The organism is Gracilibacillus caseinilyticus, assembly GCF_022919115.1.
In the GTDB taxonomy this organism is placed as follows: domain Bacteria; phylum Bacillota; class Bacilli; order Bacillales; family Amphibacillaceae; genus Gracilibacillus; species Gracilibacillus caseinilyticus.
On the sequence record NZ_CP095072.1, the window covers coordinates 980413 to 1036670 of the forward strand.

Annotated in this window: 70 protein-coding genes, 2 pseudogenes and 2 other annotated features (1 of these 74 running past the window's edge); of the genes and pseudogenes, 5 read left to right on the forward strand and 67 right to left on the reverse strand. The window is 40.2% G+C overall.

Annotated elements, in window-relative coordinates:
• The first annotated feature begins 152 nt into the window (after positions 1–152).
• Positions 153–710 carry a site-specific integrase gene (locus tag MUN88_RS04750; RefSeq protein ID WP_244721480.1) on the forward strand — a complete coding sequence of 186 codons (558 nt, stop codon included), beginning with the start codon at positions 153–155 and terminating at the stop codon, positions 708–710.
• Positions 711–853: 143 nt separating this feature from the next.
• Positions 854–952 carry a putative holin-like toxin gene (locus MUN88_RS04755; protein WP_244721482.1) on the forward strand — a complete coding sequence of 33 codons (99 nt, stop codon included), beginning with the start codon at positions 854–856 and terminating at the stop codon, positions 950–952.
• A gap of 168 nt (positions 953–1120) precedes the next feature.
• Here MUN88_RS04755 and MUN88_RS04760 read toward each other — a convergent pair whose 3' ends face one another.
• Together MUN88_RS04760 and MUN88_RS21795 are read right to left on the reverse strand one after the other, a co-directional pair.
• Positions 1121–1447 carry a leucine-rich repeat domain-containing protein gene (locus MUN88_RS04760; protein ID WP_244721484.1) on the reverse strand — a complete coding sequence of 109 codons (327 nt, stop codon included), beginning with the start codon at positions 1445–1447 and terminating at the stop codon, positions 1121–1123.
• Positions 1423–1563 (reverse strand): leucine-rich repeat domain-containing protein, encoded by a 141-nt coding sequence (locus MUN88_RS21795; RefSeq protein WP_369809977.1) that lies wholly within the window; start codon positions 1561–1563, stop codon positions 1423–1425. The genes MUN88_RS04760 and MUN88_RS21795 overlap by 25 nt, the downstream gene beginning before the upstream one ends.
• 298 nt (positions 1564–1861) lie before the next feature.
• On the opposite strand from MUN88_RS21795, the pseudogene MUN88_RS04765 reads away from it, so the two are divergent.
• The 3 genes and pseudogenes from MUN88_RS04765 to MUN88_RS04775 form a co-directional block, all read left to right on the forward strand.
• Positions 1862–1975, forward strand: a pseudogene (locus tag MUN88_RS04765) (helix-turn-helix domain-containing protein); the annotation flags it as partial.
• Positions 1976–2020: 45 nt separating this feature from the next.
• A complete protein-coding gene (locus tag MUN88_RS04770) occupies positions 2021–2344 on the forward strand; it encodes a hypothetical protein (protein WP_244721486.1) in 324 nt (107 codons plus the stop codon).
• A 100-nt stretch (positions 2345–2444) separates the two neighbouring features.
• Positions 2445–3575, forward strand: a pseudogene (locus MUN88_RS04775) (site-specific integrase).
• Between the two features lie 102 nt (positions 3576–3677).
• Here the strand turns inward: MUN88_RS04775 and rpsI are convergent.
• The 65 genes from rpsI to mcsB form a co-directional block, all read right to left on the reverse strand.
• Positions 3678–4070: a 30S ribosomal protein S9 gene (rpsI, locus tag MUN88_RS04780; RefSeq protein ID WP_244721488.1), complete on the reverse strand. Its 393-nt coding sequence runs from the start codon at positions 4068–4070 to the stop codon at positions 3678–3680.
• Between the two features lie 19 nt (positions 4071–4089).
• Complete coding sequence (gene rplM / locus MUN88_RS04785; protein ID WP_244721489.1) at positions 4090–4527, reverse strand: 50S ribosomal protein L13; 438 nt, start codon at positions 4525–4527, stop codon at positions 4090–4092.
• Between the two features lie 182 nt (positions 4528–4709).
• Positions 4710–5453, reverse strand: a complete 744-nt coding sequence (truA, locus tag MUN88_RS04790; RefSeq protein WP_244721490.1) for a tRNA pseudouridine(38-40) synthase TruA — start codon at positions 5451–5453, stop codon at positions 4710–4712.
• An 11-nt stretch (positions 5454–5464) separates the two neighbouring features.
• On the reverse strand, positions 5465–6262 hold the full coding sequence (locus tag MUN88_RS04795; protein ID WP_244721493.1) for an energy-coupling factor transporter transmembrane component T family protein: 798 nt from the start codon (positions 6260–6262) through the stop codon (positions 5465–5467).
• Positions 6259–7125 (reverse strand): energy-coupling factor ABC transporter ATP-binding protein, encoded by an 867-nt coding sequence (locus MUN88_RS04800; protein ID WP_244721495.1) that lies wholly within the window; start codon positions 7123–7125, stop codon positions 6259–6261. The genes MUN88_RS04795 and MUN88_RS04800 overlap by 4 nt, the downstream gene beginning before the upstream one ends.
• A complete protein-coding gene (locus MUN88_RS04805) occupies positions 7101–7934 on the reverse strand; it encodes an energy-coupling factor transporter ATPase (protein ID WP_244721497.1) in 834 nt (277 codons plus the stop codon). The genes MUN88_RS04800 and MUN88_RS04805 overlap by 25 nt, the downstream gene beginning before the upstream one ends.
• 164 nt (positions 7935–8098) lie before the next feature.
• Positions 8099–9514 (reverse strand): vWA domain-containing protein, encoded by a 1416-nt coding sequence (locus MUN88_RS04810; RefSeq protein ID WP_244721499.1) that lies wholly within the window; start codon positions 9512–9514, stop codon positions 8099–8101.
• A gap of 788 nt (positions 9515–10302) precedes the next feature.
• The gene (rplQ, locus tag MUN88_RS04815; protein WP_244721500.1) at positions 10303–10656 is read right to left on the reverse strand and encodes a 50S ribosomal protein L17; all 354 of its coding nucleotides are present in this window, start codon (positions 10654–10656) and stop codon (positions 10303–10305) included.
• 43 nt (positions 10657–10699) lie between these two features.
• Positions 10700–11644, reverse strand: a complete 945-nt coding sequence (locus tag MUN88_RS04820; protein ID WP_244721502.1) for a DNA-directed RNA polymerase subunit alpha — start codon at positions 11642–11644, stop codon at positions 10700–10702.
• A 204-nt stretch (positions 11645–11848) separates the two neighbouring features.
• Complete coding sequence (gene rpsK, locus MUN88_RS04825; protein ID WP_244721504.1) at positions 11849–12238, reverse strand: 30S ribosomal protein S11; 390 nt, start codon at positions 12236–12238, stop codon at positions 11849–11851.
• 22 nt (positions 12239–12260) lie between these two features.
• The gene (gene rpsM / locus MUN88_RS04830) at positions 12261–12626 is read right to left on the reverse strand and encodes a 30S ribosomal protein S13 (RefSeq protein ID WP_244721506.1); all 366 of its coding nucleotides are present in this window, start codon (positions 12624–12626) and stop codon (positions 12261–12263) included.
• 17 nt (positions 12627–12643) lie between these two features.
• Positions 12644–12757, reverse strand: coding sequence for a 50S ribosomal protein L36 (rpmJ, locus tag MUN88_RS04835; RefSeq protein WP_003156543.1), 114 nt, complete (start codon positions 12755–12757; stop codon positions 12644–12646).
• 30 nt (positions 12758–12787) lie between these two features.
• Positions 12788–13006, reverse strand: a complete 219-nt coding sequence (gene infA, locus MUN88_RS04840) for a translation initiation factor IF-1 (RefSeq protein WP_018934234.1) — start codon at positions 13004–13006, stop codon at positions 12788–12790.
• Complete coding sequence (locus MUN88_RS04845) at positions 12984–13319, reverse strand: KOW domain-containing RNA-binding protein (protein ID WP_244721508.1); 336 nt, start codon at positions 13317–13319, stop codon at positions 12984–12986. The genes infA and MUN88_RS04845 overlap by 23 nt, the downstream gene beginning before the upstream one ends.
• 89 nt (positions 13320–13408) lie before the next feature.
• The gene (locus MUN88_RS04850) at positions 13409–14059 is read right to left on the reverse strand and encodes an adenylate kinase (RefSeq protein WP_244721511.1); all 651 of its coding nucleotides are present in this window, start codon (positions 14057–14059) and stop codon (positions 13409–13411) included.
• A 43-nt stretch (positions 14060–14102) separates the two neighbouring features.
• Complete coding sequence (gene secY / locus MUN88_RS04855) at positions 14103–15398, reverse strand: preprotein translocase subunit SecY (protein WP_244721513.1); 1296 nt, start codon at positions 15396–15398, stop codon at positions 14103–14105.
• Positions 15398–15835: a 50S ribosomal protein L15 gene (gene rplO, locus MUN88_RS04860; protein WP_244721516.1), complete on the reverse strand. Its 438-nt coding sequence runs from the start codon at positions 15833–15835 to the stop codon at positions 15398–15400. Before rplO ends, secY begins: the two co-directional genes overlap by 1 nt.
• 32 nt (positions 15836–15867) lie before the next feature.
• Positions 15868–16050 (reverse strand): 50S ribosomal protein L30, encoded by a 183-nt coding sequence (gene rpmD / locus MUN88_RS04865; protein ID WP_244721525.1) that lies wholly within the window; start codon positions 16048–16050, stop codon positions 15868–15870.
• Positions 16051–16063: 13 nt separating this feature from the next.
• The gene (gene rpsE / locus MUN88_RS04870; protein WP_018934228.1) at positions 16064–16570 is read right to left on the reverse strand and encodes a 30S ribosomal protein S5; all 507 of its coding nucleotides are present in this window, start codon (positions 16568–16570) and stop codon (positions 16064–16066) included.
• Between the two features lie 18 nt (positions 16571–16588).
• A complete protein-coding gene (gene rplR, locus MUN88_RS04875; RefSeq protein ID WP_244721528.1) occupies positions 16589–16951 on the reverse strand; it encodes a 50S ribosomal protein L18 in 363 nt (120 codons plus the stop codon).
• A 32-nt stretch (positions 16952–16983) separates the two neighbouring features.
• The gene (gene rplF, locus MUN88_RS04880; RefSeq protein WP_244721531.1) at positions 16984–17520 is read right to left on the reverse strand and encodes a 50S ribosomal protein L6; all 537 of its coding nucleotides are present in this window, start codon (positions 17518–17520) and stop codon (positions 16984–16986) included.
• A 31-nt stretch (positions 17521–17551) separates the two neighbouring features.
• Positions 17552–17950 carry a 30S ribosomal protein S8 gene (gene rpsH / locus MUN88_RS04885; RefSeq protein WP_244721540.1) on the reverse strand — a complete coding sequence of 133 codons (399 nt, stop codon included), beginning with the start codon at positions 17948–17950 and terminating at the stop codon, positions 17552–17554.
• A gap of 29 nt (positions 17951–17979) precedes the next feature.
• Entirely contained in the window at positions 17980–18165 is a 186-nt protein-coding gene (gene rpsN / locus MUN88_RS04890) for a 30S ribosomal protein S14 (protein ID WP_244721542.1), read from the reverse strand.
• 29 nt (positions 18166–18194) lie between these two features.
• Complete coding sequence (gene rplE / locus MUN88_RS04895; protein ID WP_244721544.1) at positions 18195–18734, reverse strand: 50S ribosomal protein L5; 540 nt, start codon at positions 18732–18734, stop codon at positions 18195–18197.
• Between the two features lie 27 nt (positions 18735–18761).
• Positions 18762–19073 carry a 50S ribosomal protein L24 gene (gene rplX / locus MUN88_RS04900; protein ID WP_244721558.1) on the reverse strand — a complete coding sequence of 104 codons (312 nt, stop codon included), beginning with the start codon at positions 19071–19073 and terminating at the stop codon, positions 18762–18764.
• A 38-nt stretch (positions 19074–19111) separates the two neighbouring features.
• Positions 19112–19480: a 50S ribosomal protein L14 gene (rplN, locus tag MUN88_RS04905; protein WP_244721560.1), complete on the reverse strand. Its 369-nt coding sequence runs from the start codon at positions 19478–19480 to the stop codon at positions 19112–19114.
• Between the two features lie 43 nt (positions 19481–19523).
• The gene (rpsQ, locus tag MUN88_RS04910; RefSeq protein WP_244721561.1) at positions 19524–19787 is read right to left on the reverse strand and encodes a 30S ribosomal protein S17; all 264 of its coding nucleotides are present in this window, start codon (positions 19785–19787) and stop codon (positions 19524–19526) included.
• 19 nt (positions 19788–19806) lie between these two features.
• The gene (rpmC, locus tag MUN88_RS04915; protein WP_035724125.1) at positions 19807–20010 is read right to left on the reverse strand and encodes a 50S ribosomal protein L29; all 204 of its coding nucleotides are present in this window, start codon (positions 20008–20010) and stop codon (positions 19807–19809) included.
• Entirely contained in the window at positions 20000–20434 is a 435-nt protein-coding gene (gene rplP, locus MUN88_RS04920; RefSeq protein WP_244721562.1) for a 50S ribosomal protein L16, read from the reverse strand. Before rplP ends, rpmC begins: the two co-directional genes overlap by 11 nt.
• Before the next feature lie 17 nt (positions 20435–20451).
• Positions 20452–21093 (reverse strand): 30S ribosomal protein S3, encoded by a 642-nt coding sequence (rpsC, locus tag MUN88_RS04925; RefSeq protein WP_244721563.1) that lies wholly within the window; start codon positions 21091–21093, stop codon positions 20452–20454.
• Between the two features lie 3 nt (positions 21094–21096).
• Entirely contained in the window at positions 21097–21438 is a 342-nt protein-coding gene (rplV, locus tag MUN88_RS04930) for a 50S ribosomal protein L22 (protein ID WP_244721564.1), read from the reverse strand.
• Positions 21439–21457: 19 nt separating this feature from the next.
• Positions 21458–21736: a 30S ribosomal protein S19 gene (gene rpsS, locus MUN88_RS04935; RefSeq protein ID WP_244721565.1), complete on the reverse strand. Its 279-nt coding sequence runs from the start codon at positions 21734–21736 to the stop codon at positions 21458–21460.
• Positions 21737–21793: 57 nt separating this feature from the next.
• Positions 21794–22624: a 50S ribosomal protein L2 gene (gene rplB / locus MUN88_RS04940; protein WP_244721566.1), complete on the reverse strand. Its 831-nt coding sequence runs from the start codon at positions 22622–22624 to the stop codon at positions 21794–21796.
• 26 nt (positions 22625–22650) lie between these two features.
• On the reverse strand, positions 22651–22941 hold the full coding sequence (gene rplW / locus MUN88_RS04945; RefSeq protein ID WP_244721588.1) for a 50S ribosomal protein L23: 291 nt from the start codon (positions 22939–22941) through the stop codon (positions 22651–22653).
• Complete coding sequence (gene rplD, locus MUN88_RS04950) at positions 22941–23564, reverse strand: 50S ribosomal protein L4 (RefSeq protein WP_244721591.1); 624 nt, start codon at positions 23562–23564, stop codon at positions 22941–22943. Before rplD ends, rplW begins: the two co-directional genes overlap by 1 nt.
• Before the next feature lie 25 nt (positions 23565–23589).
• The gene (gene rplC / locus MUN88_RS04955; protein WP_244721594.1) at positions 23590–24219 is read right to left on the reverse strand and encodes a 50S ribosomal protein L3; all 630 of its coding nucleotides are present in this window, start codon (positions 24217–24219) and stop codon (positions 23590–23592) included.
• A 31-nt stretch (positions 24220–24250) separates the two neighbouring features.
• The gene (gene rpsJ / locus MUN88_RS04960) at positions 24251–24559 is read right to left on the reverse strand and encodes a 30S ribosomal protein S10 (RefSeq protein WP_244721597.1); all 309 of its coding nucleotides are present in this window, start codon (positions 24557–24559) and stop codon (positions 24251–24253) included.
• 573 nt (positions 24560–25132) lie between these two features.
• Positions 25133–26323 (reverse strand): elongation factor Tu, encoded by a 1191-nt coding sequence (gene tuf / locus MUN88_RS04965; protein ID WP_244721600.1) that lies wholly within the window; start codon positions 26321–26323, stop codon positions 25133–25135.
• Positions 26324–26442: 119 nt separating this feature from the next.
• Complete coding sequence (fusA, locus tag MUN88_RS04970) at positions 26443–28521, reverse strand: elongation factor G (RefSeq protein WP_244721605.1); 2079 nt, start codon at positions 28519–28521, stop codon at positions 26443–26445.
• A gap of 42 nt (positions 28522–28563) precedes the next feature.
• Positions 28564–29034 carry a 30S ribosomal protein S7 gene (gene rpsG / locus MUN88_RS04975; RefSeq protein WP_244721607.1) on the reverse strand — a complete coding sequence of 157 codons (471 nt, stop codon included), beginning with the start codon at positions 29032–29034 and terminating at the stop codon, positions 28564–28566.
• 40 nt (positions 29035–29074) lie between these two features.
• On the reverse strand, positions 29075–29494 hold the full coding sequence (gene rpsL, locus MUN88_RS04980; protein WP_244721610.1) for a 30S ribosomal protein S12: 420 nt from the start codon (positions 29492–29494) through the stop codon (positions 29075–29077).
• A gap of 100 nt (positions 29495–29594) precedes the next feature.
• A complete protein-coding gene (locus MUN88_RS04985) occupies positions 29595–29846 on the reverse strand; it encodes a 50S ribosomal protein L7ae-like protein (RefSeq protein WP_244721613.1) in 252 nt (83 codons plus the stop codon).
• Positions 29847–30035: 189 nt separating this feature from the next.
• Entirely contained in the window at positions 30036–33647 is a 3612-nt protein-coding gene (rpoC, locus tag MUN88_RS04990; protein ID WP_244721616.1) for a DNA-directed RNA polymerase subunit beta', read from the reverse strand.
• A gap of 125 nt (positions 33648–33772) precedes the next feature.
• The gene (gene rpoB, locus MUN88_RS04995) at positions 33773–37315 is read right to left on the reverse strand and encodes a DNA-directed RNA polymerase subunit beta (RefSeq protein WP_244721619.1); all 3543 of its coding nucleotides are present in this window, start codon (positions 37313–37315) and stop codon (positions 33773–33775) included.
• 468 nt (positions 37316–37783) lie between these two features.
• Positions 37784–38380 (reverse strand): class I SAM-dependent methyltransferase, encoded by a 597-nt coding sequence (locus tag MUN88_RS05000; protein WP_369809942.1) that lies wholly within the window; start codon positions 38378–38380, stop codon positions 37784–37786.
• Between the two features lie 136 nt (positions 38381–38516).
• Positions 38517–38879, reverse strand: a complete 363-nt coding sequence (gene rplL / locus MUN88_RS05005; protein WP_244721625.1) for a 50S ribosomal protein L7/L12 — start codon at positions 38877–38879, stop codon at positions 38517–38519.
• Between the two features lie 62 nt (positions 38880–38941).
• Positions 38942–39442: a 50S ribosomal protein L10 gene (gene rplJ, locus MUN88_RS05010; RefSeq protein WP_244721628.1), complete on the reverse strand. Its 501-nt coding sequence runs from the start codon at positions 39440–39442 to the stop codon at positions 38942–38944.
• 32 nt (positions 39443–39474) lie between these two features.
• Positions 39475–39634, reverse strand: a sequence feature (ribosomal protein L10 leader region).
• Between the two features lie 60 nt (positions 39635–39694).
• Entirely contained in the window at positions 39695–40390 is a 696-nt protein-coding gene (rplA, locus tag MUN88_RS05015; RefSeq protein WP_244721648.1) for a 50S ribosomal protein L1, read from the reverse strand.
• A 158-nt stretch (positions 40391–40548) separates the two neighbouring features.
• The gene (gene rplK, locus MUN88_RS05020) at positions 40549–40974 is read right to left on the reverse strand and encodes a 50S ribosomal protein L11 (protein WP_244721649.1); all 426 of its coding nucleotides are present in this window, start codon (positions 40972–40974) and stop codon (positions 40549–40551) included.
• Between the two features lie 170 nt (positions 40975–41144).
• Positions 41145–41681 carry a transcription termination/antitermination protein NusG gene (gene nusG / locus MUN88_RS05025; RefSeq protein WP_244721661.1) on the reverse strand — a complete coding sequence of 179 codons (537 nt, stop codon included), beginning with the start codon at positions 41679–41681 and terminating at the stop codon, positions 41145–41147.
• Positions 41682–41819: 138 nt separating this feature from the next.
• Positions 41820–41981, reverse strand: a complete 162-nt coding sequence (secE, locus tag MUN88_RS05030) for a preprotein translocase subunit SecE (protein WP_369809978.1) — start codon at positions 41979–41981, stop codon at positions 41820–41822.
• A gap of 56 nt (positions 41982–42037) precedes the next feature.
• Positions 42038–42184, reverse strand: coding sequence for a 50S ribosomal protein L33 (rpmG, locus tag MUN88_RS05035; protein WP_244721666.1), 147 nt, complete (start codon positions 42182–42184; stop codon positions 42038–42040).
• Between the two features lie 82 nt (positions 42185–42266).
• Positions 42267–42911 (reverse strand): RNA polymerase sporulation sigma factor SigH, encoded by a 645-nt coding sequence (gene sigH / locus MUN88_RS05040; RefSeq protein ID WP_244724329.1) that lies wholly within the window; start codon positions 42909–42911, stop codon positions 42267–42269.
• Positions 42912–43020: 109 nt separating this feature from the next.
• The gene (locus MUN88_RS05045) at positions 43021–43527 is read right to left on the reverse strand and encodes an NYN domain-containing protein (RefSeq protein WP_244724332.1); all 507 of its coding nucleotides are present in this window, start codon (positions 43525–43527) and stop codon (positions 43021–43023) included.
• Positions 43527–44273: a 23S rRNA (guanosine(2251)-2'-O)-methyltransferase RlmB gene (gene rlmB, locus MUN88_RS05050; protein WP_244721668.1), complete on the reverse strand. Its 747-nt coding sequence runs from the start codon at positions 44271–44273 to the stop codon at positions 43527–43529. The genes MUN88_RS05045 and rlmB overlap by 1 nt, the downstream gene beginning before the upstream one ends.
• Positions 44270–44677: a Mini-ribonuclease 3 gene (locus tag MUN88_RS05055; protein WP_244721671.1), complete on the reverse strand. Its 408-nt coding sequence runs from the start codon at positions 44675–44677 to the stop codon at positions 44270–44272. The genes rlmB and MUN88_RS05055 overlap by 4 nt, the downstream gene beginning before the upstream one ends.
• Before the next feature lie 2 nt (positions 44678–44679).
• Entirely contained in the window at positions 44680–46080 is a 1401-nt protein-coding gene (cysS, locus tag MUN88_RS05060) for a cysteine--tRNA ligase (protein ID WP_244721674.1), read from the reverse strand.
• Complete coding sequence (gene cysE / locus MUN88_RS05065; RefSeq protein WP_244721676.1) at positions 46070–46729, reverse strand: serine O-acetyltransferase; 660 nt, start codon at positions 46727–46729, stop codon at positions 46070–46072. The genes cysS and cysE overlap by 11 nt, the downstream gene beginning before the upstream one ends.
• Positions 46730–46946: 217 nt before the next feature.
• Positions 46947–47157, reverse strand: a binding site (T-box leader).
• A gap of 41 nt (positions 47158–47198) precedes the next feature.
• On the reverse strand, positions 47199–48665 hold the full coding sequence (gene gltX / locus MUN88_RS05070) for a glutamate--tRNA ligase (RefSeq protein ID WP_244721679.1): 1467 nt from the start codon (positions 48663–48665) through the stop codon (positions 47199–47201).
• Positions 48666–48814: 149 nt separating this feature from the next.
• Positions 48815–49291, reverse strand: a complete 477-nt coding sequence (gene ispF, locus MUN88_RS05075; RefSeq protein ID WP_244721682.1) for a 2-C-methyl-D-erythritol 2,4-cyclodiphosphate synthase — start codon at positions 49289–49291, stop codon at positions 48815–48817.
• On the reverse strand, positions 49291–49983 hold the full coding sequence (gene ispD / locus MUN88_RS05080) for a 2-C-methyl-D-erythritol 4-phosphate cytidylyltransferase (protein ID WP_244724333.1): 693 nt from the start codon (positions 49981–49983) through the stop codon (positions 49291–49293). Before ispD ends, ispF begins: the two co-directional genes overlap by 1 nt.
• Before the next feature lie 105 nt (positions 49984–50088).
• Positions 50089–51192, reverse strand: coding sequence for a PIN/TRAM domain-containing protein (locus MUN88_RS05085; RefSeq protein ID WP_244721685.1), 1104 nt, complete (start codon positions 51190–51192; stop codon positions 50089–50091).
• Between the two features lie 108 nt (positions 51193–51300).
• Positions 51301–52671, reverse strand: coding sequence for a DNA repair protein RadA (radA, locus tag MUN88_RS05090; RefSeq protein WP_244721689.1), 1371 nt, complete (start codon positions 52669–52671; stop codon positions 51301–51303).
• A 373-nt stretch (positions 52672–53044) separates the two neighbouring features.
• Positions 53045–55471, reverse strand: a complete 2427-nt coding sequence (gene clpC, locus MUN88_RS05095) for an ATP-dependent protease ATP-binding subunit ClpC (RefSeq protein WP_244721692.1) — start codon at positions 55469–55471, stop codon at positions 53045–53047.
• A 1-nt stretch (position 55472) separates the two neighbouring features.
• Positions 55473–56258, reverse strand: the 3' portion of a protein-coding gene (gene mcsB / locus MUN88_RS05100) for a protein-arginine kinase McsB (protein WP_244721695.1). The gene runs 291 nt beyond the window's last position; only the last 786 of its 1077 coding nucleotides appear in the window; its start codon lies beyond the right edge, outside the window — the gene reads right to left on this strand; its stop codon occupies positions 55473–55475.

The window sequence follows — 56258 nt, forward strand, 5'->3', positions numbered from 1 at the left end:
CAATCAAGCGTCACATTTCATCCGTGCGTCGGTTCCTGGCATTTTATCACATAAAAATCGACGCAAGTCAGCATGAGAAAGCCTACCGTGCGGACCCTTTGCAATCCCGTGACTTTATCTCAAGCGAAGGAATGAACCAGCTGCTCCGATCCATGCAGCGACCTATTTCATCGGTTGCACGAGACACACTCATTCCTCGCAATGTAGCCATCGTGTATCTTGTGCGATATGTAGGAGTTCGACCAAAAGAAATCGCTATGCTAAACATGAACAACGTGAACCTGGCTCAATCCCTCATCGAAATAAAAGGAGAGGGTTATCGTAGAACCTATAGGTTACCCAAGGCACACATGACCTATATCCGTGACTATTTACAAACGATCGATCCCCTCAAAAAACCAACATGGAAATCCGATCAACCATTGTTTGTTGCATTTAACAATCGGAGTAAGGATTATCAGTATGATTATAGAAGGGATCAACCAAAGCGCCTATCGGCAAGAAGCATACAAGAAATGATTAAAGACGAAGTGCAACTGGCGACGCTTCGGAAACTGTCAGCCAAACATTTACGAAATAGCTGTATCCTCGACTATATTGAAAGAGGTCGATCAGAGGAAGAAATCCTGGCACATTTTCATTTGACGCACCGGTATTCGTTGCGTCGTTATAAGCAGCACGCCTTATCATCAGATGGTTTTAAACAATAATAAAACGTTCCCAAATCTTGTTATCACAGGAATTCATTAAGAAAAACAAAAGAAATAGACTGGAATATATGGGACAGGTACTCATTCGACATCTGTACCAAAAGGATAGGGTGGTTGGTGTTATCCCCAAAGGTGGTGATGCCATGAGGACTTTCCAGGCTTTAACACTCATGATCTCGTTTTCGACGATGATCATTGCGCTAATTGCTGTCGTTGTCGCTATTGTGAACGCAAAAAAATAGCCCCCTATTCTAGTCAAATGGGTAAGGGCTATTTTCTGGTTTGAACTAGATATCGCCAATCCCCTATTCAAAGGATGAGTATCTAGGGACCGCAGTTACCGCTACGGTCTTTTTTAGTATGTCTTTTGTTATACTTAGTATACCACATTTTTACGAAAAAGAAACCCGTTATTTATCACGCGCAGATAACGCCCGGTATTCATTGATGTGTTTTGCATGATGTTGTAATAATGTCTTAAGGTCTTTTGCTAAATGTCCCCGAATCGCCACATGGGCCATCTCCGGCGTGCCGAGATGAAAAGCATGTCGGTGGATAAACGCCGGCGCCCCTTCAAAGATAATTTCTGTGATCGGATTATCACTAAGTGCTTCAGCTTGCAATTCTTGTGTATTTTCCGGAAGAATTAATCGTGTGAGATTATTGTGACAAAATCCCGCATGTGGAATTGAAAACAGATTCTTGCCGATTCTTAATACTTCCAACTTGTTGTGCATGAACGGAACGCCCCGTCCTCGATTAAGGCGACACCCTCTTGGATGCGTACGTCTTTTAAATGATTAAACGCAAACGCGTAAAACCCAATCACGGTTAATGTTGGTGGTAGCACCACGGATATTAACCCTTTATTCCAGAACGCGTCCGACCCGATAGACAAAACTTACATCCCGTCGATTTCGGGCGGGATGACCACGTTCCGGTCCTCTCAATTATAATCAATAATTTCTCTACGAAACTCATCAAAACGAAAATAACGCGCATTCGTCGTTTTAAAATTAATCATTACAGACTCACTCTCCGCTCTACTTATTGGTGTTTTTTATTGTACTATAAAACATAAGCGAAATAGAAATACACCTCTTCCAAATGATGTTATAAAATTGTAGCGTACTTGAGCGAAACTCAAGGAGATTCGGAAGGAAAAAAAATTAACTTTACTCGACTTAAAAGCTCGAACTGGTTACTCAGATTCATATTTATCTCAAATCGAAAACGGTTATAAAGATTTACCTAAACCATCATTATTAAGAACACTTGCTGTAGGGTTAGACATTTCACCTATTTATCTAATGAATTTAGCCGGCTACTCTTATTCTTATATAGACGTTGAGAATGGTACAGTTAAACTTGAAAAGAATGAGCATCAATTTAAAGATGAAAAGTTTATAAATAAAGAAAAAAAAATAGAAGTAAATCTTCCGTGTACAGAGAAGATGGAAGTAGGAAACGGAGAGCAAACTATTAAAGAATTATCAGACGACGAATTAAGAAGAAGATTATTTGACCTTCATGACCTTCTTGATATGAAAATTGATTTGTACTATAAAAATGCATTTCTAACAGAAGAAAAACGTAAAAAAGTTAGAAATATACTAGAACTCTTTTTTGAATAACTATTTATCTTTCCTATATATAGCCTGCCAGCGTATTGGAAAGGAAACGATTTTGACAACCATCAAAAAGTACACAAAGAAAAATGGTACCACCGCCTATATGTTTAATGCTTATTTAGGCATAAATCCTCTCACTGGAGAGCCGAAGAGAACGACACGCCGAGGATTTAAAACAAAAAAGGATGCAAAAGTTGCCCTGTCTAAACTAATGGTAGAAGTCAATGACTTCGGTCACCGTCAAAATGAACAGATGACCTTCCAACAAGTGTTTGAGGAATGGTTTAAGCAGCATCGTAAAGAAGTAAAGCCCTATACGGTGTATGTAATGGAATGCAAATTCAGAAAAAGGATACTTCCGATCTTCGGACCATACAAAATAAAGGACATTTCGCGATTGCATTGTCAAAAAGTTATCAATGCTTGGGCACAAGAACTTAAAACGTTTAATGACTATAAGATACAAGCAAACTTGGTCTTTCGATATGCAATGAAAATGGATATTATTAAGCGCAACCCGATGGAATATGTCACATTGCCGAAACTTAAACATGAGATAGAGTATAACGCTGAATTGGAAGAGAAAAAGTATTATTACACGAAAGATGAGCTCAAACGATTTTTAGACTCGATTCAAGACGACGACATGACTTATACCATGTTTCGGCTACTCGCCTTCACAGGAGCACGCAAAGGGGAACTGTATGCTTTGCATTGGTCTGACGTGAATTTCCGCCAAAGGACAATCAGTTTGAAAAAGACATTAATTCACATAAACGGCAAAAAGCAGCTTCAGACTACTAAAACAAAAGCCTCTCGTCGTGTGGTTAGCGTGGATGATGAAACGTTGACAATCTTAAAGAAATGGCGTAGCAAACAAATGCAACGCTATTTGAAGTTAGAACTTGACGTGCCTTTTCAAACGGAAGATCAATAGCCCATCTTTACGGTCTTTAATCAGTTAAAACATGAAATGAGTTATTGTCGAAAAGTTTATTTAAATGAAAGGTTGAAACGAATTTATCAAAAGAACTCAGATCTACCTCAAGTAAATGTTCACGCCTTTCGGCATACACATGCCAGTTTGTTATTTGCTGCCGGGGCTTCGATCAAAGATGTACAAGCCCGACTTGGTCATACAGATATTAAAACCACGATGGATATCTACACTCATGTGACCGATGAAGCGAAGGAGAAAACAGCTGAGATGTTTCAGAAGTACATGAATTTTTAACTTTGGATATTATTCAAATGGTATTCAATTCCACATTCAGATATAAAAAACCCTCTCTGCTGTATAAGAGCAAAGAGGGTAAACCCTTGATATATAAGGTTTTTAACGTTTTGAGAACTGTGGTGCACGACGAGCTTTTTTAAGACCGTATTTTTTACGCTCTTTAGCACGCGCGTCACGAGTTAAGAATCCAGCACGTTTAAGTGTTGTGCGGTATTCTGGATCAGCTTCTAATAATGCACGAGCAACGCCGTGACGGATTGCACCAGCTTGACCAGTGAAACCTCCACCATCAACGTTTACTAATACATCATAGCTACCTTCAGTTTCCGTTGCAACTAAAGGTTGCTTAATGATTGTACGAAGAGTTTCGTATGGGAAGAAATCTTCCGCATCGCGATTATTTACAACGATACGTCCAGTACCTGGAACTAAACGTACACGTGCAGTTGAAGTTTTACGGCGTCCGGTACCGTAGTATTGTACTTGTGCCACTGTAGTAACCTCCTTCTAATTATCCGCGAAGTTCTAAAACTTCTGGTTTTTGTGCTTCATGCTTATGGTCTGTTCCACGATAAACGTGAAGTTTTTTACCCATTTTACGTCCTAATTTACCCTTAGGTAACATACCCTTGATTGTAAGTTCAAGCATTTGCTCAGGGTATTTTTCACGCATTTCTTCAGCAGTACGTGATTTTAAACCACCAGGGTGATTAGAGTGACGGTAGTATAACTTATCGCTAAGTTTCTTACCTGTAAGTTCAATTTTGTTCGCATTGATAATGATCACATGATCTCCAGTATCAACATGCGGTGTATATGTTGGTTTATGCTTACCGCGAAGGATTGAAGCAACTTCACTTGCTAAACGACCAAGCGTCTGTCCTTCTGCGTCTACAACAAACCATTTGCGTTCAATGTTATTTTCATTTGCCATGAAAGTTGTGCGCATGATCAGTAACCTCCTAAATCATTGTTTCTTAATCTTCGTTTGTCCGAATTTATATTCTAACACGAGTAACTTTCCGGGGCTATTCGTGGTTTAGAAAATAAAATGCCATAGACCATAATATAATATTATAGGCCAAATGTCAATAGATTGCACGCAAGGAATCGTTGTTTTTGTCAACTTTTTTAATAGTAGTCTACTTCCCAAAGGTATAACCCTTGTGGTGGAGCGGTTTTGCCCGCTTTTGACCGGTCACAGGCGGTGATTATTTCTTCCACTTTTTCAGGCTTTCGCAGCCCAAATCCAACCTCCAGTAATGTGCCGGTAATAATGCGCACCATGTTATATAAAAATCCGGTCCCCCGAACCTTGATTATGATCTGTTGCGCTGAATCCTCTTCAATCGATATTTCCGTTATCGTCCTGATTTTATCACCTTTGACGTTACTGTTTGCTGCACAAAAGGAAGAAAAATCGTGTGTCCCGACCAGAAACTTACCAGCCTGTTGCATACGTTCCAGCTGTAAAGGCACTTGAACATGATAGCAATAATGACGTTTAAACAAATCTCTTTCCTTTGTATTTAGAATAAAATAACGATATTCCTTCTCCTTCACATCAAAACGGGCGTGGAAGTCAGGTGGTGCTTCAGAAATGTCCTTTACTACTATATCATCAGGAAGCATCGTGTTTAATGCTTTTAACCAGTTAGCAACTGGAATAGTAAGCGATGTATCAAAATGGATGGTCTGTCCTACTGCATGCACCCCTTGATCGGTTCTTCCTGATGCTGTCACCCGAATATGTTCACCCTTGTGCATTTTAGCTAAGACGGCTTCTAATTTGCCCTGTACCGTTCTGCCATTTGGTTGAATCTGATAACCAGAGAAGTTTGTCCCATCATATTGAATAATTGCTTTTAATCTCATAAATAGTCCCCTTAACTACGAATATAGAAAAAGATGAACAACACGACCAGATAGAAAAACAGACACATATAATCTACCTTCGTCCACTTCAATTGCCTCAGCTTCGTCCTTCCTTCACTGCCGCGATACCCTCTGGCTTCCATCGCCATTGCTAATTCTTCCGCTCGTTTAAATGCACTGATAAACAAAGGAACCAAGAGAGGAACTATCGCATACATTCGCTCTTTGATTGAGCCCGTTCGCAAATCAACACCTCGTGAAGCTTGTGCCTTTGAAATTTTTTCTGTTTCATCCAGCAATGTCGGAATAAATCGCAACGAGATCGACATCATTAACGCCAGCTCATGCACCGGTACTTTAATTTTGTTGAGAGGGGCGAATAGTACTTCGATGGCATCAGTAATCTCCATCGGCGCAGTCGTTAATGTTAATAGTGACGTAACCAGTACTAGTAACAAAAAACGTAGAGATATTGTTAATCCTTGTATGACGCCACCTTGGTAAACTGTAAAACCAGCTACATCAAAAAGAGCTGGACCTTCTTTCGTAATAATCAGGTGCAAGATAAAGGTGAATAGAATTAAAAACCAGACAGGCGTTATCCCTTTTAAAATATACCGAATATCGATTTTAGTCATGACCACTAACAGAACAGCGAATAACGTTAACCATCCATAGCTTAACGCATTATTGGCAAAAAACACGACAATCACAAACGTAAAAATAACGAGCAATTTGGAACGCGGATCTAAACGATGCAACAAGGAGTTACCTGGTAAAAACTGACCGATTATCATATAAGATTTCATTGTTTGGTCTCCCTTAGACGCGCTGCTATCTCTGTCGCTAATTGTGAAATAGATTGTCTGTTGTATTGCAGGTCGATTTGCAATCTGTCTTTTAACTTGCCCATTAAATCCAAAATATCCGGAACATCCAAATTCGCTTCTTCAAGCAAATTTGCATTAGAGAAAATTTCTTCAGGACTTCCTTCCATCAGCATACTGCCCTTTGCCAATACGTAAATACGGTCTGCATATTGTAGAGCATGCTGCATTTGGTGTGTCACAAGAATCGTTGTCATATTTTTTGCATCATGCAGTTGTGCAAACATATCCATCATATCACGTTGGCCTTTGGGATCTAGGCCCGCTGTTGGTTCATCAAGTATTAATACATCTGGATTCATGGCAAGCACACCTGCAATGGCAACTCTTCTCATTTGACCACCGCTTATCTCAAAAGGAGACTTCTCTAGAATGTCCTCCGACAAACCGACCTTCTCAATCGCATCCAAAACTCTCACTTCCCGTTCACTCTCTGGCACATGGAAGTTTTTTAATGCAAATTGAATATCTCGATCCACGGTCTCTTCAAACAATTGATGCTCTGGATATTGAAAAACAACACCGACTTTCTCACGGAGCTTCTTCAGATTCTGCCTTTTATTCTCTTTTGATAGAACAAAATCACCAACAACCACTTTTCCCTCTGAAGGAAGCAGCAACCCATTAATATGCTGTAATAGTGTCGATTTCCCCGAACCCGTATGGCCGACAATAGCAATATATTCACCGGATTGGATGCTAAGGTTAATATCGGCAAGCGCCTGATAAGAAAAAGGAGTATTCTGTTGGTACGTATAATTTACTTGTTCAAATCTGATGTCCATAATGCGTCTACTAACTCCTCATTATTTAATGGATATTTAGCAAAGTGATAATCGTGTTTTTCAAGTTCAATAGCAAGCTGAACGGTTAATGGCAAAGTTAATCCAATCGATTGCAGCCCTTTGTAATCAGTAAAAAGTTGATCCACTACTGTATCCTTGTATATTTTTCCCTGATTCATAATGATAACACGATCAGCCTGGTAAATTTCATGTAAATCGTGTGTAATCATAACCATTGTAATAGAAAGCTGTTGCTTCAAGACATTAATCGTTGTCAAGATTTCTTTTCTTCCTTTTGGATCAAGCATGGAAGTAGCTTCATCCAATAATAGAATGTCTGGTTGTGTCGCCATGACGCTTGCTATCGCAACTCGTTGCTTTTGTCCACCGGAGAGATGATGTGGCTCATGGTCTTGATAATCTTCCATTTCTACCTGAATAAGGCTTTGCTCAATGCGCTTCAACATTTCTTCACGATGGATACCTCTATTTTCGAGGCCAAAAGCAACATCATCTCTAACGGTAGTACCAACGAATTGGTTCTCAGGGTTTTGGAATACAAGACCTATTTGTTTCCGGATCTCCCAAATTGTTTCTTCCGTTACCAATGTGTTATTTATGTAGATTTCTCCTGACTGAGGAACTAATAGACCATTGGCAAGCTTGGCTATCGTTGATTTGCCAGATCCATTGTGACCTAAAATAGCAATCGTCTGATTTCTATCTATTTTTAAGTTAAAGTCCTCCAAAACCCATGGAGATGATTCTTTATATCGAAAATATACGTGACGAAACTCTATTGCAGCCATCGCTCTGCTCCTTTTTCATATTTCCCGGGTAATAGCTATATTTTATCAAAATATTTCATATATTGTGTTAGTATATGTCATCTCTTCACATGATACAAATAGTTGAGCATGTTATTGGATTATGTCAAAGGCCTTCTCGTTCCAGTCTGAGAAAAACATATTTGCTAGGATGAAGCCTGCTCTCTCAATTGACGCATTTCTTCCATCCATGCTTCTACTTCCGCTTTTATTTCATTTGCCTCTTTGTCCACCATTGCTTTCTTTTCATCACGTAAAGTACTATTTATATCATCCAGTCCTTGCTTACGTTCTTCCAGTAAGTCCTTCAGCTGACTTGCTTTATCTTCAGCCAACCAACCTTCGTCTTCTAGCGAATCGACTACAGAACGAAAACGGTGATCCTCTCGTGAAATAACAGCTTTCCAATTACTGCTGATGTCACTGATATCCTCTTTTTTGTGAAGAATCTCCCAACCAACAGGAGCAAGGTTTACAGGTGCATAAGCTAAATCTATTAGCGATGGAAGCCATTCGTATTCAATGGCTGATTCTAATTCCTCACCATTGTTAGCAGCAAAGTATTCTCCATTCCCTGCTTCTGCTACTGCTATCAACTGCTCTTCGGCCTCCTGATCAACCTGAAAGCCGATAATATTCACAGTACGATCCTCATTACTATTGTTTACAAAGCTTTCTGCTGCCTCAATAGGATTACTATCACATGTTTCTACTCCATCACTAACAATATAAACCGTAACATTTCCTTCTTGTTCAGCACTTAATTGCATGATTTTATCGATACCCGCAGCTAGTGGTGTCCAACCCTTTGCATCAATAGATGAAACCGCCTCATGGAATTTCTCGCCTTCATAATTTCCTAAAGGGGAAACTTCCTCTATTCCCGAACACGACTTTTCTTTCCCGGCATCACTATCGTCCCCTTTATGTCCAAAGGCTACTAAAGATACCTCAGTCGATTCACCGATTGTTTTTGCGAAGCTTTCGACTGCATCTTTGGCAGTAGCCATTCGCTGACCAGACCCATCTTCTGCCTCCATTAGCATACTTGAACTCGCATCTAATAAAAGATATGCATATTCACTTGCCTTATTTTCCTCTTCCTCAACCTTGTCTGGCCGAGGTAATAGGGGCTCCTGAAAGTTAGGTTGATAGCCTTCTAATTCAGATAGTAACTCACTGTGATAAGGGGATCCTGCATAATAAATCAGCCCCTTTAAAAGGGTTTCTGGTTCATCGGTGTCCGTTAGGTTAGATTGCATTGCTTCTACTAAGTCATTTAGAAAAGCTGGGTCAAGTTCTTCCATTCCCCATTCCGTACGTTCTGTTTCTTTTTCAAAACTGAGGTTACCCGTTAACTCTCCAGCTGCTAATTGTTTAATTACACCCTCGTCAATTTTGATAGATATCTCTGATAATCTTGAGTCTATTTCGTTATCCTGTTGTGCTGCGTTCTCTTCCTCTTTATTTGTATCAACTACGTCATCTGTTTGCTTTGTTTCTTCATCACTACATCCAATCGTAATAAACGTGAGAAGAAAGATCATCATATATTTCCTCAATTAGCCCACTCCCTTAGTCCTGTTATAACTCTATAACGACCCAAGGAACTAAAACGTTTCAATAGACCACCAAAATAAGTAAATAGTAACAAAGCTAAAACCAGCCAAAGATAACTTAAGCTACCTATAATACGGATTATGTCAACTAACTGCTTAGTGTTTATTTTGAAATAATTCATGTGCTAGGAGATCGCTTTAGCCAACCACTCCGCGTCCTGCGGGGCACGGCTGAAGCTAACTTTGTGAAGAAAGGCACTTCACAAAGTTAGCTTCAGCACCTGCACATCCCGCGGGAGTCTACGTGGTTGGCCTACGCTAGGATTAGTACTCTACAACTTTTGAAAGAGGTAGCATTTTGAGCTGAATAGCATTCGAATTTTACATAACAATATGCCTAGCACCACTGCTAATAACTGTGGCTAACGTTGTAGAACTTCCTTTAAGCTCCGGAAATATGCGGAGACTCCCGTGGAATCAGCGCGAGCTGAAGATCCACTTTGGAAAGAAAAGAATTTTCTTTCCAAAGTTAGCTGAAGCCGTGCCCACAGGACGCGGAGCATATTTCCGGAGCTTTGCTAAGCATATTCAACCTATCAAGATGACAGACATTGTCATACAGTTCCACTTTACATAATCCGTATTATAAGAACCCAATGTTTAATTCAGCCATAGATTCATACCTGAATTGCAGCAAATAAACGCTTTCCTAATGAACAAAAAAAGGGCTTGGATGCACCTCATAGAGAGATTAGCTCCTGCCCCTTGCTTTGTTAATCTTACGTATGGAATTATACTAATTCAATAACTGCCATGTTAGCACCATCACCGCGACGAGGTCCTAATTTAAGCACTCTAGTATATCCACCTTGGCGTTCTTCATAACGGCTTGCAATGTCGCTGAATAGCTTCTGTACTGCATCTTCGTTTTCGTTCGCTTCTGCCTTGTACAAGAAAGCTGCTGCTTGACGACGTGCATGAATGTCACCGCGTTTACCAAGTGTAATCATTTTATCCACAACTGAACGTAATTCTTTTGCTTTCGCTTCTGTTGTTTCAATACGTTCATGGATAATTAAATCCGTAGCTAAACCACGAAGTAACGCCATACGTTGATCCGTTGTACGTCCTAATTTTCTAGCCATGGAATATCCCTCCTTCGTTCGAAATCTCTATAAGATGTCACCATTAATCTTCGTTACGTAATCCAAGACCTAGATCTTCTAATTTATGCTTCACTTCTTCAAGTGATTTACGACCTAGGTTTCGAACTTTCATCATATCTTCTTCTGATTTATGAGCTAACTCCTGTACGGTATTAATACCTGCACGCTTAAGGCAGTTATAAGACCTTACAGATAAGTCAAGTTCTTCGATCGTCATTTCCAGAACTTTTTCTTTTTGATCTTCTTCTTTTTCGATCATGATCTCAGCATTTTTCGCTTCATCAGTCAAACCAACAAAAATATTCATGTGCTCCGTAAAGATTTTAGCTCCTAAAGAAACTGCTTCTTCTGGGCGAATACTTCCGTCTGTTTGGATATCAAAAGTAAGCTTATCATAATTGGCATCTTCACCAATACGGGTATTTTCAACTTGATAGGTTACTTTAGATACTGGAGTGAAGATAGAATCAACCGGGATCACACCAATTGGACGATCTTCATGGTTATTAGAATCAGCTGGACGATAACCTCGGCCACCCTGTGCTGAAATCTTCATTTTTAAATGGCCATTACTACCAACAGTAGCAATGTGAAGATCAGGATTTAAAATTTCGACATCACTATCAAAAATGATATCCGCAGCCGTAACTTCCCCTTCTCCCTGTACATCTACTTCAAGCGTTTTTTCTTCATCTGAATAGATTTTTAACGCTAGCTTCTTAAGGTTAAGGATAATAGTTGTCACATCTTCGACAACTCCCTCAACGGTAGAGAATTCATGTAGCGCTCCATCCATTTGTACAGATGTAACAGCAGCGCCAGGAAGTGAAGATAATAGGATACGACGCAAGGAGTTACCAAGTGTAGTACCATATCCACGCTCTAGTGGTTCTACAACGAATTTCCCATAAGTAGCATCATCGCTGATTTCTACTGTTTCTATTTTTGGCTTTTCAATTTCGATCATCTATTAAACCCTCCTCTAAAACGTCGAAACCCCGGTTAGACCTCAGTCTAACCGAAATTCCCCAGGTAGGCAGTTCCCGTTTCTGCACTATGCAATTGTGATGTTGTGTCTGTCGAAAGCATGGTGTCATTTAAACAATCTATATAAAACTTTATTAAGTTATCATAAACCATTATTGACAGATTAACAAATAATATACTGTGATTATACTCGACGACGTTTTGGCGGGCGACAACCATTGTGAGGAACTGGTGTTACATCACGAATGGCAGTTACTTCTAAACCTGCTGCTTGAAGTGAACGGATTGCTGCTTCACGTCCAGCACCAGGTCCTTTCACTGTAACCTCAAGTGTTTTTAAGCCATGATCCTGAGCTGCTTTAGCCGCAGCTTCTGCAGCCATTTGTGCTGCGAATGGAGTGGATTTTTTTGAACCTTTGAATCCTAATGCTCCAGCGCTGCTCCAGCTAACCGCATTTCCTTGTACATCAGTAATCGTAACAATTGTGTTGTTGAATGTAGAACGAATGTGTGCAACACCCGTGTCTATATTCTTTTTGACACGACGTTTACGTGTATTAGTTTTACGAGCCATAGGTTAGCAAACCTCCTTTATCTTATTTCTTTTTGTTAGCCATTGTTTTTCTTGGTCCTTTACGAGTACGAGAGTTGTTTTTCGTTTTTTGACCTCGAACAGGTAATCCACGACGGTGACGAATACCACGGTATGAACCAATTTCAATTAGACGTTTAATGTTTAGGGATACTTCACGACGAAGATCACCTTCTACATTATAGTTATCGATCTTTTGACGGATTTGACCTAATTCTTCTTCCGTTAAGTCACGCACACGAGTATTTTGATCAACGCCAGCTTCTTTTAAAACTTCCTGAGCAGTTGTTTTTCCAATTCCATAAATATAAGTTAAAGCGATCACCACGCGCTTGTCACGCGGCACATCTACACCAGCTATACGAGCCATAGAATGACTACACCTCCTTATCCTTGTTTTTGTTTATGCTTAGGGTTTTCGCAGATTACCATTACTTTTCCTTTACGGCGAATAACCTTACATTTTTCACAAATTGGTTTTACAGATGGTCTTACCTTCATCTTCCATACCTCCTCTAGTATCGGAGCATTTTATTTATAACGGTACGTAATTCGACCTCTTGTTAAATCATATGGAGAAAGTTCAACCGTAACTTTATCTCCTGGTAAGATTCGAATAAAGTGCATTCTGATTTTACCAGAAACATGCGCTAGCACGGTGTGACCATTCTCAAGTTCTACTTTAAACATTGCATTAGGTAATGTATCTATTACAGTACCTTCGACTTCAATTGCATCGTCTTTCGCCATCGAGTTGATCTCCCTTCTTCAAATCTGCCTGATACTCATCGACAAATTTATTAATAGCATAACGCAACTTACCATTGGTTACGCGCCCAGTTTCGAGAAGGCTTCTTTGCACTTCAGGAGAAATAAAAATTGTGGGCGCAATATGACTGACATTCTTCTTCTTAGGACGGTCATATTTACGCTTATCTCCATCAGCCAACAAGACAAAACGACTGTCTACTTTACCAATTACAATTGCAAACTGACCTGCTTCGCGTCCTTGTAGGATTTGAACAACCTGACCTAATTCGGGATAACTCTCCGTTTCGCTCAACCATCATCACCTTCATTTAGGTTTTACGTCATACCTATTAACATCATGTACATCGCTAGTATCATTATACCAACAAACATGACATTTCATTAAGAAATTGTTTTTAATTTCTCGTCAATATCGCTAAATACTTTGTCGATTTCTTGAGAGCCATTGATCGTAACCAAATCACCTTTGTCAGCATAGAAATCTAACATCGGTTGAGTTTGTTCAAGATTCACCTCTAAACGATTCGATACTGTACTCGGTTGATCATCTTCACGCTGAATCAATGTCTCGCCATCTTTATCACAAACTCCTTCAACCTCTGGTGGGTTAAAGACTACATGATAAGTGGTCCCACATTTCGGACATATGCGTCGGCCAGTAAGACGTTCCACTAGTTTTTCCTTCGCTACGTCCACGTGCAGAACAAAATCAATCGAACGATTCATGTTAGAAAGCAAGTCATCTAACGCTTCAGCCTGTGCTAAAGTACGTGGAAAGCCATCTAACAAGAAGCCTTTTTGACAGTCATCTTTGTTCAATCGCTCTTGGACAATACCAATGGTTACTTCATCTGGAACTAGAGCACCTTCATCCATATAGCTCTTCGCTTTCTGTCCAAGCTCCGTTCCTTCTTTAATAGCTAATCGAAACATATCTCCAGTTGAAATATGAGGGATTTCATATTTTTCTACTATTTTTTCTGCCTGTGTACCTTTACCGGCACCAGGTAGTCCCATAAGGATTAGATTCAACGATTTTCCCCTCGCTCTCTTTCTAGTACGAACTATAAAAGCTTTATTTAATAAAGCCTTTATAATTACGTTTGACTAGCTGTCCTTCTAACTGTTTCATTGTCTGTAATGCTACGCCGACAACAATTAGAAGACCTGTTCCTCCGATTTGCACGGACTGTGGTAAACCTGCAACGCCACCTAGGATTAGAGGGAGTACAGCTACCGCAGCTAAGAATAAAGATCCAACAAATGTTAGTCGATACATAACACGTGTTAAATAAGTCTCCGTAGTTTTTCCTGGACGAATACCAGGGATATAGCCACCTTGCTTTTTCAAGTTGTCAGCCATTTGCTCTGGATTAACCTGAACAAATGTATAGAAATACGTAAATGCGATGATTAGCACAACGTAGATAATCATACCACTTACGGTTGTATAATCAAAAAAGTTTGAAATAGCTATCGCAATCTCATTGTTTTCAAAGAAACTCGCGATCGTACGCGGTGCAATGATAAATGATATTGCAAAGATTACCGGAATTACCCCTGCAGCATTTACTTTTAACGGTAAATGTGTAGAGTGTCCACCTACCGGCGAACGATTCACTAAACGTTTTGCATATTGTACCGGAATTTTACGTAATGCTTGCTGAATAAAAATAACACCTACGACTACAGCAAGTACAAGCAGTAAAATTAATAATACAATAACGATATTTAGGAACAGTTCATCTCCTGTGCCAGATCCAAAATACTGTGCATAAATTTGATTCACACCATTTGGAATGGCAGCAGCGATACCTGCAAAAATTAGAATAGAGATACCATTACCTACACCGTGTGTAGTAATTTGCTCTCCTAACCATAACAGAAAAGCAGTACCAGCTGTTAACACGATAGCAATCACTAAGAATTTACCAACGCCAGGGTCTTTAATTAACATTCCTCCTGACATCGCGTTAAATCCTACAGACATCGCACAAGCTTGGATAAATGCTAACGCGATCGCTGCGTAACGTGTGACTTGCGCTAATTTCTTGCGTCCCATCTCACCTTGTTTCTTCCATTCAGAGAATTTCTGAACAACATCCATTTGCAATAACTGCATGATGATGGATGCAGTGATGTATGGCATGATTCCCATCGCAAAGATAGAGAAATTCTGTAATGCCCCACCACCAAATGTGTTTAATAAGCCGAACACATTTTGTTCATTCATAAAGTCAATGGCACTTCTGTCAGTAAAAGGAACTGGAATGAAAGTACCAATTCGAAATACTACTAGCATAAGAAGTGTAAAGATAATTTTGTTTCTGATGTCAGCCACACGCACAAAATTGGAGATTGTACGGAACATTAAATCACCTCAGTTTGACCGCCCGCTGCTTCAATTGCTTCTTTAGCTGAAGCAGAAAACTTATGAGCTTTTACGGTTAATTTCTTTTCTATTTTACCATTTCCAAGAATCTTAACGCCAGACTTTACCTTGCTGATGGTACCATTTTCTAGTAAAAGCTCAGGTGTCACTTCAGTACCTTCGTCAAAGCTGTTTAATGTTTCCAAGTTAACAATTGCGAAATCTTTACGGTTGATGTTAGTAAAACCACGTTTAGGTAAACGTTGGAATAAAGGCATTTGTCCACCTTCAAATCCTGGACGTACGCCTCCACCGGAACGTGCTTTTTGACCTTTATGACCACGTCCAGATGTTTTTCCGTTACCTGATGACATACCACGACCAACGCGGTTGCGTTCTTTCTTCGCTTGAGCTGGTTTTAATTCATGCAGTTTCATGCGAGCACCTCCTCTTATATCTATTTTGTTTATTAAACTTCTTTCACGTCTACTAAATGTGATACTTTGGTAATCATGCCTCGCACGACAGGAGTATCTTCACGAACTACTGATTGATGAATTTTTTTCAGTCCAAGAGTTTGAACAGTAGCTTTTTGTACTTCTGATCTACCGATGACACTGCGTTTGAGGGTAATTTCTAATTTATTAGACATTTGTTTTCCCTCCCTATCCTAACAATTCTTCTACAGACTTACCACGAAGTTTCGCTACCTCTTCAGCGCGTTTTAATTCGCTTAGTCCATTGATTGTTGCACGAACCATGTTGATTGGAGTATTTGAACCTAGTGATTTAGATAGAATATCGCCAACACCAGCAAGTTCTAATACGGCACGCACAGGTCCACCTGCGATTACCCCGGTACCTTCTACTGCTGGTTTCATTAAGATGTTACCAGCACCGAATTGCCCGTGGATTTCGTGTGGAATAGTAGTACCAACGATAGGTACATTTACTAAGTTTTTCTTAGCATCGTCGATTGCTTTTTTAATAGCATCTGGTACCTCTTGTGCTTTACCAGTACCAAATCCTACATGACCATTTTTATCTCCGACTACTACCAATGCAGCAAAGCGAAAACGACGTCCACCTTTTACAACCTTTGCTACACGGTTAATTGTTACAACGCGTTCTTCTAAATCTAATTTGTTTGGGTCGATGTTAGTACGCAACATATGTCCCTCCTTTTTTAATTAAAATTCAAGACCTGCTTCACGAGCAGCATCTGCTAGAGATTTAACTCGACCATGATATAAATATCCACCACGATCAAAAACAACATTTTTGAAGCCATTGTCGATTGCGCGCTTAGCAAGTAGTTCTCCAACTTGTTTCGCTGCATCAACATTCCCTGTTGTATCTAAGTTTAACTCATTATCTACTGTAGATGCACTAGCTACCGTCACGTTATTTACGTCATCGATAAGTTGTGCATAGATGTGTTTATTCGAACGGAATACATTTAGACGTGGGCGCTCCTGAGTACCGAAAAGGTTCTTACGGATACGCATATGTCTTTTCTTACGTACACTATTTTTATCAGGTTTTGTGATCATCTAGGTCACTCCTTTCTGTTCCCTAACTAACCTTACTTAGCAGTTTTACCTTCTTTTCGACGTACATATTCGCCTTCATAACGGATACCTTTACCTTTATATGGTTCAGGTGGGCGGATGGAACGAATGTTAGCCGCAACAGCGCCTACTAATTCTTTATCGATACCTTTTACAACAACTTTTGTATTCGCTGGAACATCAATTTCAATTCCTTCGATCGGTTCGATTTCAACTGGGTGAGAATAACCAGCATTAACAACAAGTTTATCACCTTGTTTTTGTGCACGGTACCCTACACCTTGAATTTCAAGTGCTTTTTCGAATCCTTTATGGACACCTTCAACCATATTACCGATAAGGCTTCGAGTTGTACCATGTAATGCTTTATGCAGTTTAGAGTCGCTTGGACGTTCAACTGTCAGGATATTATCCTCAATCTTAACATTCATGTCACTGTTAAAAGAACGGCTTAATTCACCTTTTGGTCCTTTAACTGTAACAGTATCTCCATCTAATTTCACTTCCACGTCTTGTGGAATTTCCAATAGTCTTAAACCTATACGTGACATACTAAGGCACCTCCTATCTTCTAAGAATCTCTTACCAAATATATGCTAGCACTTCGCCACCGATAGCCTGTGAACGTGCTTCTTTATCAGACAATACACCTTTTGAAGTAGAAACGATCGCAATACCTAAACCGTTTAGTACTTTCGGTAATTCATCAGCTTTTGCATAAACGCGTAAACCTGGTTTACTAATACGTTTCAAACCTGAAATTACACGTTCGTCGTTACTTCCATACTTCAAAAAGATACGAAGGATTCCTTGTTTGTCATCCTCTACAAATTCGTAGTCACGGATGAATCCTTCACGTTTTAAAATATCTGCAATTTCTTTTTTAAGATTCGACGCTGGGAACTCCAATTTTTCATGGCGAACTGTGTTAGCGTTACGAATACGAGTAAGCATATCTGCAATTGGATCTGTCATAACCATTCCTATTACCTCCTTCCCTAATCGGGGATTTACCAGCTTGCTTTTTTAACACCAGGAATTTGACCTTTATATGCAAGTTCACGGAAACAAATACGGCAAAGTTTAAATTTACGGATTACTGAGTGTGGACGTCCGCAACGTTCACAACGAGTATATTCCTGAACCGGGAATTTCGCTTTGCGCTGTTGTTTAGCGATCATTGATTTTTTAGCCACTCTTTTCCCTCCTTATATTAGCTTTTCGCTTATTTTTGGAAAGGCATGCCAAGTTGAGTTAGAAGTTCTGCAGCTTCTTCGTCAGAGTTAGCTGTAGTGACGATAACAACGTCCATTCCTCTTACTTTGTTTACTTGGTCATAATTAATTTCCGGGAAAATTAATTGTTCTTTTACACCTAAAGTGTAGTTACCACGGCCATCAAAAGCTTTTTTAGAAATACCACGGAAGTCACGTACACGTGGAAGTGATACATCGATAAGCTTTTGTAGAAAGTCAAACATACGCTCTCCACGTAATGTTACTTTCGCACCGATTGGCATTCCTTCACGTAAACGGAAGCCTGCAATAGATTTTTTCGCTTTTGTTACTACAGGTTTTTGACCAGTGATTTGTGTCAATTCCTCTACCGCAGCATCAAGTGCTTTAGAGTTTTGAACCGCATCACCAACACCCATGTTTAATACGATTTTTTCGATTTTAGGTACTTCCATCACTGAGTTATAGTTGAATTTCTCTACTAAAGAAGAAACAATTTCGTCATTGTATTTTTGCTTTAAAGCGTTCATCACGTAAACCTCCTTTCATCGCTAAGACTATTTATCTAACGCTTCACCAGATTTTTTAGCGACACGAACTTTCTTTCCGTCACGTACTTCATATCCAACACGAGTTGGTTCGCCAGATTTAGGATCTACTGGCATTACGTTCGAAACATGAATCGCTGCTTCTTGATTCAAAATACCACCTTGTGGATTTTCCTGAGAAGGTTTCGCGTGTTTTTTCACAACATTAACACCTTCTACAAGCACACGATCTTTTTTAGGAAATGCAGCTAAAACTTCTCCCTGCTTTCCTTTATCTTTACCTGAAATTACAAGTACTTTATCACCTTTTTTGACATGCATGCTATCCGCACCTCCTTACACGGTTTTTCCTAACGTGCTTATAATACTTCTGGAGCTAGAGATACGATTTTCATGAATTTCGCATCACGCAATTCACGTGCAACTGGTCCAAAAATACGAGTACCTCTTGGACTTTGGTCATCACGAATGATGACTGCTGCGTTCTCATCAAATCGAATATAAGAACCGTCTTTACGTCTTACTCCGCTCTTAGAACGTACAATTACAGCTTTAACTACTTCACCTTTTTTAACAACGCCCCCTGGTGTTGCTTGTTTTACCGAACAAACAATTACATCACCAATGTTGGCTGTCTTACGACCTGAACCACCTAAAACTTTAATCGCCTGTACTTCACGAGCACCAGAGTTATCTGCTACTTTTAAACGAGATTCTTGTTGGATCATATTCGTGTACCCTCCCTTCGGAACTTATCCGAGCGAACTTTAATTAAATAATTACTGCTTCTTCCACAACTTCAACTAAACGGAAACGTTTTGTTTTAGATTGTGGTTTTGTTTCCATGATACGTACAACATCGCCGATTTTAGCTTGGTTGTTTTCATCATGAGTTTTGAATTTTTTAGAGTATTTAACGCGCTTGCCATATAAAGTATGAAATTTATATGTTTCAACTAAGACAGTAATAGTTTTATCCATCTTGTCAGATACGACACGTCCAGTATAGACTTTACGATTATTACGCTCACTCATCTGAGGCTAACCTCCTTTATTATCCGTTATTTACGCTTAGCTCTCTTTCGCGAACAACAGTCTTCATACGTGCAATTGACTTACGCACTTCACGTAGACGTGCTGTGTTTTCCAATTGGCCGGTAGCTAGTTGGAAACGCAAATTGAAAAGCTCTTCTTTTAATGACTTGATCTTTTGTTCAATTTCGGCAGTGGTTAGTTCTCTAATTTCATTAGCCTTCATTGATTTCACCACCAATTTCTTCTCGTTTTACGAATTTCGTTTTAATTGGTAATTTGTGAGCTGCAAGACGAAGTGCTTCACGTGCTACCTCTTCCGATACACCTGCAATCTCAAACATTATCTTACCAGGTTTAACTACTGCTACCCATCCTTCAGGAGCACCTTTACCAGAACCCATACGAACCTCTAGAGGCTTTGCAGTATAAGGTTTGTCAGGGAAGATCTTAATCCAAACTTTACCACCACGCTTCATATAACGAGTCATCGCTATACGAGCTGCTTCGATTTGACGACTAGTAATCCAGGAAGCATCAACAGCCTGTAAGCCGTATTCACCAAATGCTACTGATGTACCACCTTTTGCTTTACCTTTCATATTACCACGATGTTGCTTACGATGTTTTACACGTTTTGGCATTAACATAATGCTTGCCCCCTTCCTTAGTTATTGTTTTTAGTTGGAAGGACTTCTCCACGATAGATCCATACTTTAACACCTAACTTACCGTAAGTGGTGTCTGCTTCTGCAGTTCCGTAATCGATATCTGCACGTAAAGTATGAAGTGGAACAGTTCCTTCGCTATAGCTCTCAGCTCTCGCCATATCTGCACCGCCAAGACGACCAGATACCTGCGTACGGATACCTTTAGCACCTGCGCGCATAGCACGTTGAATCGTTTGTTTCTGTGCACGACGGAAAGACACACGATTTTCTAATTGACGAGCGATGTTTTCAGCTACTAACTTAGCATCTAGATCTGCTTTTTTCACTTCTACGATGTTGATGTGTACTCTTTTACCAGTTAGTTGGTTAAGTGATTTACGTAGTGCTTCTACTTCAGAACCACCTTTACCAATTACCATACCTGGTTTTGCTGTAGAGATTGAAATGTTAACACGGTTTGCCGCTCTTTCGATTTCTACTTTGGATACAGCACCATCTTTTAGACGTTGTTCGATATATTCACGAATTTTGATATCCTCATGTAAAAGGTCCGCATAATCTTTTCCTGCATACCATTTAGATTCCCAATCACGGATAACTCCGACACGAAGACCAGTTGGATTTACTTTTTGACCCACAGATTATCCCTCCTTTTTCTCAGATAGAACCACTGTAATGTGGCTAGTTCGTTTATTGATTTGTGTTGCACGACCTTGTGCACGTGGGCGGAAACGTTTCAAAGTAACACCTTCGTTAACAAACGCTTCTGACACTACTAAATTATCTGTGTTCATTTCATAATTATGTTCTGCATTTGCGATAGCAGAATTTAATAATTTCTCAACAACTGGTGATGCACCGCGTTGTGTGTGTTTTAAAATCGCAATTGCCTCTCCTACTTCTTTGCCACGGATTAAATCGATCACTAGGCGAACTTTACGAGGAGCAATTCGGATTGATTTTGCAACAGCTTTTGCTTGCATTAGGAGTACCTCCTCTCAATTAACGTTTTGTTTTCTTGTCATCTCCAGCATGCCCTCTATACGTACGTGTTGGAGCAAATTCACCTAATTTATGTCCAACCATATCTTCCGTTACGAATACTGGCACGTGTTTGCGACCATCATATACCGCAATCGTATGACCGACGAAGTTCGGAAAAATTGTAGAACGACGAGACCACGTTTTTACAACTGTCTTCTTGTCTTCATCGTTTAATTTGTCGATCTTTTTCATTAAATGGTCATCTGCGAAAGGTCCTTTTTTTAAGCTACGACCCATGGATAAGCCTCCCTTCGCGATTGTCGGACGGGTTTTGTCGCCCGTCGTTCAACCCCGTTATTTTTTACGTTTACGTACGATAAATTTATCTGATTGCTTGTTACGCTGACGTGTTTTGTAACCAAGTGTTGGTTTACCCCAAGGTGACATTGGTGATTTACGACCGATTGGTGCGCGTCCTTCACCACCACCGTGTGGGTGATCATTAGGGTTCATAACAGAACCACGAACAGTTGGGCGCTTGCCTTTCCAACGAGAACGTCCAGCTTTACCCACGTTGACTAATTCGTGCTCTAGGTTACCAACTTGACCGATTGTAGCACGGCAAGAAGCTAGAACTAAACGAACTTCACCAGATGATAAACGCACTAATACGTATTTACCTTCACGTCCTAGGATTTGTGCTTGTGCTCCAGCAGACCTAACTAACTGTGCACCGCGTCCTGGTTTTAATTCGATGTTATGAATTACTGTACCTACTGGAATATCACTTAGCGGTAATGCGTTACCTAATTTGATATCTGCATCAGAACCAGATACGATTTCCTGACCTACTTGAATTCCTTTTGGTGCTAGAATATAACGTTTTTCTCCATCAACATAATGGATAAGAGCGATGTTTGCTGAACGGTTTGGATCGTATTCGATTGTAGCAACTTTGCCTGGTATTCCATCTTTGTCGCGTTTGAAATCAATGATACGATACTTACGCTTGTGTCCACCGCCTTGATGACGAACGGTTAATTTCCCTTGGTTATTACGACCTCCACGCTTGCTTAATGGTGCAAGAAGAGATTTTTCCGGTTGATCTGTTGTGATTTCAGCAAAATCAGAAACCGTCATAAATCTACGACCATTGGAAGTTGGTTTGTACTTTTTAATCGCCATCTTTTTTCCCTCCTTTTTTATTCAAATTATAACGTTTCAAAGAAATCTAATTCTTTGCTGTCTTCAGACAACTGAACAATTGCTCTTTTACTGTCAGAGCGAAATCCGCCATAACGGCCCATACGCTTAAATTTACCTTTTCTGTTTAACGTGTTCACACTCACTACGCTCACACCAAAGATTTCTTCAACTGCACCTTTGATTTGCGTTTTGTTTGCGTTCTTCGTTACTTCAAACGTATATTTTTTATCTGCCATTAAATCTGCAGAGTGTTCTGTAATGATAGGGCGCTTAATAATATCACGAGGATCCTTCATTATGCAAGCACCTCCCCTGCTTTTTCAGCTGCTTCTTTTGTTAAGATCAGCTTGTCATGCGTAAGCAAGTCTAGTACGTTTACTTCGCTTACTGATAGTACTTTTACATTTTCAAGATTATTAGCCGATTTCACTAATACTTCGTCTTTATCCGCTGTAACAATTAATGCTTTTGTATCTACATTTAAAGAAGAAAGCATTGAAACTACTTCTTTCGTTTTTGGAGCATCAAAAGCAATTCCTTCTAAAACCACTAAGCTATCATCTTTTACCTTGCTAGAAAAAGCAGATTTAAGCGCTAATCTACGTACTTTCTTAGGTAATTTGTAGCTGTAGCTTCTTGGAGTAGGTCCGAATACAGTTCCACCGCCTACCCATTGAGGTGAACGGATTGACCCCTGACGTGCACGGCCTGTTCCTTTTTGACGCCACGGTTTACGACCACCACCACGTACATCAGAACGGTTTTTTACCGCATGTGTACCTTGACGCAAAGATGCACGTTGCATTAGAACAGCGTCATGTAGTACATGTTCGTTTGGCTCAATTCCGAATACCGCATCGTTGATTTCTACATCACCAACTTGTGATCCACTTTGATTAAATAGTGCTACTTTAGGCATGACATATCCTCCCTTCGATTAGTAATTAGTTAGCCTTTACTGCACTCGTAATTTCAACGAATGATTTTCTTGCACCTGGAACGTTTCCTTTGATTAAGAGAAGGTTACGTTCTGCATCTACTTTCACAACTTCTAAGTTCTGGATTGTGATCTTCTTGCCACCCATTTGACCAGGTAATTTTTTACCTTTGAATACGTGCATTGGATCGATTGGACCCATTGTACCCGGGCGTCTGTGGTAGCGAGAACCGTGTGTCATCGGTCCACGTGCTTGATTATGACGCTTAATAGCACCTTGGAATCCTTTCCCTTTAGAAGTACCTGTTACATCAATAATATCTCCCGCTTGGAAAACCTCTACGTTTATCTCTTGACCTAAATCATATTCGTCAAGATTTACGTCACGGATTTCACGAATGAAGCGCTTAGGAGTAGTATTTGCCTTTTCAGCATGCCCTTTTCCTGCTTTGATTACATTGTTTGCTTTTTGATCTGCAAAACCGATTTGAATTGCTTCATATCCATCGTTATCTTGCGTACGTTTCTGCAATACAACGTTTGGTTCAGCCTCAATAACAGTTACAGGGATTAATTCGCCCTCTTCAGAAAACAACTGTGTCATGCCGACTTTGCGACCTAAGATTCCTTTCGTCATCCGTTACACCTCCTAGATTAGTAAATTTATATTAAAGTTTAATTTCGATATCCACACCAGATGGTAAGTCAAGACGCATTAACGCATCAACAGTTTTTGGTGTAGGACTTACGATGTCAATTAGACGTTTGTGTGTGCGCATTTCGAATTGCTCACGAGAATCTTTGTACTTGTGAGTTGCACGCAAGATTGTGTAAACCGACTTTTCCGTTGGTAACGGGATCGGACCTGAAACACCTGCGCCAGATCTTTTTGCAGTATCTACGATTTTATCTGCAGACTGATCTAAAATACGGTGATCATACGCTTTTAAACGAATTCTAATTTTTTCTTTTGCCATTATTTTCCCTCCTTTTCGCCCATTTAGATAATAGACATTCTCCGCGAAAATTTTCTCCGCACACTAGCCATGGCAAAGGGGCCGGGTGTGCCAACAACCTTCCGCATCATCGCCTGTTTTATGACCAACATTGTTTATTATATAGAATTCTTAAGGCGAATGCAACATTTATACGAAATTTTTTTAGATTTTTTTTCGCAGCCTAAATACTGTCCCCACCGCATTAGTTGCACATTTTAAACCAGCATGAAATATGTTCCAATCATCTACGCAAAACATGAACTATTTATATAGAAGAAAAGCGTCATATACTAACAAACGTTGACTTGATTTCGACAGATTTAGTGTGCCTGGATATCGCTCCGGCCAACCATGCAGCCTTCCGCAGGGCGCGAAGTGGTTGGCCGGAGCGGTTTCCTAGCACTAACAGCATATCAAAATGGCATCAAAGTTGATGGATGCAAGTTTACTTATGATTTTTACAGTGATTATATACTCTTTGGACGCAACCTTTTAAATGTACAAAAAAGCAGGTAGACTACACTACCTGCTTTTCTGTGTTAAAACATTTACTTATTTAGTGATTGTAGATACGACTCCAGCACCTACAGTACGTCCACCTTCACGGATAGAGAATTTAGTTCCATCTTCCATCGCGATTGGAGAAATAAGTTCTACAGTCATTTCAACGTTATCTCCAGGCATTACCATTTCTACACCTTCAGGAAGGCTGATAACACCAGTAACGTCAGTTGTAGTGAAATAGAACTGCGGACGATAATTTGAGAAGAATGGAGTGTGACGTCCACCTTCGTCTTTAGATAGTACATAAACTTCAGCTTTGAAGTTAGTGTGTGGTGTAATTGAACCAGGCTTAGCTAGTACTTGACCACGGTTGATGTCTTCACGTGCAACACCACGTAGAAGTGCACCAATGTTGTCACCAGCTTCAGCATAGTCAAGAAGCTTACGGAACATTTCCACACCAGTTACAGTAGTTTTCGCTGCTTCTTCAGCAAGACCGATGACTTCTACTTCATCACCTACTTTTACAACACCACGCTCAACACGTCCTGTTGCAACAGTACCACGACCAGTGATTGAGAATACGTCCTCAACTGGCATCATGAATGGTTTTTCAGTATCACGGTCTGGACGAGGGATGTACTCATCAACTGCATCCATTAATTCAAGAATAGCGTTAACGTATTGTTCTTCTCCTTCAAGTGCTTTAAGAGCAGAACCTTTAACTACTGGTACATCATCACCAGGGAATTCATATTCGCTTAATAGATCACGTACTTCCATTTCTACTAATTCAAGAAGTTCTTCGTCATCTACCATATCGCATTTGTTTAAGAATACAACGATCGCAGGTACACCTACTTGACGAGAAAGTAAGATGTGCTCACGAGTTTGTGGCATTGGACCATCCGCTGCAGATACTACAAGGATAGCACCGTCCATTTGTGCAGCACCAGTGATCATGTTTTTAACATAGTCAGCGTGACCTGGGCAGTCAACGTGTGCATAGTGACGGTTATCCGTTTCATACTCAACGTGTGCAGTTGAGATAGTGATTCCACGTTCTTTTTCTTCAGGAGCTCCATCGATTTGATCGTATGCACGAGCTTCCCCACTACCATATTTGTTAAAAAGAACGTTAGTGATTGCTGCTGTTAATGTTGTTTTACCATGGTCAACGTGTCCAATTGTACCAATGTTAACGTGGTCCTTGGAACGGTCAAACTTTTCCTTAGCCATGTATATTTCCTCCTTTAATTAAGTAAACTTTTTAATTATATTTTCATGTATCTCGGCTCAGATTATAAGGAATCCAAGCCTATAATACAAGTTATACGTTAGATTGTGAAAAAAATCAATTATTCACCAGCATTTTTCTTAATAATTTCTTCAGAAATGCTCTTCGGTACTTCTTCATAGTGATCAAAGTGCATAGTATAAGTACCACGACCTTGCGTGTTAGAACGAAGCGAAGTAGCATAGCCAAACATTTCTGCTAGTGGAACGAATGCTTTAACTACTTGTGCAGGTCCGCGTGCTTCCATACCTTCTACGCGTCCTCGACGAGAAGTTACATCACCCATAATGTCACCCATGTATTCTTCTGGAATTACAACTTCTACTTTCATCATTGGTTCTAGAAGAACTGGGTTACACTTGTTTTTAGCTGCTTTAAGCGCCATAGAGGCTGCTACTTTAAATGCTGTTTCGTTAGAGTCAACATCATGATAGCTTCCATCATAAAGTGTCGCTTTAACATCGATTAGTGGATAACCAGCTACTACGCCGTTTTCTAGTGATTCTTTGATACCAGCTTCAACAGATGGGATATATTCACGTGGTACAACACCACCGACGATTTTGTTTACAAATTCATAACCGGCACCTTCTTCGTTAGGTTCGAATTTAACCCATACGTGACCATACTGTCCACGACCACCAGATTGACGAACGAATTTACCTTCTACTTCCGCAGAACTACGGAATGTTTCACGGTAAGATACTTGTGGCGCACCAACGTTTGCTTCAACTTTGAATTCACGCTTTAGACGATCCACAATGATATCAAGGTGTAACTCACCCATACCAGAGATAATTGTTTGACCAGTCTCCTGGTTTGTTTCTGTCTTGAATGTTGGATCCTCTTCCGCAAGTTTACCTAAAGCGATACCCATTTTATCTTGGTCGGCTTTCGATTTAGGTTCGATTGCTACAGAGATAACTGGTTCCGGGAATTCCATTGATTCAAGGATTACAAGAGATTTCTCATCACAAAGCGTATCACCTGTACCTGTGTCTTTCAAACCAACTGCCCCAGCAATATCCCCAGCGTAAACTTCAGAGATTTCCTCACGAGAGTTTGCATGCATTTGCAGGATACGACCTACACGCTCACGCTTATCTTTCGTTGAGTTCTTAACGTATGAACCTGACTTCAATGTACCAGAGTACACACGGAAGAAAGTAAGCTTACCTACGAATGGGTCAGTAGCTACTTTAAATGCTAATGCAGAGAAAGGTTCTTTGTCATCTGCTTTACGAACTACTTCTTCTTCTGTTTGTGGTACATGTCCTTCAATTGGAGGGATATCTAATGGTGATGGTAGATAATCAACAACACCATCGATTAAAAGCTGAACCCCTTTGTTTTTGAAAGCTGAACCACAGAATACTGGGTAAAATTCCACACTTAAAGTGGCTTTACGAATCGCAACTCTTAGTTCGTCATTAGAAAATTCTTCACCTTCTAAATAACGTTCCATTAGATCTTCATCTAATTCCGCTACGGATTCGATTAAATTAGTACGGTATTCTTCTGCTTGTTCTTTGTATTCATCTGGAATCGGCTTCGCTTCAGCACGAGTTCCTAAATCATCTAGGTAGTAGTATGCTTCCATTGAGATTAAGTCGATAATTCCTTCGAATTCATCTTCCGCACCAATTGGAAGTTGTACCGGGTGAGCATTTGCTCCAAGACGATCTCCGATTGTACCAACGGAATAAAGGAAGTCTGCACCGATTTTATCCATTTTGTTAACAAACACAATACGTGGAACACCGTATGTTGTAGCTTGGCGCCACACTGTTTCTGTTTGTGGTTCAACACCAGACTGTGCGTCTAGTACCGCTACCGCACCATCAAGTACACGTAATGAACGTTCAACTTCTACAGTGAAGTCTACGTGTCCTGGTGTATCGATGATGTTAATGCGGTGACCATTCCATTGTGCAGTAGTTGCTGCAGAAGTAATGGTAATACCGCGTTCTTGTTCCTGCTCCATCCAGTCCATTTGAGAAGCACCTTCGTGTGTTTCCCCAATTTTGTGGATACGTCCAGTATAGAATAAAATACGTTCTGTTGCAGTTGTTTTACCAGCATCGATGTGAGCCATGATACCGATATTACGCGTATTCTCCAAGGAGAACTCTCTAGGCATGAATCTTTCTCCTTCCTACTTAAAGAATTGTTATTTTGATGATTACCAGCGATAATGAGCGAAAGCTTTGTTAGCTTCTGCCATTTTGTGCATATCTTCGCGTTTTTTAACAGAGGCACCTGTATTGTTTGAAGCATCTAGGATTTCATTCGCTAAACGCTCTTCCATTGTTTTCTCACCGCGAAGACGAGAATAATTCACGATGTAGCGTAAACCTAATGCTTGACGGCGCTCTGGTCTAACTTCAACCGGTACTTGGTAGTTAGAACCACCAACACGACGAGCACGTACTTCAAGTACAGGCATAACGTTTTTCATCGCTTGTTCAAAAGCGTCCATAGCGTTTTGACCGCTGCGCTCTTGAACTAATTCAAACGCACGGTAAAGAATTTTTTGTGCTTTACCTCTTTTTCCGTCGATCATAATTTGATTGATCAAACGTGTAACAAGTTTAGAATTGTATAACGGATCTGGTAAGACATCACGCTTTGCTACTGGTCCTTTACGTGGCATATCTTTCCCTCCTTCCTATGATGTTCTCAATCATATAAAATTATTTTTTGGCTTTTGGCTTCTTCGCACCGTATTTAGAACGGCCTTGCATACGTCCTTCTACACCTGAAGTATCAAGCGCACCACGAACGATATGATAACGTACCCCTGGTAAGTCTTTTACACGACCACCACGAATTAACACAACACTGTGCTCTTGTAGATTGTGTCCAATCCCAGGAATATAAGCAGTTACCTCGATTTGGTTAGACAAACGTACACGAGCATATTTACGAAGTGCTGAGTTCGGTTTCTTAGGAGTTAACGTACCTACACGAGTACAAACACCACGTTTTTGTGGAGCGTTTTGGTCAGTCGCAAGTTTTTTACGGCTGTTATACCCTTTATTTAAAGCAGGTGAGTCAGATTTCTTTGATTTAGAAACACGACCTTTGCGTACTAATTGATTAATAGTTGGCATGTGATTTTCCTCCTCTCTATTCCGTTAATGTAATACCACACATCCAGGTGGTTCATAAAAGAGCAAAAAACAAAGTCTTCGCAAATTACATGCCAAAACTTTATTGTTTGATCGCCACAGTTGCTGCACCGACATCGATTCCACAAGCTTTTCCTAGTTTTTTCATAGAATCCACAAAGAAACAAGGAACCTGATGATCAGATGCTACTTGTGTAATCTTACTAGTAATATGCGGGTCTGCATCACTAGCAATAATTACTTCTTTTGCATAACCATTTTTGATGGCTTTTAAAACTTGTTTTGTTCCGATTATCGATTCAGTATTTACCTGTGCCACTTTTTCATAAGACATTTAAATATCCTCCAAAGTAACAAGGATAACGGAAGCACCTTAAATATATTATCATCACCGTTTTTCAATGTCAACTTATTATTGAAAAAATCAATATAAATTTAAGGTCTTTCGTCTAAACCTTGCTTATATCAAGTAAATGGTAAAGCTCGGATTATCTGCTGAATCACAGATAATCCGAATACTTCATTATTGAATGACTTCTTCAGAGTCTGTCTTTTCTACTTGGTTAGGATCTTGTGCAAGTTTTTCCTGAATGCGTCGATATCGTTGCATACCTGTACCTGCAGGAACCAGCTTACCAATGATAACATTCTCTTTAAGTCCTAGTAATTCATCCCGTTTGCCTTTGATTGCTGCATCTGTTAAGACTCTTGTGGTCTCTTGGAACGATGCGGCTGATAAGAAGGAGTCTGTTTCAAGAGATGCCTTCGTAATACCTAGTAGTACTGGCCGACCTACTGCTGGCTGACCGCCTGTAAGTAACGATTGTTTGTTGGCATCTTTGAACTGGTGAATTTCGAGCAATGATCCAGGTAATACTTCTGTATCACCAGAATCTGCAACACGAACTTTACGAAGCATTTGACGAACCATTACTTCTACGTGTTTATCACCGATTTCTACCCCTTGCATACGGTATACCTTCTGCACTTCTTTCAACAGATAAGATTGTACGCCATCGATACCTTTAACTTTTAATAATTCTTTCGGATCGATTGAACCTTCTGTCAACGCTTGACCCGCCTCTACTTCCTCACCGATAGAGACTTTAAGTCTTGAACCGTATGGTGAAGTGTACGTTTTCGTTTCTACTTGACCACGCACAACAATCTCTTGTTTATCTTTCACTTCTGTAACGTCTTCGACCGTACCGAAGATTTCAGAAATTACTGCCTGCCCTTTTGGATTACGCGCTTCAAAGATCTCTTGGATACGCGGTAAACCTTGAGTAATATCGCTACCTGCTACCCCACCTGTGTGGAATGTACGCATGGTTAACTGTGTACCAGGCTCACCGATAGATTGTGCAGCGATAATACCTACCGCTTCACCCACTTCGACTTCTTCACCTGTAGCTAAGTTTCGACCGTAACATTTTTTACATGCACCGTGCTTGGTGTTACATGTAAAGACAGTTCTGATGATGACATCTTCAATATCTGCTTCCACAATTTCCTTGGCAGCATCTTCAGAGATTACTTCATTTTTCTCAACAATGATTTCTCCTGTTTCAGGATGCTTCACGTTCTGGAATGCCGTTCTGCCGATTAGTCGGTCGATTAATGGTTCGATCATTTCAGTACCTTCTTTAATAGCTGATACAGTTAATCCACGATCTGTTCCACAATCTTCTTCACGGATAATAACATCTTGCGCAACGTCAACAAGTCGTCTTGTTAAGTAGCCAGAATCGGCTGTCTTAAGTGCAGTATCAGCAAGACCTTTACGTGCACCGTGTGTTGAAATAAAGTACTCGAGTACTGTTAAACCTTCACGGAAGCTTGATTTAATCGGTAACTCAATGATTCGACCAGCTGGGTTGGCCATTAGACCACGCATACCTGCAAGCTGGGTAAAGTTAGATGCGTTACCACGGGCACCTGAATCACTCATCATAAAGATAGGGTTACGAGGATTCAAGGACTTCATTAATTTATCCTGAATAGTATCTTTCGCTTGAGACCATACAGAAATGACACGATCATAGCGCTCTTCATCCGTAATTAAACCTCTGCGGAATTGCTTCAATACTTTATCTACTTTGGCTTGTGCCTCATTTAGAATTTCTTCTTTTTCAGAAAGCACAACGATATCAGATACACCTACTGTAATACCTGCTTTTGTAGAGTACTTGAAGCCTAGATCTTTCATACGGTCAAGCATTTTGGAAGTTTCGCTGATTTTGAACTTCTTGAATACTTCCGCAATAATATCTCCAAGAATACCTTTTTTGAATGGTAAAATGATATCACGTTTCGCAATCTCTTCTTTAACATTTACCCCAGCGTCAACAAAATACTTATCTGGTGTTGCTATTTCTAAGTTTTCCTGTGTCGGCTCATTCATGTACGGGAATGATTCCGGAAGCATATTGTTAAAGATTAGCTTACCAACCGTTGTAATCATTAATCTACTGCGTTGCTCATCCGTGAACGCTTCTTTATTCAGAGAAGACGGTTGAATGGCTACACGTGTGTGAAGATGTACAAAACCGTTCTGGTAGGCGATTAATGCTTCGTTCAAGTCCTTAAACACCATACCTTCACCAATAGCACTCTCGCGTTCAAGAGTTAAATAGTAGTTACCAAGTACCATATCCTGAGATGGCGTTACAACTGGTTTTCCATCTTTCGGGTTCAGGATGTTTTGTGCAGCTAGCATTAAAATACGTGCCTCTGCTTGCGCCTCTGCTGATAATGGTACGTGTACCGCCATTTGGTCCCCATCAAAGTCAGCGTTGTATGCTGTACATACTAGTGGGTGAAGACGGATTGCGCGACCTTCTACCAATGTAGGTTCAAAAGCTTGAATACCTAGACGGTGTAGAGTTGGTGCACGGTTTAATAGAACTGGGTGCTCTTTAATCACATCTTCTAACACATCCCAAACTTCTTCATGAAGACGTTCAATTTTACGTTTTGCAGATTTAATATTGTGAGCTAAACCTCGCTCCACTAACTCTTTCATGATAAACGGCTTAAACAATTCCACTGCCATTTCTTTCGGTAGACCACATTGATACATTTTCAAGTGCGGTCCTACGACGATAACAGAACGGCCAGAATAATCTACACGTTTACCTAACAAGTTCTGACGGAAACGGCCTTGCTTCCCTTTCAGCATGTGTGAAAGAGATTTAAGTGGACGGTTACCTGGTCCTGTAACAGGACGACCGCGACGACCGTTATCGATCAACGCATCGACAGCTTCTTGCAGCATACGTTTTTCGTTTTGAACAATAATGCTTGGTGCACCTAAATCAAGCAATCTCTTTAGTCGGTTATTACGATTGATAACACGACGATATAGATCATTCAAATCAGATGTAGCAAAACGCCCACCATCTAATTGCACCATTGGTCGCAATTCCGGCGGGATGATCGGAAGAACATCCATAATCATCCAGCTTGGATCGTTACCAGAGTTACGGAACGCCTCTAATACTTCCAGACGTTTAATCGCTCTGGTTCTGCGCTGACCTTGAGCTGACTTTAATTCCTCACGAAGCAATTCTACTTCTTTTTCAAGATCGATGTCCTGAAGAATTTTCTTGATTGCTTCTGCACCCATTTGGGCTTTGAAAGAACTGCCGTATTTGTCACGATATGCGCGGTATTCTTTTTCGGATAAAAGTTGTTTCTTTTCTAACGCTGTATCCCCTGCATCTGTAACGATGTAAGCAGCGAAATAAATTACTTCCTCTAACGCTCGAGGAGACATATCTAACACTAGCCCCATACGACTTGGAATTCCTTTAAAATACCAGATATGGGATACTGGTGCTGCTAATTCAATGTGGCCCATGCGCTCACGACGTACTTTTGCTTTCGTAACCTCTACACCACAACGATCACAGACTACACCTTTATATCGTACACGTTTGTATTTACCACAATGACACTCCCAGTCCTTTTGCGGACCGAAAATACGTTCACAGAACAAACCATCTTTTTCTGGTTTTAATGTACGGTAATTAATGGTTTCCGGCTTTTTCACTTCACCAAATGACCAAGAACGAATCTTGTTTGGTGACGCTAAACCTATTTTCATAAATTCAAAATTATTTACATCTAACAAGGGGTAGACCTCCCTTTTAGTCTTTGGGTTTTCGTTCGTTTATGTTAATAGACAATTCGTACCCGATCAGTCTTGCCTAACAAGATTGACCGGGTTTGAATTGGTAGCATCAATATTGCTGCTTATCAGCTAGTTGTTTCTTCTATTTCTAAGTTGAAGTTATCTGCTGATTGCCCGTCATCTTCATCTTCATCACGAAGTTCGATCTCTTGTTCATCGCCAGATAGCATTTTGACATCCATACCTAAACTCTGTAACTCTTTGATCAATACTTTGAAAGATTCAGGAATTCCAGGTTCAGGAACATTATCACCTTTCACGATGGCTTCATAAGTTTTCACACGCCCAACGGTATCATCCGATTTCACCGTTAAGATTTCTTGAAGTGTATAAGCGGCACCGTATGCTTCTAATGCCCATACCTCCATTTCACCAAAACGCTGACCACCGAATTGCGCCTTACCACCTAGTGGCTGCTGCGTAACAAGTGAGTAAGGACCTGTAGAACGAGCGTGTAACTTATCATCAACCATGTGAGCAAGCTTGATCATGTACATGACACCAACAGAAACACGGTTATCAAACGGCTCACCGGTTCTTCCGTCATACAGAATCGTTTTCGCATCACGTGGTAATCCTGCTTCTTCAAGCGTCTCCCAAACATCTTCTTCACGCGCACCATCAAATACCGGCGATGCTACATGAATACCTAATTGTCTGGCAGCCATACCTAAGTGCAATTCAAGCACTTGTCCGATGTTCATACGAGATGGTACCCCTAATGGGTTTAACATGATGTCAATTGGTGTACCGTCTGGTAAGAATGGCATATCTTCTTCCGGTAAAATCTTGGAAATAACACCTTTGTTACCGTGACGACCGGCCATCTTATCTCCTTCGTGAATCTTACGTTTTTGAACGATATAGACACGAACTAACTGGTTTACACCTGGAGGTAATTCATCACCGTCAGCACGGTTGAAGATTTTCACATCTAATACAATACCACCGGCACCGTGTGGTACTCGCAGTGATGTATCACGCACTTCACGCGCTTTTTCACCGAAGATAGCGTGTAACAGACGTTCTTCAGCAGATAGTTCTGTTACACCTTTAGGTGTTACTTTACCTACTAACAAATCGCCATCTTCTACTTCCGCACCGACACGAATAATACCTCTTTCATCTAAATCACGTAACGCATCTTCCCCTACGTTCGGGATATCACGCGTGATTTCTTCTGGTCCTAATTTTGTATCACGCGCTTCAGATTCATACTCTTCAATATGGATCGAAGTATACACATCATCTTTGACAAGGCGTTCGCTCATGATGATGGCATCCTCGTAGTTGTAACCTTCCCATGTCATAAAGCCGACAAGGACGTTTTGGCCAAGTGCCAATTCCCCTTTTTCCATTGATGGACCGTCAGCTAATATTTCACCTTTCGTTACACGATTTCCTTTGGCAACGATTGGACGCTGATTATAACAAGTTCCTTGGTTTGAACGGATGAATTTCTGCAGGCGGTAACGGTCAAGGTCACCTTCTACTTCTCTGCCATCCACTTCCGTAATACGGCGAACCAATACTTCTTTCGCTTCTACTCTTTCCACGATACCTTCGTGTTTACAGATTACTGCAGCACCAGAGTCTTTCCCTGATACATATTCCATACCAGTACCCACAATTGGCGACTTCGGCTGCATAAGTGGCACAGCCTGCCGCTGCATGTTCGCACCCATTAAGGCACGGTTGGAGTCATCATTCTCCAAGAACGGAATACATGCTGTTGCGGCTGACACAACTTGTTTAGGGGATACATCCATATAGTCAAGCTTTTCACGATTAACGATCGTATTTTCACCACGGAACCTTGCGATAACTTCTTCATCTGAAAAGGTTCCATCTTCATCTAGTTTCGCGTTCGCTTGTGCTACTACATAGTTATCTTCTTCATCAGCAGTTAAGTAATCCATTTGTTCAGTAACACGCCCCGTTTCAGGATCTACCCTGCGGTATGGCGTTTCAATAAAACCAAATTTGTTTACTTTAGCGTAAGAAGATAGTGAGTTTATCAACCCGATGTTCGGACCCTCAGGCGTTTCGATCGGACACATACGTCCATAGTGAGAATAGTGAACGTCTCGCACTTCAAAGCCTGCACGTTCACGCGTCAAACCACCTGGTCCCAAAGCAGATAAACGACGCTTGTGCGTAAGCTCTGCTAATGGATTGGTTTGATCCATAAACTGTGATAATTGTGAACTACCAAAGAACTCTTTGATAGATGCAATCACTGGTCGAATGTTAATCAATTGTTGCGGTGTGATCGAAGAAGTGTCCTGAATCGACATTCTTTCACGAACAACACGCTCCATACGAGATAAACCGATACGGAATTGATTTTGTAACAATTCACCCACTGAACGAAGACGACGATTACCAAGGTGATCGATGTCATCTGTGTCGCCTACCTGGTGAAGAATGTTAAAGAAATAACTGATTGCTGACAAAATATCAGCAGGTGTAATATTTTTAATACCGCTATCTACGTTACAGTTACTTAGGACTGTTAACGTTCTTTCACCTTCAGGGTCAGTTGGATCCATGATTTTAATCGATTGAACGCTGATTGGATCTTCTACCACACCCTCATGAGGTTCTATCACTCTCTCACCGAAACGATTTTCGTCAGAGTCTAGTATTGGTAAGATTTTATCTAATAAACGCCTATCTAATTTATCGCCTTTATTCGCAATCACTTCTCCTGTTTCAGGATCAACAAGTGGCTCAGCTAAAATTTGATTAAATAAACGATTTTTCAAATGTAATTTTTTATTGATTTTGTAACGACCAACGTGTGCCAAGTCATATCTTTTTGGATCAAAAAATCTAGAAACCAATAGACTTTTAGCATTTTCTACAGTTGGTGGTTCTCCTGGGCGAAGGCGCTCATATATTTCTAACAAAGCTTTTTCGCTTGTTTCCGTATTGTCTTTTTCAAGGGTGTTTTTCAAGTATTCATTCTCTCCGAATAAATCCAAGATTTCTTGGTCATCTCCAAAACCTAACGCTCTTAAAAGGACTGTTATTGGTAACTTTCTTGTACGATCAATTCTGACATGCACAACATCCTTAGCGTCTGTTTCAAATTCTAACCAAGCACCTCTGTTAGGGATAACCGTAGCACCATAGCCACGTTTACCGTTTTTATCGATTTTGGCGTTGAAATAAACACTCGGTGAACGAACAAGCTGTGAAACAATAACACGTTCTGCACCATTAATGACAAACGTACCTGTTTCCGTCATCAATGGGAAATCACCCATAAACACTTCTTGTTCTTTCACTTCACCTGTTTCGTTGTTTAATAAACGAACCTTTACTCGTAGAGGAGCGTTATAGGTTACATCTCTTTCTTTGGATTCATCCACCGGATACTTTGGTTCACCTAGGCTGTAATCTACAAATTCCAAAGATAAATTTCCTGCGAAATCTTCAATCGGCGAAATATCCTGGAACATTTCTCGTAAACCTTCGTCTAAGAACCATTGATAAGATGCGGTTTGAATCTCAATTAAATTCGGTAATTCTAAAACCTCGCTGATACGCGCGTAACTTCTGCGCTGGCGGTGTCGACCATATTGAACTAGTTGACCTGTCAACTGATTCACCCCTCGATCAATATTAAAGATAGTTGCTATAAAAATAGCACAAATGAAACGACACTTACTTTTTATACAAAACTTAACTATAGGCATTTGACATTTTTCTATAGATCGTATAAATTTAGTAAGTGTTATACACTTGTTCGGTTAACACACCGAACAAACCTGCAATCATGTCTGACACAGATTTATATATAGACATCTGCTAGAGCAAATGTTATTCAATTACTAGTATAATGCTGTGGAAAATAATTAAAAGGATTCCTGAAAAAAGGTAATGTAGATCATGTCTATTAGCTAATAGCCGTTGATAATAACAACGAAGATGCCAAGTTTAAAACAGTTCATGTTGAATAGTTTTACCTATTTTTTTAAAAAATATACATTTTTCAACATTTTCTCTTGACAAACCTTCCGTCCTATTGGCATTTTTCAATATTATCACAATTGCTAGGCGGAGTCAAATTATTTTGCACAAAAAATAAAATATCCTTTATCCTTCGCTACAACTGAAACCTCTTCAAATAATTCTTCTAACTTTCTCTTGGCGGAAGGTGCACCTTGTTTCTTCTGAATGACAACCCACAACTCTCCACCTGGTAATATCGATTGTTGGGCTTCTTCAAAGATTTGATGTACCACTTGTTTGCCGGCGCGTATTGGCGGGTTGGTTAAGATAGCTGCGAATCTCCGGTCTGACACACCTGCTAATATATTACTTTCCTTGAACAGTACATTGTCTATGCGATTCTGTTCAGCGTTTTGTTGCGCTAACTGAAGCGCTCGTTGATTCACATCGACCCCTAACACTTTTCTTTCTGGAAAGCTGGCAGCAAGAGCAATACTAATCGGTCCATATCCACATCCCACATCGACAATATCACCCTCTGCTTTAGGGAGGACGAACGATTCAATTAAAACGCGCGAACCATAATCAACTTCATTCTTGGAGAAAACTCCGTTATCTGTTGTGAATCGAAAGGTGCGTTCTCTTAATTCAAAACGCCACGTCTTCGGATCACTGACCACATCTGGAGATTGCGAAAAATATTGATCCATCAATTCCACCCACTCTCATTCATTATCCATTCATGATTATATGTTTATACGAACCTTGTTTTCTATACACACAACCTTACTTTCTTTTATGAAAAGAAAAGCTCGCCATTTTCATAGCGAGCTTTTCACAGAGTATTGCTTATTTTACTTCTACAGAAGCGCCTGCTTCTTCTAGCTTAGATTTCATTTCTTCAGCATCTTCTTTGCTTACGCCTTCTTTAATAGCGCCTGGTGCGTTATCTACTAAGTCTTTAGCATCTTTAAGTCCAAGACCAGTGATTTCACGAACTGCTTTAACAACTTTGATTTTAGAAGATCCAGCACTTTCAAGTACTACATCAAATTCAGTTTGTTCTTCAGCTGCTTCTCCACCAGCTGCACCTGCTGCTGCTACTGGAGCTGCTGCAGTTACACCAAATTCTTCTTCAATTGCTTTTACTAGGTCGTTTAATTCAAGAACGGACATTTCTTTGATTGCTTCAATAATTTGTTCTTTAGACATGTTCAATTCCTCCTATTTTTTATATTATATTACGAACATTGTTTGTCTGTTGAAAAACGTGCTTATGCACCTTGCTCTTCTTTTTGCTCTGCAACTGCTTTTGTTGCATAAGCAAAGTTTCGTACTGGTGCTTGTAGTACGCTGAGTAGCATAGAAACCATTCCTTCGTAGTTCGGAAGGCTTGCAAGTTCTTTGATCTGGTCTAGAGATGCAACAGACCCTTCTACTACGCCACCTTTAATTTCTAATGCTTCGTGGTCTTTTGCGAAGTTACCTAAAACTTTCGCTGGAGCCACTACATCATCTTTACTGAATGCGATCGCTGTTGGGCCAACTAAGATATCGTTAAGTTCAGTAAGTTCAGCCTCTTCTACAGCACGGCGAGTCATTGTGTTTTTGTACACTTTGAAATCTACACCAGCTTCACGTAATTGTGAACGCAATTCTGTAACTTCTGAAACATCAAGACCTCGGTAATCTACAAGGATTGTTGATTGGCTTTCACGAAGTTTTTCTGCGATTTCAGAAACGACTTGTTTCTTTTGCTCAATAATCTTTGACATGATTCCACCTCCTAGAACGGGATCATTATACCGCCGAATACGAAAAACCTCCATATCTTGTAGACATGGAGGTTTAGACTCTTACAGAATGATCCTTCTAAGAAAGGATTCCTGTTATTTATCCAGACACACCTCGGCAGGAAATTAAGCTCAATGAGCACCTACTGTCTACGGTATAATGTTATATTTCATTTTTATAGTCAACTTGACCAAGAATCATTATATATAATTCAATCAATTATGTCAAGCTAATTATTTTACATACCCACTAGCATCTACTTTTACGCCAGGTCCCATAGTAGAAGACACTGCTACGTTACGGATATACGTACCTTTAGCTGCTTGTGGCTTCACTTTAACTACAGTTTCAGCAAGAGCGTTGAAGTTCTCAACTAGTTTGTCTAAGTCGAAAGATACCTTACCGATTGGTACGTGAATATTTGATTGTTTATCCACACGGTATTCTACTTTACCTGCTTTGATTTCGTTCACTGCTTTTTCTACTTCGAACGTTACAGTTCCTGTTTTAGGGTTTGGCATAAGGCCTTTTGGTCCTAGTACACGACCAAGCTTACCTACTTCTGCCATCATGTCGGGAGTTGCAACTACTACATCAAACTCAAACCAACCTTGGTTGATTTTGTTGATTAGTTCTTGATCTCCAACATAATCAGCTCCAGCAGCTTCTGCTTCTTTCGCTTTTTCACCTTTCGCAAATACAAGAACCGTTTGAGTCTTACCAGTTCCGTGTGGTAATACCATTGCTCCACGGATTTGCTGGTCAGCTTTCTTCGGGTCTACCCCCAAACGAAATGCTGCCTCTACAGTTTCATCAAAATTCGCTGTAGCAGCTTTTTGAACTAATTCTAAAGCTTCTTTTGCTTCATACGCAGTTGAACGATCAACAAGTTTTAATGCTTCTTGTTGTTTTTTTGTTTTCTTTGCCATTATTAATTTCCTCCTTCTGTGGTTTTAACGGTTATACCTCCCACTTTCAAAAGCGGACAGCAACAGTCACAACAACCGTTATTCAAAGTTAAAGGTTGCGGCTGATGAAGCAATTCTCCACTACCGCAACCTTCCGCTTTTTGCACATCGCTGTGAGATTAGTCTTCGATAACGATACCCATGCTACGCGCAGTACCTTCGACCATACGCATTGCAGCTTCGACATCAGCAGCGTTTAAATCTGGCATTTTTGTTTCTGCGATTTCTCTAACCTTGTCGCGTTTAAGTGTTGCCACTTTGTTACGATTCGGTTCACCTGACGCAGTTTCAATACCAGCTGCTTTCTTAAGCAACACTGCCGCTGGCGGAGTTTTGGTAATAAATGTAAATGAACGGTCTTCATAAACCGTGATTTCTACTGGAATAATCATACCAGCTTGATCTTGTGTTTGAGCGTTAAACTCTTTACAAAATCCCATGATATTAACACCTGCTTGACCTAGTGCTGGCCCAACTGGTGGTGCTGGATTTGCTTTTCCTGCTGGAATTTGTAATTTTACAACTGAATCTACTTTTTTAGCCACGAGACACACCTCCTTAAGTCCGTGATGTGGTAATAGGGCACTTGCCCTCCCACTCGATTACATATGAGAAAAAATAACCTTATACTCGAGGCATAAAGAACATAAAAATTTTAGCATTTTATCGATTGAAATGCAAGTGCATTTGATATATTTTTAAAATTATCAACTTTCTATGATAATTTTTTCACTTGTGAGAAATCCAGTTCAACCGGTGTTTCTCTGCCGAACATATTGACATGGACTTTCACTTTTTGCTTGTCCAGATCGATCTTCTCGATCGTTCCAGAGAACCCATTAAACGGACCATCCATTACTTCTACCGTCTCTTTGACTTCGAAGTCTACTTCGGTTACACGCTGTTCAAAGCCCATTCGCTTCAAAATTGTCTCTACTTCTTCTTCAAGCAACGGTGTCGGCTTGGAACCTGAACCGGCAGAACCTACGAAGCCGGTTACTCCCGGCGTATTGCGGACAACGTACCAGGAATCATCCGTCATAACCATTTCAGCTAACACATAGCCTGGGAATACTTTTTTCTTAGCAATTTTCTTTTTGCCATTTTTGATTTCTGTTTCTTCATCTTCCGGAACTAATACGCGGAATATTTTATCTTCCATCCCCATCGATTCTAGTCTTTTTTCAAGGTTCGTTTTTACTTTGTTTTCGTAACCAGAATACGTATGGACGACATACCATCTTTTTTCCATAATTTCGAGGGCTTTCGTTCGCCCTTCCCTCCCTTAAATGAACTTCTCCAACAGTCGATTTCTTTGCATTTAAAAAACCCGCCAAACGGGTTCTTTTTGGATAATATTTAGTTACAGTATAACATATATAATAGCAATTTATTCAAATAATAAGTTAAGAAGTTCGGTAATTCCTAAATCAATAAGTGCAAAAAACACAGTTACAAATGCAACTGTTCCAACTACTGTTAATGTATATCGTGTTAATTCTCGTCCTCTTGGCCACGATACTTTCTTCATTTCACGGCTGACATTTTTCATAAAAGTTACTGGTTTCACAGAAGGTACCTCCAAACTGTCTTCTAACTCCGTCTAATCTACTTTGTTTCACGATGAATGGTATGTCTATTACATATCTTACAAAACTTCTTAATCTCTAAACGTTCAGAATTCGACGTGTTCTTCTCCGTGCTGTAGTTTCTGCTATGACAAACTTCGCATGCAAGTGCTACTTTATTACCCAATTCCGTCACCTCTATCGGGTTTTATACCTTCTTTAATGTAGCATGCTTCTCGCACACTGTCAACGGCATCTACTAAACTTAACTATGATAGATGAATACCACTTTCTTCTAAATATTTCTCTAGTTTTCGCTTAACTCGCTGTAATGCATTATCAATGGATTTAGCATGGCGATTCAGCTCCGAAGAAATCTCTTGATAGGTTTTCCCTTCAAGATAAAGTAATAGTACTTCTCTTTCTAAACCACTTAACACTTCTGACAACTTGGATTCCATATCACCATACCGTTCCCTGTTAATCAGTAATTCCTGTGGATCAATCGCAATAGTTGCTTCAATCACATCCATTAACGTCCGTTCGGAATCTTCCTCATAGATAGGCTTGTCCAGGGAGACATATGAATTTAGCGGCATATGCTTCTGCCTTGTTGCTGTTTTGATAGCCGTTATAATTTGTCTAGTAATACATAATTCAGCAAAAGCTTTAAAGGAAGAGAGCTTGTCTGCTTGAAAATCTCGTATCGCTTTATACAGGCCGATCATTCCTTCTTGAGCAATGTCTTCATGGTCCGCACCAATAAGGAAATAGGTTTTTGCTTTTGCACGTACAAACGATTTATACTTCTGAATTAAAAAATCAAGAGCTAAGGTGTCGCCGTTCTGCACTAGTAATACTAATTCATTATCATCTAAGTTCTGAAAGTCAGTATTTCTATTATCTACCTGCATGGTGGTCAATGGGACTCCTCCCGGCTTAATGCCAAAAATTAGGTATTACCGCCTATTAATAGCAATATTATACAGGAAGCGCTTTACCTACGTCAACAGCACTTTGCTATTAATTGCCACGTCGCCACTTCTCAAACACTTGTAACAGCTTGTCATCCAAAGGTATTTTGCTTTTAATTTTTTTCTGCTGGTGCTCGACAATATCACTGGCAATTTCCTTCTGAATATTCTTTATTTCGACATCTAATTCTCTCGCTGAAACACGAAAGGCCCCTTGTGCAAAAATCGTCCGTTGCTCGGTATAATCTGACGTTGCCACGAAAACTTTGGTGCGGACATTTTTGAACTTCTTTACAAGACGCTCAATACATTGATCCGCGGTTTCGTTTTCTTTCGTGAAAATAACTTCTACCTTGTATTGCTGCTGTCTGTTCTCTAATCCCCTAACTTCATAAGCATCAAAGACCACGATCACTTTGCGTTTACGATATGCCTGATACTCCGCCATTTTATCGATCAAAAGTAATCTTGCCTGTTCCAGATCGTGATCTTTTAGTGCTTGCAATTCGGTCCATGCGCCTATCATGTTGTAGCCATCAACCAATAGTACATCCATCATCCGTCACCATGCTGATCACGTGTGCGGAACACTTCATACATTAACAAACTTGCGGCTACAGATGCGTTAAGTGATGAAACCGAACCTGCCATTGGTAAACTTACTGTCCAATCACAATTCTTCTTCACTAATCGGCTTATGCCTTTTCCTTCGTTACCAATCACCAATGCAATCGGCAGTTGACCGTCTAATTTTCGATAATCTTCCGTCGCATCGGCTTCGGTCCCCACGATCCATACGTTGCGCGATTTTAGCTCATCAATTGTTTGTGCAATATTCGTGACTCGTGCTACCGGAATATGCTCAATTGCACCTACTGAGGTTTTGGCAACGGTAGATGTCAGTCCTACCGCTCTTCGTTTTGGAATAATCACCCCATGAACGCCTGTCGCATCAGCTGAACGGAGAATGGATCCGAGATTGTGCGGATCCTCTATTTCATCCAAAATTAAAAAGAACGGTGATTGTCCTCTCGATTCTGCTACTTGAAATAATTGATCCAGCGTTGCATACTCGTAGGCCGCTACTAGTGCAGCAATGCCTTGATGATTTCCTTCTACCATTTGATCTAGCTTCTTTTTCGGCACCCGATGTACTGGCGCATTTTTTGCTTTTGCTAATCCTTGGAGTTTACCTGCCAAAGATGCGTTTAAGTTTTCTGTTACATATAGCTTCTGAATTGCACGGTTCGATTCTAGTGCTTCGATTACGGTGTTCTTTCCAATAATCCATTCATCGCTCATGATGGGTCATCTCCTTTCTCTATTAAGTTAACTGCCTGACGCAGCAATGAATCAAGGCGATCTGTCTGCTGGTCTAAATACAAAAAGCCGATTAATGCTTCAAATGCCGTGCTGTAACGATACGTCTGCACGGTTGTGTTTTTGGGGACAGAACCTGATTTTGCATTCCGTCCCCTTTTGACAATTGCTTGTTCCTCCGCTGTTAGCTCTTCATGCTCCAGCCAGTGAAGGATAACAGAAGCCTGTGCAGAAGCTTTCACAAATTGGATGGCTTGCTGATGCAGTTTTTGCACCTTGACATTCCCTTGCCGGATCAAATATTCACGCACATGCTTCTCATGGATAACATCACCCATATAGGCCAGTGCCAGGCTTTTCATTTCTCTTGGTGGCTGTTGTGTCATGCTTAACCCCGCTTCCATCTTGTGCCTTGAGGTGTATCCTCCAGAATGATATTTTTTGCCTTTAAGTCATCTCTTATTTGATCCGCTAATTGAAAATCTTTATTTTTTCTTGCTGTTATGCGTTGTTCAATTAGTTCCTCGATTTCTTCATCCAGCAGGTCTGATTCTGACGTCATTGGAATTCCCAACACGATTAACCAGTCATTTAGTGTATCCATGAATGTTTGCAGTACATCGGTATGCGTTTGATCGGATTGTAAATAGTGGTTAGCTTCCTTTACCAGATCGAAAATAACAGCAATCGCATTTGCCGTGTTAAAATCGTCATCCATTTCTTTTTCAAATTGTACTTTGAATTGCTCGATTGCAGTCAGCCACTCTTCATTGTCCTCTGAGATATTGACACTCGATTGCTGACGGTGCGCAAGATTGGTTAAAGCATTTTCTATGCGGTCAAAGCTGTTTTTGGCACTTTCTAATAATGCATCACTGAAATTGATTGGATTGCGATAGTGTACACTCAACATGAAGAAGCGTACCACTTTTGGATCGTGCTTTTGAATCAGGTCATGCGCTAACACAAAGTTGCCAAGTGATTTCGACATCTTTTCGTTGTCGATATTTATATAGCCGTTATGCATCCAATAATTTGCAAAAGATGTTCCATTACCTGCCTCTGATTGCGCAATTTCATTTTCATGATGAGGGAATGTCAAATCCTGACCGCCCGCATGAATATCAATCGTATCTCCGAGGTATTTCTTCGCCATCGCAGAGCATTCAATATGCCAGCCAGGACGTCCCTGTCCCCAAGGTGAATCCCAGGCGATTTCCCCTTCCTTCGCTTGTTTCCACAGTGCAAAATCTAATGGATCTTGTTTCTTTTCTCCAATTTGGATTCTGGCACCAGATCGCAACTCATCAATGGATTGATGCGATAATTTACCGTAATTATCAAATGATCTTGTTTTAAAATATACATCTCCATCCGCTGCATAGGCATGCCCCTTATCAATCAAAGTCGCGATGAAGCGAATGATATCGTCCATTGTTTCCGTAACACGCGGATGATGTACGGCTTCTTTCACACCTAGTGCACCTACATCTTCTTTATACGCAGTAATAAATCGTTCCGCAATGGCAGGTACTTCTTCCCCTAGTTCTCTCGCTGCCTTAATTAATTTGTCATCGACATCAGTGAAATTCAACACATAGTCGACATGGTACCCTTTGTATTCAAAGTATCTTCTAACAGTATCAAAAACAATTGCTGGTCTGGCATTACCAATATGAATATAGTTATACACAGTTGGACCACATACATACATCTTGACTTGATTCGGTTCAAGCGGCTTAAATTCTTCTTTTTTTCGCGTCAGCGTGTTGTATATATTAATGGTCATCTTGATTCGCTCCTTTTAATTCTTTCACTTCTTTTTTTAGTTTTTCAATTTCGCCTTCCATTTCCTTTAATACCTCACTAATTGGATCCGGAAGCTTATGGTGATCTAGATCTCTTCTTACTTTTTCCCCATTTTGAATTACTACTCTTCCCGGAATACCTACTACTGTTGAATGATCCGGGACATCTTCCAATACAACAGAACCAGCGCCGATCTTGGAGCTTTCCCCGATAGTAATCGATCCTAATACTTTTGCTCCTGTTGCAATCAGCGCATTATCCTTAATGGTTGGATGGCGTTTGCCTTTCTCTTTCCCTGTTCCTCCCAACGTTACACCTTGATAAATCGTGACGTTATCGCCAATTTCACACGTTTCCCCAATCACTACTCCCATGCCGTGATCGATGAAAAAACGACTGCCTATCTTGGCACCGGGGTGTATTTCAATGCCGGTAAAAAAGCGACTGATTTGCGAAATGAGCCTTGCAATGAAAAAGAATTTCTTCCGGTAAACGGCGTGTGCGATACGATGGGACCATATCGCATGCAAGCCAGAATAAGTTAAACAAACTTCGATATATGTTCGTGCTGCAGGGTCTTGATCAAATACTACATCGATGTCTTGTTTGAGCATTTTAAAAAATCCCATGACCATCCCCCTTTGTTTCACATCTTTTATCTGAGTGATCGACAGTTTCCTTTAAAAAGGATGCCCGATTCTTCATTTTAAGAATAGTAATTTGGAAATAGTTAAGGTGGCAGGCTACCACTCCGTGCCCACGTATCTTTGTTACCGTACACACTATGAAATATCCCACTCCAAAACTCTCCTTAAAGATACAAAAAAAGCGTCTCTGGTTATACAACTCAGAGACGCTTTTGGCGCGGTTCCACTCTGTTTAGGGCAGTGATGCCCTCCACTTGAACCGATAACGGTGGCAAACCGTTCTTCCGTACTGGATTCAGGAAGAAACTCTGAGGTGCATTTCAAAGATACGCGCTTAAACCATTCTCAGCCATTGATGGTCTTCTCTGTACAAGCTGTTGTCTTCTACTTCTCCTCATCCACATTCCTTATTATTACTTCTTATTATAGCGCAAATTCCTTTATTTGCTACTTATTTGCTTTGTTGGATTACCTTTTCAATTCGTGCAGTTACGATGTCTTTTCCTAAAAGATGAATCGCATTCGGTAATTCCGGTCCGTGCACCTGTCCCGTTGTGGCCACACGAATTGGCATAAATAATTTTTTACCTTTTTGCTTCGTTTGCTTTTGTGTTGCTTTAATGGCAGCTTTCACTTCTTCAGGTGACATCTCTTCTATGTTCGTAAAATGCTCCAAGAATGCTTCCATCACTTCTGGTACTTGTTCTTCCTGCAGCACCTTCATTGCCTCTTCATCATACTGTATGTCTGTCTTGAAGAAAAGTTCTGTTAACTCTACAATTTCTGCTCCGTACGATAATTGTTCGTGGTAGAGACTAATAAGCTTGATCGCCCAGTCCTTTTGTTCAGGCTCCATGTCTTCTGGTAATTTACCTGCTTTAATCAGATGTGGCAAGCTTAGTTCTACTACTTCTTCAAGAGATGCTTGCTTGATATATTGATTATTCATCCATTTTAATTTCGCCGGGTCAAAAATGGCCGGGGATGTCGATAAGCGTTGTGGGTCAAAAATATTAATAAATTCTTCCTGCGTAAACAGCTCTTCTTCGCCAACCGGTGACCAGCCAAGTAACGTAATAAAGTTGAATAATGCTTGCGGTATATACCCAAGGTTTTTATACTGCTCAATAAATTGCAGGATATGCTCGTCACGTTTACTTAACTTTTTACGGTTTTCATTTAAGATAAGCGTCATGTGACCATAGCGTGGTGCTTCCCAGCCAAATGCTTCGAATATCATCATTTGTTTTGGGGTATTGGAAATATGCTCTTCTCCTCGCAGTACGTGACTGATTTTCATATGATAATCATCGATCGCAACTGCAAAATTGTAGGTTGGCATTCCATTTTTCTTTACAATGACCCAATCACCAAAATCACTGGATTCAAATGTAATATTGCCTCGAACGATATCTTGGAATGTATAGGTATGACCTGCTGGTACTCGGAATCGAATACTAGGCTTGCGACCTTCCGCTTCAAACTGTTCCATTTGCTCATCTGTTAAATTACTGTGTGCACCAGAATATTTCGGTACCTGACCATTGGCACGTTGCTCTTCACGTTCTTGATCTAACTCTTCCTCTGTCATATAGCATTTGTATGCTAAGCCGCGTTCTAACAGCTCATCGATATATTTTTTGTATATATCTAAACGTTCTGTTTGACGGTATGGTCCATATTCACCACCGATGTCTGGACCTTCTTCCCATTCCAATCCAAGCCATTTTAAATAGTGAAGCTGGCTTTCTTCTCCGCCTTCGACATTTCGCTTATCGTCTGTGTCCTCTGTACGGATGATAAAAGATCCACCTAAATGTTTGGCATATAAATAATTAAAAAGTGCAGTTCTTGCGTTTCCGATATGCAAATGCCCTGTTGGACTTGGCGCATAACGTACACGTACTTCAGTTGTCATAATCATTGTCCCTCCATGTGTTTCACTCATTTATAACGGTCTGTTTCACCTTGTATCTCTATTTTACCATTAATTTCGACATAATGTTACGTTTCTATTGTAGAAGAAGACGAAAATCAATGCCTACTGATTTGCTTTTCAAAAAATAATTATGATTTCATTAACAGAACGACTGCTTGTGCTGCAATTCCTTCTTTTCTTCCGGTAAATCCTAATTTTTCTGTTGTTGTTGCTTTTACATTGATCTGATCCACCTCACATTGCAGTAAACGGGCAATATTTTCCCGGATAGAAATAATGTGCGGAGCAAGCTTTGGGGCTTGCGCGATTACTGTACAATCGATATTGCCAAGCGTATAACCCTTCCCTTCTACTAAACGCCACACTTCCTGTAATAGCCTTTGCGAATCGGCGTCTTTAAATGCAGGATCGGTATCAGGGAAATGTTTTCCAATATCCCCTTCTCCAATTGCACCAAGACATGCATCAGCGATAGTATGCAGTAATACATCTGCATCTGAATGCCCTAATAACCCTAAATCATACGGTATATCGATCCCCCCTATAATACAGGGTCTACCTTCCACTAATTGGTGTACATCAAATCCTTGCCCAACGCGAAACATTATACTTCCTCCTTTTGCGTTAAAATCATTTCCGCCTTCATAATATCCTCCGGTGTTGTTAATTTCACATTATGATACGAACCATGCACAATTTCAACCGGTTCATCTAATGCTTCTACTAATGAAACATCATCTGTTCCAAGATACTGAGAACGCTTAGCCGACTCGTGAGCTCGCAAAATTAAATCATAGCTAAATGCCTGTGGTGTTTGTGCCGCCCACAAAGTAGAACGATCTAATGTATCGAGCTTGTCCCCTTGCTTTCTTTTTATCGTATCTGTAACAGGTACCGCTAGCAATGCGGCCCTATTCTTCTGTGCCACTTCCGCTAATTCATGCAGATGCGTTTGCTTCACAAAAGGTCGAGCACCATCGTGAATCATAACGACTAGATCACGAGATTCCGGTTTAATTGCGCACAACCCATTATAGCCACTCTCCTGACGTTCACTTCCGCCATGTACAATGGTTATTTGATGTTGCCAGCCATATTTAGTAATCAAAGTTTCCATTTCCCGCTGTTCATTTGGATTGATTACTAAATAAATATGGTAGCACCATGTGTCATGGATAAATCTTTCTAATGTATGTATGATAAGAGGTTTATTTAATAGTTCAATAAATTGCTTGTTTTGACCTGCGTTCATCCGCTTTCCTTGACCTGCCGCTAGCACGATCGTATTATATTTTATCATGCGGCCACCCCAATCTTTGTTCAAACTCTCACTGTTAAACTAACAAAAAGTGATAACACTACGTTATCACTTTTTATCTATCCTTTATAAGTTATACCTTTTTTATAGAGCTTTTTCAAGCAATTTTGGTTTTGCGAAAATCATTCGTCCCGCTGAAGTTTGCAGAACACTAGTGATGACTACGTCTATATGTTTGCCGATGTAGTTCTTACCTTCTTCTACAACGATCATCGTACCATCATCCAGATACGCTACACCTTGATTCTGTTCTTTACCGTCTTTGATCACATGTACAGCTAATTCCTCGCCAGGCAAGACAATTGGTTTCACTGCATTCGCCAGATCATTAATGTTAAGAACGGGTACTTTTTGAAACTCACAGACTTTATTTAGGTTGAAGTCATTCGTTACGACAATACCGTTCATTACTTTCGCAAGCTTCACTAGTTTACTGTCTACTTCTTGAATCTCTTCAAAATCACCTTCATAAATTTCCACATTGATTGGTAAGTCTTTTTGAATCCGATTCAGAATATCCAACCCTCTGCGCCCTCTGTTTCGCTTCAACGCATCTGAGGAATCAGCAATATGCTGAAGTTCTTCCAAGACAAACTGTGGAATGATAATTGTCCCTTCAAGAAAGCTCGTTTGACAGATATCAGCGATACGGCCATCGATAATCACACTCGTATCTAGAATTTTCGGCTTAGGTAAGTCGGCTAGGTCATCTTCGGCGACAGATGTTTTCTTTTTTTCCTTCTTTGGCAAGGTGAATAAATTAAGAAACTCATCACGTCGTTTAAAGCCGACCTGAAAACCAAAATAAGCCAGCAATGCACTTAAAAAGATTGGAACAACTTGTGAAACTAGTTTGATCTCTATCGATTGAATCGGAATAATTAAGAAGTAAGCAATAATTAAACCAATAATAATTCCTAAACTACCAAAAATCAGATCTGCAACTGGGGCTTTCATCAATAACTCTTCGATCCAAGTAAAAAACTGCACAATATAATCTGAAACCAATAGAGAAAGAATAAATAAAATAATTGCTCCTAAGACTAACCCAACATAGGGTGCCACATATCCTGACATAAACCATGATCCTTCAGCGAATCCTATCAATTCCAATAATTTTGGAATATATAAATATCCAGCGGTACCACCTGCAATAATAAAAAATAGTTGCACAAATCGTTTTAGCACCACAGTCACCTCCTGTATAGTATTCTCTCCAACTATAAACTTTTTAAACATAGAAATTTTTGTCGGAACCATTTATATAAGATGGGGGCATTCCTTCCCATCACGATATTAATCCCCTAATGCTATCTTTATGGCTTCCTGCACAGAGTTAACACCAACCATTTCAATGGAATCCGGTGGTGTCCAGCCTTCCAGATTCTTAGCAGGAATGATTGCTCGCTTAAATCCTAATTTTGCTGCTTCCTGCACCCGCTGATCGATGCGTGACACTCTGCGAATTTCTCCTGTCAAACCGACTTCTCCGATAAGAACATCATCCGTATGCGGCGCTCTGTCTCTAAAACTGGAAGCAATACTAATGGCCACAGCCAGATCAATAGCTGGCTCATCTAACTTCACTCCTCCAGCCACCTTTACATAGGCATCTTGATTCTGGAGCATTAAACCTACTCTTTTTTCAAGAACCGCCATCAGCAACGGGACCCGATTGTGATCAATACCTGTTGCCATTCTCCGCGGGTTTCCAAAACTTGTTGGAGAAATTAAAGCTTGTATTTCTACTAATACCGGCCTTGTTCCTTCCATTGATGCAACAATTGTAGAGCCTGCAACTCCCTGAGAACGTTCTTCCAAAAAGATTTCGGATGGGTTTAACACTTCGACAAGACCTTCTTCTTTCATTTCAAAAATACCCATTTCATGCGTACTGCCGAATCGATTCTTCACGCTTCGTAATATTCTGAAAGTATGATGCCTTTCCCCTTCAAAATATAAAACAGCATCTACCATGTGTTCGAGCAACCTAGGTCCAGCAATTGAACCTTCTTTTGTAACATGCCCCACAATAAAAATAGGAATGTGGTTCTGTTTGGCAATTCGCATTAATTCGCTTGTACATTCGCGAACTTGCGATACGCTACCTGGAGCACTAGTAACTTCTTCTTTAAAAATGGTTTGAATCGAGTCGATAACAACAAATCCTGGTTTTAGTTGATCAATTTGATTAGCAATATCCATTAAGTTTGTTTCTGACAGCACATATAGTCGTTCAGAGGAAATATCGAGGCGGTCTGCTCTCAACTTAGTCTGTCGAGCAGATTCTTCTCCGGAAATGTACAATACGTCTAAATTACTTTGCGATAGCTGACTCGATACTTGCAGGAGCAAGGTGGATTTCCCTATCCCTGGATCTCCGCCAATCAGTACAAGCGACCCTGGTACAATCCCGCCTCCTAAAACACGGTTTAATTCTCGCATGCTTGTTGTAATTCTAGGCTCTTCTTGTGTTTGAATACTCGAAATTTTTTCCGGCTTTTGAGCTGTTGCTGCCCCCGTTGCCCAATTTCCTCTTGCTGTCTTTGTTGCTTCTAATTCTTCTACCAACGTATTCCACTGATGGCATCCTGGGCATTTACCCATCCATTTTGGTGATTCATATCCACAAGATTGACAAACAAATTTTGATTTACGCTTAGCCAAAAATATCGCTCCTTTTCATTATATACGAAAATACCCTTCTATAAGTTACAAAGATCTATCAATTTAGTTAAAGATGTATGTAAAAAGTGTAAAAAAATAGTATTCCTTCTTTTTCCCTTTTCATGACTGTTGTTTTATGGGGATTACTCGCTAATTAAGATAAGTTACAGTAACATATTTGCATATCCGTACAAATCTTCAGGCGAGAGCTTTTGATTTGTATCATTTCCCACTTTTTGGATGCAAATCTTTCTTCTAATGTGCTGACTTTTGAGTTCTTTCTCTTCTTTCAATACAAACCTTCATAGACTATTGCTAAGTTTTTCTATCTGGGTACAAAAAATCGGAAGGTAGCCCCTCCGATTTTTTGATATTACACTAAGCTAAATTCATTTTTATCATCTAGATCAATGGTTATTTTTTGTCCGCGTTTGATATTTTCTTTTAATAGTTCCTCGGAAAGTAAATCTTCGACATTCTTCTGAATAGAGCGTCTTAGTGGTCTTGCACCGTATTCCGGATCAAAACCTTCGTTGGCGATTTTCTCAATTGCCTTATCTGACAATTCAAAATCAATCTCTTGTTCAACGAGACGTTTCTGTAGTTCTTTAACCATTAATTCAACAATATACTTCATATGCTTCTTCTCAAGCGAATGGAAAACAATTGTTTCATCAATTCGGTTTAAGAATTCAGGACGGAATGCTTTTTTCAATTCTGTTGTTACTTTTGAACGCATATCCTTATAATCCTGTTCCTCATCACCAAGGCTGAAACCAACATATTTATTACGTTTTAATTCATTTGCTCCGACGTTGGAAGTCATAATGAGAACTGTATTTCTAAAATCAACGGTCCGACCTTTAGAATCGGTCAATCGACCATCCTCTAATACTTGCAACAAGATATTAAATACTTCTGGGTGAGCTTTTTCCACCTCATCTAACAAGACGACAGAATAAGGCTTTCTGCGGACTTTTTCCGTTAATTGGCCACCTTCTTCATATCCAACATAGCCAGGAGGAGAACCAACCAAGCGGGATGTGGCGTGTTTTTCCATATATTCTGACATGTCGATACGGATCATGGCATCTTCATCACCGAACATAGATTCCGCTAATGCGCGAGCTAATTCTGTTTTACCAACACCCGTTGGACCTAAGAAAATAAAGGAGCCAATTGGACGTTTCGGATCTTTCAGTCCTGCTCTAGCACGACGTATTGCTTTCGATACTGCTTTAACCGCTTCTTCCTGTCCAATCAGACGGTCATGCAATATATCTTCCATGTGCAATAAACGTTCACTTTCATCTTTTGTTAAGGATGAAACAGGTACACCGGTCCATGTAGATACAACACTTGCAATATCTTCCACTGTGACCTCGGAATTTTCTTGACCTTGCTTCTCTTTCCATTTTGCTTCGGTTTCTTCCAATTCTTTTCGTAATTGCTGTTCGTCATCCCGTAACGCCGCTGCTTTTTCAAATTCTTGACTCTGCACTGCCGCGTCTTTCTCTTTACGAACCTCTTCTAATTTCTGTTCCAATTCTTTTAGGTTTGGTGGTGTTGTATAAGAGCGTAAGCGTACTTTCGATGCCGCCTCATCGATAAGGTCAATCGCCTTATCTGGCAGGAAGCGATCTGTAATATAGCGGTCAGACAATTTAGCAGCTGCTTCTATGGCATCATCTGTAATGGTAACACGGTGGTGTGCTTCATAGCGGTCACGTAAACCTTGCAGAATTTGGACCGATTCCTCTACAGATGGTTCATCTACCTGAATTGGTTGGAAACGACGCTCTAATGCCGCATCTTTCTCAATATATTTACGGTACTCATCTAAAGTAGTAGCACCAATACATTGCAGTTCACCTCGAGCCAACGATGGTTTCAGGATATTGGACGCGTCGATAGCACCTTCTGCTCCACCAGCTCCAATCAAGGTATGCAGTTCATCAATAAACAAGATCACATTGTTTGCTTGACGAATTTCTTCCATTACTTTTTTCAAGCGATCTTCAAATTCACCGCGATATTTCGTACCCGCTACAACGGTACCCATATCCAGTGTCATCACACGTTTATCTCGTAAAATTTCTGGCACTTCATTTTGAACAATTTGCTGAGCAAGACCTTCTGCTACCGCTGTCTTACCAACACCCGGCTCACCAATTAGTACAGGGTTATTTTTGGTTCGACGGCTAAGCACTTGAATGACACGTTCAATTTCCTTTCCACGACCAATCACCGGGTCAATATTACCTTCCTTGGCAATTGCCGTTAAATCTCTGGCAAGGGAATCTAATGTTGGTGTATTGGCGCTATTCGCCTGGTTGTTTCGACCATTTTGAGCACCACCAGATTCAGAGCTTCCTAACAGCTGAAGCACTTGTTGTCTTGCTTTATTTAAGCTAACACCTAGGTTATTCAATACTCGTGCAGCAACGCCTTCTCCTTCACGAATTAGACCTAAAAGGATATGTTCGGTGCCTACATAAGAATGTCCGAGCTTACGTGCTTCATCCATGGATAATTCGATTACTTTTTTTGCTCGAGGAGTATAATGAATCGTTTGCGAGACTTGATTGCCTTTGCCGATTAAAGATTCTACTTCATCTCTAATTTTATCTGCTCCAAGGCCAATTGCCTGTAAAGCCTTAGCAGCAATTCCTTCTCCCTCGCTAACGAGTCCTAACAAAATATGTTCAGTCCCTATATTATTATGCCCTAATCTAACTGCTTCCTCTTGTGAGAGTGCTAATACCTTTTGTGCTCTTTCTGTAAAACGTCCAAACATCATATTAATATTCCTCCTTCTGCTCCATTGTAAATCGTTCCCGAATTAAGGATGCACGAAAAACATCACGTTCATTCGGTGTTAGCATTTTTTTAGCATATTGTTGTAAAAATGCCGGCTGCGTTAAGACGACCAGTTCATTTAGAATCGACTTAGAGATATTATTTATAAATCCTAAATCAATTCCAAGTCGGACGTCCGATAGACATTTAGCCGTTTCCTTTGATTCTATGATCCGACTGTGCTGTAAAATTCCATAGGAGCGAAAAACGCGATCCTCCAACTCTAATGAAGACTGATCCAATAATATGGTGCGTGCATGTCGTTCATGTTCGATCAGCTTCTCCACGACACCTTTCAAATCCTCGATAATGTCTTCTTCGGAGCGGCCAAGCGTTATTTGATTGGAAATTTGAAAAATATTACCGATTGCTTCACTGCCTTCTCCATAAATCCCTCTTACTACCAATCCTAATTGATTAATAGCTGGCAGCATACGGTTTATTTTTCGAGTTAATGCAAGTGCTGGCAAATGCATCATAACAGAAGCTCTTAATCCTGTACCAACATTCGTTGGGCAAGATGTTAAATACCCTCTGTTTTCATCGAACGCATAATTGATTTTTGTTTCAAGCCAATCATCTAGCTCAAAGGCCTCCTGTAACGCTTTTTCCAGTTGAAAACCTGGAAAATATAGCTGCGCACGAATATGATCCTCTTCATTTACCATAATCGATACCTGCTCATTTTTTGAAATGAGCGAGGCACCATATTTCGATTTATCAGCTAA

What these genes read in the sequence shown, in the direction of transcription:
- MUN88_RS04750 (WP_244721480.1), top strand. Translation starts at nt 153, where the DNA reads ATGCAGCGACCTATTTCATCGGTTGCACGAGACACACTCATTCCTCGC.
- MUN88_RS04755 (WP_244721482.1), top strand. Translation starts at nt 854, where the DNA reads ATGAGGACTTTCCAGGCTTTAACACTCATGATCTCGTTTTCGACGATG.
- MUN88_RS04760 (WP_244721484.1), bottom strand. Translation starts at nt 1,447, where the DNA reads ATGCACAACAAGTTGGAAGTATTAAGAATCGGCAAGAATCTGTTTTCA.
- MUN88_RS04770 (WP_244721486.1), top strand. Translation starts at nt 2,021, where the DNA reads ATGAATTTAGCCGGCTACTCTTATTCTTATATAGACGTTGAGAATGGT.
- rplM (WP_244721489.1), bottom strand. Translation starts at nt 4,527, where the DNA reads ATGCGCACAACTTTCATGGCAAATGAAAATAACATTGAACGCAAATGG.
- truA (WP_244721490.1), bottom strand. Translation starts at nt 5,453, where the DNA reads ATGAGATTAAAAGCAATTATTCAATATGATGGGACAAACTTCTCTGGT.
- MUN88_RS04795 (WP_244721493.1), bottom strand. Translation starts at nt 6,262, where the DNA reads ATGAAATCTTATATGATAATCGGTCAGTTTTTACCAGGTAACTCCTTG.
- MUN88_RS04800 (WP_244721495.1), bottom strand. Translation starts at nt 7,125, where the DNA reads ATGGACATCAGATTTGAACAAGTAAATTATACGTACCAACAGAATACT.
- MUN88_RS04805 (WP_244721497.1), bottom strand. Translation starts at nt 7,934, where the DNA reads ATGGCTGCAATAGAGTTTCGTCACGTATATTTTCGATATAAAGAATCA.
- rplQ (WP_244721500.1), bottom strand. Translation starts at nt 10,656, where the DNA reads ATGGCTAGAAAATTAGGACGTACAACGGATCAACGTATGGCGTTACTT.
- MUN88_RS04820 (WP_244721502.1), bottom strand. Translation starts at nt 11,644, where the DNA reads ATGATCGAAATTGAAAAGCCAAAAATAGAAACAGTAGAAATCAGCGAT.
- rpsK (WP_244721504.1), bottom strand. Translation starts at nt 12,238, where the DNA reads ATGGCTCGTAAAACTAATACACGTAAACGTCGTGTCAAAAAGAATATA.
- rpsM (WP_244721506.1), bottom strand. Translation starts at nt 12,626, where the DNA reads ATGGCTCGTATAGCTGGTGTAGATGTGCCGCGTGACAAGCGCGTGGTG.
- rpmJ (WP_003156543.1), bottom strand. Translation starts at nt 12,757, where the DNA reads ATGAAGGTAAGACCATCTGTAAAACCAATTTGTGAAAAATGTAAGGTT.
- infA (WP_018934234.1), bottom strand. Translation starts at nt 13,006, where the DNA reads ATGGCGAAAGACGATGCAATTGAAGTCGAAGGTACTGTAATAGATACA.
- secY (WP_244721513.1), bottom strand. Translation starts at nt 15,398, where the DNA reads ATGTTCCGTACAATCTCCAATTTTGTGCGTGTGGCTGACATCAGAAAC.
- rplO (WP_244721516.1), bottom strand. Translation starts at nt 15,835, where the DNA reads ATGAAACTGCATGAATTAAAACCAGCTCAAGCGAAGAAAGAACGCAAC.
- rpmD (WP_244721525.1), bottom strand. Translation starts at nt 16,050, where the DNA reads ATGTCTAATAAATTAGAAATTACCCTCAAACGCAGTGTCATCGGTAGA.
- rpsE (WP_018934228.1), bottom strand. Translation starts at nt 16,570, where the DNA reads ATGTTGCGTACTAACATCGACCCAAACAAATTAGATTTAGAAGAACGC.
- rplR (WP_244721528.1), bottom strand. Translation starts at nt 16,951, where the DNA reads ATGATCACAAAACCTGATAAAAATAGTGTACGTAAGAAAAGACATATG.
- rplF (WP_244721531.1), bottom strand. Translation starts at nt 17,520, where the DNA reads ATGTCACGTATAGGTTTAAGACTATTGGAAATTCCACAAGACGTGGAA.
- rpsH (WP_244721540.1), bottom strand. Translation starts at nt 17,950, where the DNA reads ATGGTTATGACAGATCCAATTGCAGATATGCTTACTCGTATTCGTAAC.
- rplE (WP_244721544.1), bottom strand. Translation starts at nt 18,734, where the DNA reads ATGAACGCTTTAAAGCAAAAATACAATGACGAAATTGTTTCTTCTTTA.
- rplX (WP_244721558.1), bottom strand. Translation starts at nt 19,073, where the DNA reads ATGCATGTCAAAAAAGGTGATAAAGTACTTGTAATTTCAGGTAAAGAT.
- rplN (WP_244721560.1), bottom strand. Translation starts at nt 19,480, where the DNA reads ATGATCCAACAAGAATCTCGTTTAAAAGTAGCAGATAACTCTGGTGCT.
- rpsQ (WP_244721561.1), bottom strand. Translation starts at nt 19,787, where the DNA reads ATGAGTGAGCGTAATAATCGTAAAGTCTATACTGGACGTGTCGTATCT.
- rpmC (WP_035724125.1), bottom strand. Translation starts at nt 20,010, where the DNA reads ATGAAGGCTAATGAAATTAGAGAACTAACCACTGCCGAAATTGAACAA.
- rplP (WP_244721562.1), bottom strand. Translation starts at nt 20,434, where the DNA reads ATGTTAATGCCAAAACGTGTAAAACATCGTAAGCAACATCGTGGTAAT.
- rplV (WP_244721564.1), bottom strand. Translation starts at nt 21,438, where the DNA reads ATGCAAGCAAAAGCTGTTGCAAAATCAATCCGAATTGCTCCTCGTAAA.
- rpsS (WP_244721565.1), bottom strand. Translation starts at nt 21,736, where the DNA reads ATGGGTCGTAGCTTAAAAAAAGGACCTTTCGCAGATGACCATTTAATG.
- rplB (WP_244721566.1), bottom strand. Translation starts at nt 22,624, where the DNA reads ATGGCGATTAAAAAGTACAAACCAACTTCCAATGGTCGTAGATTTATG.
- rplW (WP_244721588.1), bottom strand. Translation starts at nt 22,941, where the DNA reads ATGAAGGATCCTCGTGATATTATTAAGCGCCCTATCATTACAGAACAC.
- rplD (WP_244721591.1), bottom strand. Translation starts at nt 23,564, where the DNA reads ATGCCTAAAGTAGCACTATTTAATCAAAGTGGATCACAAGTTGGTGAT.
- rplC (WP_244721594.1), bottom strand. Translation starts at nt 24,219, where the DNA reads ATGACGAAAGGAATCTTAGGTCGCAAAGTCGGCATGACACAGTTGTTT.
- rpsJ (WP_244721597.1), bottom strand. Translation starts at nt 24,559, where the DNA reads ATGGCAAAAGAAAAAATTAGAATTCGTTTAAAAGCGTATGATCACCGT.
- tuf (WP_244721600.1), bottom strand. Translation starts at nt 26,323, where the DNA reads ATGGCTAAGGAAAAGTTTGACCGTTCCAAGGACCACGTTAACATTGGT.
- fusA (WP_244721605.1), bottom strand. Translation starts at nt 28,521, where the DNA reads ATGCCTAGAGAGTTCTCCTTGGAGAATACGCGTAATATCGGTATCATG.
- rpsG (WP_244721607.1), bottom strand. Translation starts at nt 29,034, where the DNA reads ATGCCACGTAAAGGACCAGTAGCAAAGCGTGATGTCTTACCAGATCCG.
- rpsL (WP_244721610.1), bottom strand. Translation starts at nt 29,494, where the DNA reads ATGCCAACTATTAATCAATTAGTACGCAAAGGTCGTGTTTCTAAATCA.
- MUN88_RS04985 (WP_244721613.1), bottom strand. Translation starts at nt 29,846, where the DNA reads ATGTCTTATGAAAAAGTGGCACAGGTAAATACTGAATCGATAATCGGA.
- rplL (WP_244721625.1), bottom strand. Translation starts at nt 38,879, where the DNA reads ATGTCTAAAGAACAAATTATTGAAGCAATCAAAGAAATGTCCGTTCTT.
- rplJ (WP_244721628.1), bottom strand. Translation starts at nt 39,442, where the DNA reads ATGTCAAAGATTATTGAGCAAAAGAAACAAGTCGTTTCTGAAATCGCA.
- rplA (WP_244721648.1), bottom strand. Translation starts at nt 40,390, where the DNA reads ATGGCAAAGAAAACAAAAAAACAACAAGAAGCATTAAAACTTGTTGAT.
- nusG (WP_244721661.1), bottom strand. Translation starts at nt 41,681, where the DNA reads ATGGAAAAAAGATGGTATGTCGTCCATACGTATTCTGGTTACGAAAAC.
- secE (WP_369809978.1), bottom strand. Translation starts at nt 41,981, where the DNA reads ATGAAAAATGTCAGCCGTGAAATGAAGAAAGTATCGTGGCCAAGAGGA.
- sigH (WP_244724329.1), bottom strand. Translation starts at nt 42,911, where the DNA reads ATGCAGGTAGATAATAGAAATACTGACTTTCAGAACTTAGATGATAAT.
- MUN88_RS05045 (WP_244724332.1), bottom strand. Translation starts at nt 43,527, where the DNA reads ATGGATGTACTATTGGTTGATGGCTACAACATGATAGGCGCATGGACC.
- rlmB (WP_244721668.1), bottom strand. Translation starts at nt 44,273, where the DNA reads ATGAGCGATGAATGGATTATTGGAAAGAACACCGTAATCGAAGCACTA.
- MUN88_RS05055 (WP_244721671.1), bottom strand. Translation starts at nt 44,677, where the DNA reads ATGACACAACAGCCACCAAGAGAAATGAAAAGCCTGGCACTGGCCTAT.
- cysS (WP_244721674.1), bottom strand. Translation starts at nt 46,080, where the DNA reads ATGACCATTAATATATACAACACGCTGACGCGAAAAAAAGAAGAATTT.
- cysE (WP_244721676.1), bottom strand. Translation starts at nt 46,729, where the DNA reads ATGGGATTTTTTAAAATGCTCAAACAAGACATCGATGTAGTATTTGAT.
- gltX (WP_244721679.1), bottom strand. Translation starts at nt 48,665, where the DNA reads ATGACAACTGAAGTACGTGTACGTTATGCGCCAAGTCCAACAGGGCAT.
- ispF (WP_244721682.1), bottom strand. Translation starts at nt 49,291, where the DNA reads ATGTTTCGCGTTGGGCAAGGATTTGATGTACACCAATTAGTGGAAGGT.
- clpC (WP_244721692.1), bottom strand. Translation starts at nt 55,471, where the DNA reads ATGATGTTTGGACGTTTTACAGAAAGAGCACAAAAGGTATTAGCACTC.